Source organism: Streptomyces sp. NPDC001848, assembly GCF_042891915.1.
Classification (GTDB): domain Bacteria; phylum Actinomycetota; class Actinomycetes; order Streptomycetales; family Streptomycetaceae; genus Streptomyces.
On the sequence record NZ_JBIATP010000015.1, the window covers coordinates 1 to 57,671 of the forward strand.

At 68.7% G+C, this 57,671-nt stretch carries 48 protein-coding genes and 3 pseudogenes (1 of these 51 running past the window's edge); 19 read left to right on the top strand and 32 right to left on the bottom strand.

Going from position 1 to position 57,671, the window contains the following annotated elements:
* Nucleotides 1-287: 287 nt before the first annotated feature.
* Nucleotides 288-1,319, top strand: coding sequence for a hypothetical protein (locus ACFYZJ_RS28220; RefSeq protein ID WP_388572494.1), 1,032 nt, complete (start codon nucleotides 288-290; stop codon nucleotides 1,317-1,319).
* A 9-nt stretch (nucleotides 1,320-1,328) separates the two neighbouring features.
* On the opposite strand, the gene ACFYZJ_RS28225 is transcribed toward ACFYZJ_RS28220, so the two are convergent.
* The 18 genes from ACFYZJ_RS28225 to ACFYZJ_RS28310 all read right to left on the bottom strand — a co-directional run bounded on the left by ACFYZJ_RS28225 (nucleotide 1,329) and on the right by ACFYZJ_RS28310 (nucleotide 16,870).
* Complete coding sequence (locus ACFYZJ_RS28225) at nucleotides 1,329-2,717, bottom strand: Fic family protein (protein WP_388572496.1); 1,389 nt, start codon at nucleotides 2,715-2,717, stop codon at nucleotides 1,329-1,331.
* 116 nt (nucleotides 2,718-2,833) lie between these two features.
* Complete coding sequence (locus tag ACFYZJ_RS28230) at nucleotides 2,834-3,364, bottom strand: hypothetical protein (RefSeq protein ID WP_388572498.1); 531 nt, start codon at nucleotides 3,362-3,364, stop codon at nucleotides 2,834-2,836.
* Nucleotides 3,365-3,476: 112 nt separating this feature from the next.
* A complete protein-coding gene (locus tag ACFYZJ_RS28235) occupies nucleotides 3,477-3,950 on the bottom strand; it encodes a hypothetical protein (protein WP_388572499.1) in 474 nt (157 codons plus the stop codon).
* A 349-nt stretch (nucleotides 3,951-4,299) separates the two neighbouring features.
* Nucleotides 4,300-7,089 carry a BTAD domain-containing putative transcriptional regulator gene (locus tag ACFYZJ_RS28240; protein WP_388572501.1) on the bottom strand — a complete coding sequence of 930 codons (2,790 nt, stop codon included), beginning with the start codon at nucleotides 7,087-7,089 and terminating at the stop codon, nucleotides 4,300-4,302.
* Nucleotides 7,090-7,124: 35 nt separating this feature from the next.
* Complete coding sequence (locus tag ACFYZJ_RS28245) at nucleotides 7,125-7,574, bottom strand: pilus assembly protein TadG-related protein (RefSeq protein ID WP_388572503.1); 450 nt, start codon at nucleotides 7,572-7,574, stop codon at nucleotides 7,125-7,127.
* Nucleotides 7,571-7,951: a TadE/TadG family type IV pilus assembly protein gene (locus ACFYZJ_RS28250; protein ID WP_388572505.1), complete on the bottom strand. Its 381-nt coding sequence runs from the start codon at nucleotides 7,949-7,951 to the stop codon at nucleotides 7,571-7,573. The genes ACFYZJ_RS28245 and ACFYZJ_RS28250 overlap by 4 nt, the downstream gene beginning before the upstream one ends.
* A 50-nt stretch (nucleotides 7,952-8,001) precedes the next feature.
* Entirely contained in the window at nucleotides 8,002-8,409 is a 408-nt protein-coding gene (locus tag ACFYZJ_RS28255) for a TadE/TadG family type IV pilus assembly protein (protein WP_388572507.1), read from the bottom strand.
* Nucleotides 8,410-8,607, bottom strand: coding sequence for a hypothetical protein (locus ACFYZJ_RS28260; protein WP_388572509.1), 198 nt, complete (start codon nucleotides 8,605-8,607; stop codon nucleotides 8,410-8,412).
* A 42-nt stretch (nucleotides 8,608-8,649) separates the two neighbouring features.
* On the bottom strand, nucleotides 8,650-9,549 hold the full coding sequence (locus tag ACFYZJ_RS28265) for a type II secretion system F family protein (RefSeq protein WP_388572511.1): 900 nt from the start codon (nucleotides 9,547-9,549) through the stop codon (nucleotides 8,650-8,652).
* A complete protein-coding gene (locus ACFYZJ_RS28270; RefSeq protein WP_388572513.1) occupies nucleotides 9,546-10,385 on the bottom strand; it encodes a type II secretion system F family protein in 840 nt (279 codons plus the stop codon). Before ACFYZJ_RS28270 ends, ACFYZJ_RS28265 begins: the two co-directional genes overlap by 4 nt.
* A gap of 74 nt (nucleotides 10,386-10,459) precedes the next feature.
* Entirely contained in the window at nucleotides 10,460-11,809 is a 1,350-nt protein-coding gene (locus ACFYZJ_RS28275; protein ID WP_388572514.1) for a CpaF family protein, read from the bottom strand.
* Nucleotides 11,806-12,663, bottom strand: a complete 858-nt coding sequence (locus ACFYZJ_RS28280; protein ID WP_388572516.1) for a MinD/ParA family protein — start codon at nucleotides 12,661-12,663, stop codon at nucleotides 11,806-11,808. The genes ACFYZJ_RS28275 and ACFYZJ_RS28280 overlap by 4 nt, the downstream gene beginning before the upstream one ends.
* Nucleotides 12,660-13,214, bottom strand: a complete 555-nt coding sequence (locus tag ACFYZJ_RS28285; protein ID WP_388572518.1) for an SAF domain-containing protein — start codon at nucleotides 13,212-13,214, stop codon at nucleotides 12,660-12,662. The genes ACFYZJ_RS28280 and ACFYZJ_RS28285 overlap by 4 nt, the downstream gene beginning before the upstream one ends.
* A 221-nt stretch (nucleotides 13,215-13,435) precedes the next feature.
* Nucleotides 13,436-13,978, bottom strand: a complete 543-nt coding sequence (locus ACFYZJ_RS28290) for a hypothetical protein (RefSeq protein ID WP_388572851.1) — start codon at nucleotides 13,976-13,978, stop codon at nucleotides 13,436-13,438.
* A gap of 299 nt (nucleotides 13,979-14,277) precedes the next feature.
* Nucleotides 14,278-14,511, bottom strand: a complete 234-nt coding sequence (locus tag ACFYZJ_RS28295; protein WP_388572520.1) for a hypothetical protein — start codon at nucleotides 14,509-14,511, stop codon at nucleotides 14,278-14,280.
* Between the two features lie 570 nt (nucleotides 14,512-15,081).
* Nucleotides 15,082-15,561, bottom strand: a complete 480-nt coding sequence (locus tag ACFYZJ_RS28300) for an ATP-binding protein (RefSeq protein ID WP_388572522.1) — start codon at nucleotides 15,559-15,561, stop codon at nucleotides 15,082-15,084.
* Nucleotides 15,558-15,716, bottom strand: a complete 159-nt coding sequence (locus ACFYZJ_RS28305; protein ID WP_388572524.1) for a hypothetical protein — start codon at nucleotides 15,714-15,716, stop codon at nucleotides 15,558-15,560. The genes ACFYZJ_RS28300 and ACFYZJ_RS28305 overlap by 4 nt, the downstream gene beginning before the upstream one ends.
* A gap of 302 nt (nucleotides 15,717-16,018) precedes the next feature.
* Nucleotides 16,019-16,870, bottom strand: coding sequence for a hypothetical protein (locus ACFYZJ_RS28310; protein WP_388572525.1), 852 nt, complete (start codon nucleotides 16,868-16,870; stop codon nucleotides 16,019-16,021).
* A gap of 123 nt (nucleotides 16,871-16,993) precedes the next feature.
* On the opposite strand from ACFYZJ_RS28310, the gene ACFYZJ_RS28315 reads away from it, so the two are divergent.
* On the top strand, nucleotides 16,994-18,193 hold the full coding sequence (locus ACFYZJ_RS28315) for an MFS transporter (RefSeq protein WP_388572853.1): 1,200 nt from the start codon (nucleotides 16,994-16,996) through the stop codon (nucleotides 18,191-18,193).
* On the opposite strand, the gene ACFYZJ_RS28320 is transcribed toward ACFYZJ_RS28315, so the two are convergent.
* The 7 genes from ACFYZJ_RS28320 to ACFYZJ_RS28350 all read right to left on the bottom strand — a co-directional run bounded on the left by ACFYZJ_RS28320 (nucleotide 18,152) and on the right by ACFYZJ_RS28350 (nucleotide 21,143).
* Nucleotides 18,152-18,553, bottom strand: a complete 402-nt coding sequence (locus tag ACFYZJ_RS28320; protein WP_388572527.1) for a hypothetical protein — start codon at nucleotides 18,551-18,553, stop codon at nucleotides 18,152-18,154. The two genes, ACFYZJ_RS28315 and ACFYZJ_RS28320, sit on opposite strands and share 42 nt — an antisense overlap.
* A 59-nt stretch (nucleotides 18,554-18,612) precedes the next feature.
* Complete coding sequence (locus ACFYZJ_RS28325) at nucleotides 18,613-18,789, bottom strand: hypothetical protein (protein WP_388572529.1); 177 nt, start codon at nucleotides 18,787-18,789, stop codon at nucleotides 18,613-18,615.
* An 80-nt stretch (nucleotides 18,790-18,869) separates the two neighbouring features.
* Nucleotides 18,870-19,301 (bottom strand): hypothetical protein, encoded by a 432-nt coding sequence (locus ACFYZJ_RS28330; protein ID WP_388572531.1) that lies wholly within the window; start codon nucleotides 19,299-19,301, stop codon nucleotides 18,870-18,872.
* Nucleotides 19,302-19,331: 30 nt separating this feature from the next.
* Nucleotides 19,332-20,042, bottom strand: a complete 711-nt coding sequence (locus tag ACFYZJ_RS28335; protein ID WP_388572532.1) for a phytanoyl-CoA dioxygenase family protein — start codon at nucleotides 20,040-20,042, stop codon at nucleotides 19,332-19,334.
* Nucleotides 20,043-20,141: 99 nt separating this feature from the next.
* The gene (locus ACFYZJ_RS28340; RefSeq protein ID WP_388572534.1) at nucleotides 20,142-20,273 is read right to left on the bottom strand and encodes a hypothetical protein; all 132 of its coding nucleotides are present in this window, start codon (nucleotides 20,271-20,273) and stop codon (nucleotides 20,142-20,144) included.
* Entirely contained in the window at nucleotides 20,263-20,703 is a 441-nt protein-coding gene (locus tag ACFYZJ_RS28345; protein ID WP_388572535.1) for an ATP-binding protein, read from the bottom strand. Before ACFYZJ_RS28345 ends, ACFYZJ_RS28340 begins: the two co-directional genes overlap by 11 nt.
* A complete protein-coding gene (locus ACFYZJ_RS28350; RefSeq protein ID WP_388572537.1) occupies nucleotides 20,679-21,143 on the bottom strand; it encodes a hypothetical protein in 465 nt (154 codons plus the stop codon). Before ACFYZJ_RS28350 ends, ACFYZJ_RS28345 begins: the two co-directional genes overlap by 25 nt.
* A gap of 232 nt (nucleotides 21,144-21,375) precedes the next feature.
* On the opposite strand from ACFYZJ_RS28350, the gene ACFYZJ_RS28355 reads away from it, so the two are divergent.
* Nucleotides 21,376-22,491 (top strand): helix-turn-helix domain-containing protein, encoded by a 1,116-nt coding sequence (locus tag ACFYZJ_RS28355; protein WP_388572539.1) that lies wholly within the window; start codon nucleotides 21,376-21,378, stop codon nucleotides 22,489-22,491.
* 13 nt (nucleotides 22,492-22,504) lie between these two features.
* Nucleotides 22,505-23,086, top strand: a complete 582-nt coding sequence (locus tag ACFYZJ_RS28360) for an HD family hydrolase (RefSeq protein ID WP_388572540.1) — start codon at nucleotides 22,505-22,507, stop codon at nucleotides 23,084-23,086.
* Nucleotides 23,087-23,527: 441 nt separating this feature from the next.
* On the opposite strand, the gene ACFYZJ_RS28365 is transcribed toward ACFYZJ_RS28360, so the two are convergent.
* Complete coding sequence (locus ACFYZJ_RS28365) at nucleotides 23,528-24,631, bottom strand: hypothetical protein (protein WP_388572542.1); 1,104 nt, start codon at nucleotides 24,629-24,631, stop codon at nucleotides 23,528-23,530.
* A gap of 15 nt (nucleotides 24,632-24,646) precedes the next feature.
* Here ACFYZJ_RS28365 and ACFYZJ_RS28370 point away from each other — a divergent pair, with 15 nt between their 5' ends.
* From ACFYZJ_RS28370 to ACFYZJ_RS28385, 4 genes are all read left to right on the top strand, one after another.
* Entirely contained in the window at nucleotides 24,647-25,231 is a 585-nt protein-coding gene (locus ACFYZJ_RS28370) for a hypothetical protein (RefSeq protein ID WP_388572544.1), read from the top strand.
* A gap of 51 nt (nucleotides 25,232-25,282) precedes the next feature.
* Entirely contained in the window at nucleotides 25,283-25,762 is a 480-nt protein-coding gene (haaN, locus tag ACFYZJ_RS28375) for a cyclophane-containing RiPP N-acetyltransferase HaaN (RefSeq protein ID WP_388572546.1), read from the top strand.
* Between the two features lie 59 nt (nucleotides 25,763-25,821).
* Nucleotides 25,822-25,998, top strand: coding sequence for a DUF397 domain-containing protein (locus tag ACFYZJ_RS28380; protein ID WP_388572548.1), 177 nt, complete (start codon nucleotides 25,822-25,824; stop codon nucleotides 25,996-25,998).
* Nucleotides 25,999-26,502: 504 nt separating this feature from the next.
* Nucleotides 26,503-27,447, top strand: coding sequence for a methylenetetrahydrofolate reductase (locus tag ACFYZJ_RS28385; RefSeq protein WP_388572550.1), 945 nt, complete (start codon nucleotides 26,503-26,505; stop codon nucleotides 27,445-27,447).
* 47 nt (nucleotides 27,448-27,494) lie between these two features.
* Here ACFYZJ_RS28385 and ACFYZJ_RS28390 read toward each other — a convergent pair.
* A pseudogene (locus tag ACFYZJ_RS28390) lies at nucleotides 27,495-27,896 on the bottom strand (transposase); the annotation flags it as partial.
* A 493-nt stretch (nucleotides 27,897-28,389) separates the two neighbouring features.
* Between ACFYZJ_RS28390 and ACFYZJ_RS28395 the strand changes: the two are divergent.
* From ACFYZJ_RS28395 to ACFYZJ_RS28430, 8 genes are read left to right on the top strand one after another with little or no spacing between them, the layout of a single operon-like run.
* Nucleotides 28,390-34,683 carry a protein kinase gene (locus tag ACFYZJ_RS28395; protein ID WP_388572552.1) on the top strand — a complete coding sequence of 2,098 codons (6,294 nt, stop codon included), beginning with the start codon at nucleotides 28,390-28,392 and terminating at the stop codon, nucleotides 34,681-34,683.
* A gap of 34 nt (nucleotides 34,684-34,717) precedes the next feature.
* Nucleotides 34,718-37,654: a DEAD/DEAH box helicase gene (locus ACFYZJ_RS28400; protein ID WP_388572554.1), complete on the top strand. Its 2,937-nt coding sequence runs from the start codon at nucleotides 34,718-34,720 to the stop codon at nucleotides 37,652-37,654.
* Nucleotides 37,654-41,814: an Eco57I restriction-modification methylase domain-containing protein gene (locus tag ACFYZJ_RS28405; RefSeq protein WP_388572556.1), complete on the top strand. Its 4,161-nt coding sequence runs from the start codon at nucleotides 37,654-37,656 to the stop codon at nucleotides 41,812-41,814. Before ACFYZJ_RS28400 ends, ACFYZJ_RS28405 begins: the two co-directional genes overlap by 1 nt.
* The gene (locus ACFYZJ_RS28410) at nucleotides 41,811-43,469 is read left to right on the top strand and encodes a hypothetical protein (RefSeq protein ID WP_388572558.1); all 1,659 of its coding nucleotides are present in this window, start codon (nucleotides 41,811-41,813) and stop codon (nucleotides 43,467-43,469) included. Before ACFYZJ_RS28405 ends, ACFYZJ_RS28410 begins: the two co-directional genes overlap by 4 nt.
* Complete coding sequence (locus ACFYZJ_RS28415) at nucleotides 43,466-44,077, top strand: hypothetical protein (RefSeq protein ID WP_388572560.1); 612 nt, start codon at nucleotides 43,466-43,468, stop codon at nucleotides 44,075-44,077. The genes ACFYZJ_RS28410 and ACFYZJ_RS28415 overlap by 4 nt, the downstream gene beginning before the upstream one ends.
* Nucleotides 44,074-46,191 (top strand): Hsp70 family protein, encoded by a 2,118-nt coding sequence (locus tag ACFYZJ_RS28420; RefSeq protein ID WP_388572562.1) that lies wholly within the window; start codon nucleotides 44,074-44,076, stop codon nucleotides 46,189-46,191. The genes ACFYZJ_RS28415 and ACFYZJ_RS28420 overlap by 4 nt, the downstream gene beginning before the upstream one ends.
* A gap of 2 nt (nucleotides 46,192-46,193) precedes the next feature.
* Nucleotides 46,194-49,145, top strand: a complete 2,952-nt coding sequence (locus ACFYZJ_RS28425; RefSeq protein WP_388572564.1) for a GTPase — start codon at nucleotides 46,194-46,196, stop codon at nucleotides 49,143-49,145.
* Nucleotides 49,138-50,832: a GTPase domain-containing protein gene (locus tag ACFYZJ_RS28430; protein WP_388572566.1), complete on the top strand. Its 1,695-nt coding sequence runs from the start codon at nucleotides 49,138-49,140 to the stop codon at nucleotides 50,830-50,832. Before ACFYZJ_RS28425 ends, ACFYZJ_RS28430 begins: the two co-directional genes overlap by 8 nt.
* A 62-nt stretch (nucleotides 50,833-50,894) precedes the next feature.
* Here the strand turns inward: ACFYZJ_RS28430 and ACFYZJ_RS28435 are convergent, their stop codons facing one another.
* Nucleotides 50,895-51,080 (bottom strand): DUF397 domain-containing protein, encoded by a 186-nt coding sequence (locus ACFYZJ_RS28435; RefSeq protein WP_388572567.1) that lies wholly within the window; start codon nucleotides 51,078-51,080, stop codon nucleotides 50,895-50,897.
* A pseudogene (locus ACFYZJ_RS28440) lies at nucleotides 51,080-51,964 on the bottom strand (Scr1 family TA system antitoxin-like transcriptional regulator); the annotation flags it as partial. The gene ACFYZJ_RS28435 and the pseudogene ACFYZJ_RS28440, both read right to left, overlap by 1 nt.
* A gap of 175 nt (nucleotides 51,965-52,139) precedes the next feature.
* Between ACFYZJ_RS28440 and ACFYZJ_RS28445 the strand changes: the two are divergent.
* Both ACFYZJ_RS28445 and ACFYZJ_RS28450 read left to right on the top strand, forming a co-directional pair.
* The gene (locus tag ACFYZJ_RS28445; RefSeq protein ID WP_388572569.1) at nucleotides 52,140-52,577 is read left to right on the top strand and encodes an ATP-binding protein; all 438 of its coding nucleotides are present in this window, start codon (nucleotides 52,140-52,142) and stop codon (nucleotides 52,575-52,577) included.
* Nucleotides 52,578-52,834: 257 nt separating this feature from the next.
* Nucleotides 52,835-54,017 (top strand): annotated as a pseudogene (locus ACFYZJ_RS28450) (PIN-like domain-containing protein).
* Nucleotides 54,018-54,376: 359 nt separating this feature from the next.
* On the opposite strand, the gene ACFYZJ_RS28455 reads toward ACFYZJ_RS28450, so the two are convergent.
* Together ACFYZJ_RS28455 and ACFYZJ_RS28460 are read right to left on the bottom strand one after the other, a co-directional pair.
* A complete protein-coding gene (locus ACFYZJ_RS28455) occupies nucleotides 54,377-54,604 on the bottom strand; it encodes a hypothetical protein (protein WP_388572571.1) in 228 nt (75 codons plus the stop codon).
* Nucleotides 54,601-55,167 (bottom strand): DUF2326 domain-containing protein, encoded by a 567-nt coding sequence (locus ACFYZJ_RS28460; protein ID WP_388572573.1) that lies wholly within the window; start codon nucleotides 55,165-55,167, stop codon nucleotides 54,601-54,603. The genes ACFYZJ_RS28455 and ACFYZJ_RS28460 overlap by 4 nt, the downstream gene beginning before the upstream one ends.
* 33 nt (nucleotides 55,168-55,200) lie before the next feature.
* Here ACFYZJ_RS28460 and ACFYZJ_RS28465 point away from each other — a divergent pair, with 33 nt between their 5' ends.
* Nucleotides 55,201-56,424, top strand: coding sequence for a hypothetical protein (locus ACFYZJ_RS28465; RefSeq protein WP_388572575.1), 1,224 nt, complete (start codon nucleotides 55,201-55,203; stop codon nucleotides 56,422-56,424).
* Nucleotides 56,425-56,591: 167 nt separating this feature from the next.
* On the opposite strand, the gene ACFYZJ_RS28470 is transcribed toward ACFYZJ_RS28465, so the two are convergent.
* On the bottom strand, nucleotides 56,592-57,671 hold the 3' portion of the coding sequence (locus tag ACFYZJ_RS28470; protein WP_388572576.1) for an ADP-ribosylglycohydrolase family protein. It continues 12 nt past the right edge of the window; the window shows 1,080 of its 1,092 coding nt (coding positions 13-1,092); its start codon lies off the right edge, out of view; its stop codon occupies nucleotides 56,592-56,594.

The window sequence follows — 57,671 nt, forward strand, 5'->3', positions numbered from 1 at the left end:
TCCGCCCTCACAGCCCTTCAGGCTCGGGTTCAAGCCCTGAGTGGCGACCCCAGCAGCATGATCAAAACAACGTGTTAATGATCTGCAAGCCCTTAGCGAGGATTGCTGGTGTCGCACGCCAGTTGGCGTCAGCTGAGATATTCCCGTGTTGTGGCTCGCCAACAGGCCCAACAAAACGGCCTGGTGTGCCTCCGTAAGGCATCCCTGCGGTACCGGTCCTCCTCCTTCCCCGGCTGCGCTGGACACGACCGGCACCAGCCATGCTGGAGGTTTCTAAGATCACGTACATGTCGAGGACCACACCGCCGCGCCCGCTCGATGTCGAGGCGCTCTTCCCGGAGCTGGCGAACTACCGGGGCACGACTACCCGGCTACACCCGCGCCCGGGCCGACCGGAGGTGACGTCCAGTTCCGTGGGTGGTCCACTGCTGTGGCCGGCGGACGAGCCCTGGCCGGTGTGCAGCGAGCCTCACAGCCATGCGCGTGGCCGGCGCCCGGCGGACATCCACCGGCAGCGGCAGATCCTGGCTGCTGCATGGCTCCGTGAACCGAACCCCGGCCCCACGGATGAGGAGCGGCATCTGCTGGAGCAGCTGGGCAAGGAACACCGCGTTCGAGAGGCTGCTGCGACCGATCCACTGCCTCTGATCGGCCTTGCGCAGCTGTACCGGAGGGACATTCCCGACTTGCCGGCCGGGCCGGATGACTGCGATCTGCTCCAGGTCTTCTGGTGTCCCTTTGACGCGCACGGCCCGAGCGGCCACGGCATGCTGCTCGACCTGCGCTGGCGCCGGTCGTGGGAGGTGACAGAAGTGCATACTTCACCGCCACAGCCGCAGGTCGTCGGCTACGCAGGGTACGTGCCCGAGCCGTGCGTGCTGCACCCCGAGCAGGTGACCACCTACCCCTTCGCGGGCCTGCTCCCAGAGGACCTGTGCGCCCGGATCGATGCCTGGGAAGAGGCCCTGGAGGAGGAGGCCGAGCAGGCGGCGGACGAAAACACCGCGGCTGCAGTGGGCTACCAGTACGACCTGTCCATCCCACCAGGCTGGCGCGCGGGCGGTTTCGCCTCCTGGCACGCCACTGACCCCTCCCCCATGAACTGCGCGACCTGTGCGACCCCGATGCACCCACTGCTGACCATCGACAGCACGGAATGGGACGGCGGCAGCGGCAGCTGGAAGCCACTGGAAGACCAGGACCTGCCCACGTACCAGGCCGCCAGACCGACCCAGGTCACCGTGGGCCGCTGGGGCGAACTCAACATCTTCGCCTGCCCCCAGGCGCCCCACCACCCACACCGCTGGAGCATCCAGTAGGTCACTCAGTCATGTGTCGATCCGTCCCTGGGAGCCGAGGGACGCCGTGTCGCTCCGGGTGTCCCTGAGATGGATGTCGATGTAGCGGGTGAGGGTCAGCGCGTCCTGGGGGTCGTCGGCCTGGAAGGTGACGCGGCGCAGCAGGCTGACGTCGTCGAGCGTGACGCCCTCGCGAGCGAGGACGAAGACGATGGTGAGGAAGGCGGAGCGGGCGTTGCCGTCGTCGAAGGGGTGGAAGAAGCAGACGTCGAGATAGGCCCGTGCGGCCCGGGCGGTCAGGGGAACGGGACTTCCGGCGTCCTGTGCGCTCTGGGCCAGGCAGGCGTCGAGGCGTGCGCGGGTGTCCGCGCTGATGCCGTAGCGTTCCCGGCCGCCCTTGGCGAAGGCCAGCTGGTTGCGGAACGGCGGTGGCTGCGGTGTGCCCAGGACGTGGTGCTGCCAGCGCTGAAGCAGCTGGAAGTCGAGCAGGGCACCGCGTGCCGCATCGGCTCGCAGCGCCTCCAGGGCGGCGAGCAGTCCCTGTGCACGGGCTGGGTCAATGGCGCGATCGAAGGTTCGGATGTCCTCTGCCGCGCCGTCGTGCGAGGGGGTCACTGGTTCGTCGCCGCCGCCGTCGGGCGCTTCGTGCCACGGCACGGTCTCGCGCACGGCGAGCCAGCGGCGCAGGTGGTCCGGCGCGGGCCCGGTGGATCGCGCGGCGTCACCCGGCCGCAGAGAGAAGGCCAACTGCCCCGCGACGTCGCCGACCAGCTCCGGGTCGGGCCCGGTCCAGCTCCGGAACCGTCCGCCGATGGCTTGCTTGACCAGCTTCTCCGCGCGGTCGGGCGGAATGGCCCAGCGGCTGAGGAACCAGGTGAGCACTTGATGACAGTGTCCGTACCAGCCACTGCCGCAGTCGGTGCGCTCGATCACCTGCCCGATCAGGTTCCGGGCGGCGCGTTCCCACAGGTTTCGCTGATCCTCGATGTCGGACAGATCCAGCGGGTAGGCCTCGAACGACCTGGCGAGGCTCTCCAGCCACTCGCGCCACTCGCACAGCGCCGCGACGACACGGGCAAGGGTCTCCTCAGGGGTGGTGATCGAGTCCCTGGGGCAACACCAGTTCCCGACGGGTCCTCCGTCGAAGTCCCCTTCGTCGTGTGCCCAGCGCCAGCCCACGGTCCAGCGGCCGTAGCGCTCGGCGAGGGCGTGCGACATCGCGTCGGCCCAGGGCCGGCCCGTGTCCCGGCTCCATGCGCTCATCGCCGGGTCGGCCAGGGGCAGGTCGGGGCGGCGGGGCACCCTCTGGGCGGGCCCGAGCGACCGCACGACCTGCGGCACCGAAGCGCTGTCAAAGGGATGACGCGCAGGGTCCACGTCGTCCCAGGTCAGATAACTGGGGGCCAGGTCGACAATCACCGCGCAAGCCTGCCACGTCCCCCCGACTGCGCATCAAGCGGATTACCGCCGATGGCTTCCATCCACGCATCCGGTTCGCCGTCGACCGCCCCAGGCCCTCCTGGCCCTCCGCCCTTTCAAGGGGAGCCGTTCGTCAGCAGCAGGTGGAAGGTGCGGCCTCGGTGGACAAATGTGACGGTGTCGGAGCCGCTGCCATCGAAGTACGCCGGCCGCTGCGGCTCCTCGCCGCTGTAGTAGCCGGTGGAGCGCAGGAAATCTGGGCTGACAGCGGCGAAGGACCATGCCGGGCCGTCTGCTCCTAGCAGCTCCCGGGCGAAACCGTGCACCAGTTGCTCGGCGTCCGCCGCCGGGTAGTGGTGGCCGTAGGGGCTGAACGCCTCGCAGAGCATCCAGCGCAACCGTGCCAGGAAGCCTGCATGGTCGAGGGGACTGACCGTGGCGCGGAAGCCCTCGCGCAGGAGCGGGGGCTCGAAGGGCTCACTGTCGTACTCGTTCGACAGGTTGTGCCAGTTACGGCGCGCGTCGGCGGCACGCATCAGCGGCTCGAACAGGTCACTGCGCAGAAAAGCGTGCAGGACGCCCTGGCGGTTCCCGGCTACGACGGGTACGTCGCACTCCGCTGTGAGCAGCAAGGTGTTGCTGTTCATCGCGTGGTCGACGGCAGAGAGGAACGCATCGACCGCGGGGGGGTTCGCGGTCGGGCGGCGGCGCGGTGAAGTTCGGGGAACCCATGGCGGCAGCCTTGCGGACGGCCGGCCGCTACTTCCAGGACTTTTCTGCCGCATGCCTACCCGGGACAGGTCGACCAGCCACGAGCCGGGCAGCTCCGATGTCGTACTCGTTGCGCAGTTCGTCCAGGGCACGGTCGAGGTCCTGGCCCAGGGTGCGGTCCCGCTGGTCGGCGTCGGTGTACTCGGCGATCCCCTTCTGCAGGTTCTGAGTGAGCGGCGCGTAGCCGACGAGGAGGCCGTCCTCCTTGCCGCGGAAGCGGCGGTTGACCCGGGCTAGTGCCTGCATCAGGTTGGCGCCCTTGAGCGGTCGGTCCAGGTACATCGTGTGAACCGGCGGTGCGTCAAAGCCGGTCAGGAGCATGTTGTTGACGATGAGCAGCTTGGTGGTATCCCAGCGGTCCCACAGGCCGATCTCGTCGGCCCACAGGCCCTTGCGGTTCTTGCCCTGACGCCCAGCGCCCCGTCTTCGGCGGAGGCCGCCCGGATCAGGTGGCCGTTGCACGGGCCCAGTCCCCCGATGTCCTCGCGCCAAGAGCACACCAGGGCCCACGGGCGCGCCATTCCTGCCAGTCGGAGGCAGGGCGGACGATTTCGGCATCTACCCCTCTGGGGATCAACTCCGTCTCGATGCGGACCGGAGTCTTGATGCCGAGGAGGTCGGCGCAGTGCTTGGAGATGGCGAGGAGCGGTCGTTGGCCCGCAGGGTGGGGTCATCGTCGATCAGCGGCTCGCCGGTAATCGGGTGCAGACAACACACCCCTAGGACGGGTGGCCGGGATACGCTCGGCGGCGCGCTGCACACGGTCGAGCCGCTGAAGTTCCCTGGGCCGCGATGAGTTGTACGTCCGAGGCTACCGCATCTTCTGAGCCTGGTTCCTGGATCTGACCAGGGCTTGGGTGGCGGGTTCGGGTGCCAGGCCGAGGTCGGCGAGGTGATTTTCAAGACGGCTGTAAGTGTGCCGGGCGGCGTCGTGGCGGCCTGCGGCCTGGTAGAGCCGGATAGCGTGCTGAGCGAGCCGTTCGTGGTCGGGGTGAAAGGTGGCCAGGTGTTCCAGAAGCCTCAGGGCCTCGTCTCTCTCCCGTGGTGTGGCGTCGGCTCGTTCGGCTTGGCGGGCCAGGCGGAGGGTGGCGTCGGTGGCCTGGGTGACGAGGTGTTCGCGGATGGTGTCGGCCCATAGGTAGTCGCTTCCTTGGGCGAAGGGCCCGCGGTAGTGGGTCAGGGCATCGCGTACGGCGGACAGAGAAGCGTTGTGCGTCTCAGGGTTGCTGGGAGCGGAGAAGGCTTCTTTCAGGCAGCGGGTGAAGTCGGCGAGGTCGGTCTCGACGAGGTCGGGGTGGAGCTTGTGGAGTTCTCCTTGGAGGAGGATGAATTCTTGTGCGGTGATTCCGGTGGCGCCGCGCAGGGCGCGGCGTACGGCGCGGCGCAGGTTTTTCAGCGCGTTTTGGTCGCTGCCGGGAGCGAGGTGGAGTTTGTCGGCGATGTCGGAGGCGAGCAGGCCCGTGGGGTGCGCGGCGAGCAGAGCGAGGAATTCGTGGACTTCGCTGCGCAGGTTGGTGCCGATGGGGTCGGGGTTGCCGCGGGCGTAGAGGGTGATGGGCCCCAGCACGTGGAGCCGTACGGGCTTGTTCTGCGTCGGGCGTGAGGTCTCCACCGGGTGCGGCCGAGCGGGCGGGTCATCGGGTACGGGCTCCACGGGCGGATCGGGGTGCTTGCTGTTGGCCGGCTGGCTGGGGATGGGGAGGATCCGCAGGCGAGGGCGCTGGCCGTGGGCGGTGAGCAGGACGTCGATCATATCCCGTCCGGCCTCGGGCGTGAGGTGGAACAGCCGGAGGGGACTGGCGCCTTGGCCGGGGGTGGTGGTGCCGTCGACGTCGATGTGCCAGCGTGCGGCGCCGGGCAGGGCAGCGCCCAAGGTGAGGACGATCAGCGTTTCTGGGCGGGTTCGGGTGGCCAGTGCCTGCAGTTGTCCGGTGTGGGCGGCGTCCGGCACGGCCAGCAGCAGGAGGGTGCCCGGACCGGTCTGCCCAGCGGGGTCGGTGTTGGCCGGCCCGGCGGTTGGCGGCGCGGTGTCGTGTTCGTCCTGGGTGCGGGCGTGGGCGATGAGGTGCTGCTCGGCGACTTGGATGGCGTGGGCGAGATCGGCGCTCTGGGTCAGGGCGGTGAACTGGGCGGGCAGGCCGGGGAGCAGCGTGTCGGCCAGGTCTTCGGGGACGATCGCCGTGATGTGCGGGGGCCTGGGGCGCTGGCGTTCGGCGGCGGTGAGGATGCCCACCAGCAGGGCCCGGGCTGCGCCTTCTGCGCCAGGACCGGTCCAGGCGCAGCCTGCGGGCGTGGCGAGCTCGTCGAGCAGGACTTCGGCGTCGTCTTGGACGCCGATGGCGACCGCGTGCGAGGGCTGGGGTGGTCGGGGCGGGGTGCGGCGGGTGATCAGAGCGTCGGGATCCTGTGGTCGGCGGGGTTGGGTGGCCGCGTGGGCTGCTTGGGCGGCCTTGTCCACCAGCGGGCTCAGGGCCGGCGCCCCTGGCTCCCGGTCGGGCTCTTGCAGGCGACGTTGGTGCCAGTACCAGTAGCGGCGTGCGGCCAGCAGGCCGGCCGCCGCGGTGATGCCGATCAGGCTTGCCGCGCCAAGGCTGATCGCCGCCGGACCTGCCTTTGTGTCCGCCTTCGGAGCGGTCGACTCGCTCGGCCGGCTGGTCTCCGCGGGGGCGTCTGTGTCTGTCTGTGTGGGGCCGGCGTCGGACTGCCGGTGGGAGTTTGACGGCGGCGGCGGAGTCTCGGTGGGGCTCGTTGGTGTTGTATCCGGTGCAGGATTCGATGGGGCGGGGGCGTGTGGCTTCGGTGTGGTGGCTTGGGTGACGGGGATGGTCAGTTGCCAGCCGGGGCGGATGAGGTCCGGGTCGGTGAGTCGCGTGCCGTCGTTTTGGACGCGGTCCTTGTTGAGTGCGTAGATGCGCGGCCAGTTGATCCCGTCGCCCAGGTGCTGGTGCGCGATGTCCCAGAGGGTGTCGCCCTCGAGGACGGTGTAGTCGATGTGCCGGACTTCCTGCGTCTGTCCATGCGGTTTGGAAGGTGCCGGACTGTGCCAGCCGGTCATGACTTGAGCGGGAACTGTGGCGGCGTCCGAGGGACGGGTGGACTGCGTGGCCGAGTGGGGAGTGAGAGGGGCTGTCGCCGTGATGTGCGCTCGTAGCTCGCCCGCGAAGGGGAGTTGCTGGGCGTCGGCTGGCTGGGGGCGGCACAGTCCGATCAGGGCGAGGACGAGGGTGCCGATGCAGAGCGCGGCCAGCGAGCCCTTCGTGGACAGGGTGGCTACGTGCTCGTGGTGGGCGTGGCGGTTGCGGATCAGTTGCGGGAGGTGGGTGGTGTACCAGATGGTCTCGCGGACCACGCTGGTGGCGAAGGCGGCCCAGCACACCCAGCCCACCACGGCGAGCAGGTCGATCATCAAGGGATCGCTGACCGGCTGCGCGAGTCGCTGGGCGAACTCGTGGAGGGAGGAGACGTGGTCGGGCCAGGGGACGCCGGTGGCCCGCCATAGCACGTACGGCATCCCGGCGAGCAGAGTGAGCGTGAGGGCCAGGGTGCTGGCGGCCGTGGCGGCCGCGGTCAGGCGCTGGCGCCAGTGGGGAGGGTGGGTCATCGCCGCCTTCGCTCTCTCTGCCAAAGGTCCGGTTTTCAGGGGGTGGGGCGTTCGGCGTGTGCGGTGCCGGTGGCGTGCACGGTGAGGGTGCGCAGGCCGATCAGTTGCAGGATCTGGGTGCGCTGGTGATGGGTGACGTGCACGGTGACGGCATCGCCCTTGACCGAGGTGGTCCCGGTATCGCCGGTGGTGGCGATGTAGGCGCGGGCGGCAGCCGCGGCTTTCTCCCGCAGTAGTCGTACCTGGTTGGCGCGGCGCAGTTGGCCGACGTCCAGTTGCTGTGAGCCGATGCGGGCAGCTTCCCCTGCCGCGTCCAGGGCCTGGGCTTTGGCGGCTAGGGCGAGGCCGCCGTCGACGACGATTCCGGCGAACAGCCATAGTGCCGCGAAGACGCAGGCTACGAATGCCGTGACCTGGCCGCGGTCGTCCCGGGGCGCCATCTGGGGAAGGCCGGGGGTGAGATGTGTTCGCACGCGTTTGTTCATGGCGTGCTCCTGAAGGTGTCGACAATGGAGAAGGCGGTGTCGGCCAGGCGTACGTGGCCGGGTAGGCCGGTGCGGGTCAGATCGCCCAGTTCCGTGGTGCAGGAGACCTGGGCTGTCACGGTGGCGCCCGGTGTGAGGCCGTCGGTGGACAGATGGACGCTCGGGCGGGTGCAGGAGGCTCCCGCCTCGCGCAGGGCCGCACTCGCCGCGCCCTCGGCCTGGGCGCGGGCCTCTTTTTCGGTGCGGGCCAGGGAGGCGGCGCGGGCGGCCTGGTGGGCGGCGTCCGCCACGATCAGGCGGGCATCGGCGAGCCTGCCGAAGGCGACCACGACCAGCAGCACGAGCACGAGCAGGGGCGTGACCAGCACGAGCTCCACCGCCGCCGAACCCCGTTGCCCATCATGTCGCCTGAGGCGTGTCTTCTGGATCACGGCTGGCCTCCGGTCGGTGTCGTGGTCCTCTCGGTGGGGCCGGAGGCCGTGCCGGAGGCGTGCAGCGTCAGACCGGGGACCACGCGGACGACTGCTCCCCGCACCCGCACGGTGGTCTGGGTGGCGGTGCGTTCGACGGCCACGGACGGGTTGGTCAGGACTCGGTTGCCGAGCGCGGTGAGGCTGCGTCGTGCCTGGGCCTGGCCGTCTTCGGCGGTGTTGTGTTCGACGCGGGCGGCGGCCAGGGCCCGCTCTGCGGCGTACTGGGCGATGTGACGTGCGTGCCAGACCAGGGCGAACTGCACCACCAGCAGCGCGATCAGCAGCAGCGCCGGAACGACCAGCACCAGCTGCGTGCTCACCGCCCCCCGATCCCTGCACCGATCGCGAAGAGACGCGGTCATCTAGCCGCCCAGGTCGATGCCGTTGGCCTTGCCGAGCACCTTGGCCGCGATGATGCCCACCACGGTCAGGGCCAAGATCGCCAGCAGCGCGGTGACCACGATGGTCTCGGTGGTGTAGCCGGCATCCGAGCGGGCCTGCCGGCGGGCTTCGGCGACGTGGGCGCGCGTCAGGCGGGCCAGGGTGTCGAGGTGGAACATGAAGGGGGCTCTTTCTCTGATCTCGTGCGATGGGTGGAGCGTTCAGTCCATGGACAGGACGTGGGCGAGGGCGGGATAGCCGATCAGCAGCAGGAACGCGGCGAACAGGCCGACCACGGGCAGCGACATCCGCTCGGTGGCCGCCTGCGCGGCCCCGTCGGCCTCCGAGATGCGGCGGCGTCGCATCGCCCGCGCCTTCGCCGCGAGCGAGCTGCGGATCTTGGCGCCTTCGCTGCCCGCGAGGTTCAGTGTCGACGCGAGTTCCGTCAGGTCGCTCACGTTCAGTTGCCGTCCCAGCTCGCCCAGGTGGGTCCAGGGGCTGGTCCGGGTGAGGTGCGCGATGTGGAGGGCGTGGCGCAGCTTGCCCGCCGCCCACCCGCCGGGTGCGGCGACGGCCTGGGTGAGGGCCTGCTGGATGCCGGCGCCGCCGGCGAGCGCGATCACGGTCAGGTCCAGCACGAGGCTGAGGGTATGGCGCATCTCGCGGCGTCGCCTGGCGGCCTGCTGGTGCACGCTGAGGTCCGGCGCGAAGAACAGCACCACGGCCAACGCCAGCGAGCCAGCCAACGGCACCCACCAGCCCGGCACGATCCCAGCACCTAGACGCAGCAGAAATCCGGCAGCCCAGGGCGCGACAAGTCCGGCTGCCGCGCAGACCGCCTTGCCTGCCAGGTGCTGCTCCTCATCCGTACCGCACACGGCCAGGTCGGCGCGCAGAGATGCGGTGGGGAAGCCGAGCGCCCGCACCAGCGGCACAGCCCGCCGACCCAGCCGCGTGGCCCACTCCCCCTCATCCGCCTGCCGCGTGCTCCCATCCGTTGCCGGTGCGGGAGCGTTGAGGGCGGTGAGGACATCCGCGAGAGCGGGACGGGGCGGACGCAGCCCGTAGACGAGAGCTGTCGCTCCCGCGCCGAACAGCGCGCCGAGCAACATGACGATCACCGCGTGCCTCCCGGTTCGATACCCGCCTCAACACGGCCAGGCGACGCGTTGACGAGGCGGACCGGTTCCTCGATGCGGCCGATCACGGTCAGATAGGTGAAACTCACGGCGAACAGAACACCGACCACAGCGAGCACCATCTGCCCGGTCAGCGTGTTGAACGGGTCAAGGTAGGGGCGGTTGAAGACCACCAGCCCGACCGCCATGCCCAGTGTGGTGATCACCGTGACCCGCACCCCGGTGCGCACGCTCGCCCGTCCGGCGTCGATGCGCTGCCGCATCGCCACCTGCTCGCGCACCGATTCGGCCAGCTCGCCGAGCAGCGGCGCGAGCTGGCTCGCCTGTTGTTCGGCCGCCATGACCAGTGCGGCCACGACCACGTCGGCCAGCGGGTCCTCCACGTCCTCGGCGAACGCCCGCAGCGCCACGGGCAGGGGGCTTCCTGCGCGAACGGTGGCTGCCAATGCGTGCAGCTCCGTTTCGAGGGCGGCTGGGGCGATGTCCGCGGTGGCCAGGACCGCCTGCTCCAGGCCGGCCGCTGCGGACAGGGTGTCGCGTAACATCTCCGTCCACAGCGCCAGCGCCTCCATCCGCTCCGTCCGCCGCGCCGCCAACCGGTCGGGGCCCAGGAGGCCAGGCAAGGTGAGCATGCCGACCGTGGTCAGCACCGCGGCCACCGGCCACGTCGTCAGCGCCCCCGCCACCACACCGGTCATCACCGCGATCACAACCCGCCGCGCGGTCCAATCCGCAGGCAGCCGTGCTGCCAGCGCACGCCACGGGCCGGGCCGCTCCTCACGAGCCGCGCGCCGCACCGCGCCGTAGCCGATGGCCACCAGGCCGCCCCCGAAGACCGTCCCGCACGTCACCGCCACCCCTGTCACCACGCTGGGGCCAAGCGCCGTGCTCATCACGCGACTCCCCACCACTGGAAGGCGGGGCCCCGGGGGTCCAGGCCTGTCGCGATCAGGTCGTCGAGGGTCTCGGTGCGCAGTGGGGTGGCAGGAATGGCTCGTCCGTCGGGGCCGGGCCGGTAGACCTCGTTGGAGACGACCTGGGCTCCGTCGGCGTCGATGACCTCGCGCACCGAATCGATCACGCGGCGTCCGTCGTTCGCCCAGCCCAGGTGGACGACGAAGTGGACGGCGGAGGCCACCATCAGGTTCGTCGCCTCCAGCGACAAGCGCTCCGGTGCCTGGGCGGCGTAGGAGGCGAGTTTGGTGAATACCCCGCGCGAGGTGGAGGCGTGGATGGTGGACAGCGAGCCGTCGTTGCCCTGCGACATGGCGTTGCACATGGGGATGACCTCAGCTCCGCGGATCTCCCCGACGATGACCCGGTCCGGGGACATGCGCAGTCCCCAGCGCACCAGTTCCGCCTGGTCGATGCCGCCCTGGCCCTCGATGTTCGCCTCCCGGGCCTGCATCGCCACTACGTTTGGGTGCGCCACCGGGTCTGCGTCCAAGCCGAGCTCGAAGGTGTCCTCGATCGTCACCAGCCGCTCATGCGGTGGGATTTCGCGAGCGAAGGCCCGCAGCACCGTGGTCTTGCCGACATTGGTCCCGCCACCGATCACGATGTTCTTGCGCGCCCGCACCAGCGCCCGAAGGAAGGCGGCGAGCTGCTCGTCGCACACGCCCAGCCGCACCAGCTCGGCCATCGAGGCGGCCGGGAAGCGGTGGCGGCGGATCGTCAGCGACACCCGCCCCGTCACCGCCATCACCGCGAACAACCGTGAACCGTCGGGAAGTTGCAGGTTCAGGCGGGGCACGCCGCGGTCGAAGCGCCGCTCTTCGCCACCCGTACGGGCCGCGAGTGTGCGGACCAGCTCCACCAGTTCCTCATCCGAAGCGGCCACCGGACGCTCCTGGCGCCACGCACCGGTCGCGTCCTTGACCCACACGTTGTCGCAGCCGTTGATACAGATGTTCTCCAGGCCCGTGTCAGCCAGCAGCCGCTCCAGGCTCCCCGTGCCGAACAATGCGTCTGTCACCGCCCGGGCGACCCGCGACTCGGCCGCGGCGTCAATCACCCCCTTGCCCGCGGCCAGGGCCTGACGCCGTTGGGCGCCCAGCTCCTCCGCGAGCAAGCGGTCCACCGTGGTGCGCCGCGCCGCCTCATCCTCTGCCGGCAGCCCAGCGTGCTCGCGTTCACCGGCGTAGGCCGCCAGCCGAGCGGCAACCCGCTGCCGCACCAGATGCGCCAGCTCCCGCTCCGCTCCAGTGGAATCCGTACCCAGCGACATCAGCTGCTCGCTCACGTTCCGCTCTCCTCGACTCCCGGCACATGCACCGCACCGGTCCGGCTGCCGCCCACCAACGGCGCCCCGCTGCCTTCGGTCCCGCAATCGCCGTCCACGTGTCCAGCTCGGATCCCGCTCCCCGGTTGCCCTGCCAGCCGACAGGCCAGCGTCCGGGCGGCGCTCATCAGCGGTAGGGGTCGCAGCCCGGTGGTGCGCAACGCACCAGGCTTGAGAGTGTTCATCGCAGCGACGCTCTTGGCATCCCATGGCAGGAAGAGGACCTGCCGGATCCCGAGCGTGTGCGCGATCTCCTCTGCGGAGTAGGGGCACGGCCCGACCACCGCGAGCGTTAACCGTCCCGCGCCCGCGTCGGCGTCCAGGCCACAGGCCGACACGTGCGTAAGGGGTTCCGCTCCGCCTCGGGTCACCAGCACCATCTGGTCGGCTGCCGCCAGCAGCGGCTGAACATCTTCGGTCAGCCGCCCCACGTCCAGCAGCACCGTTCCTCGATCGTGGTCGTCCCCAAGCAGCACCCGCTGGCCGCCCTCACCGGCCAGTAGCCGCACGGCCTCCCGGCACGGGCCGCGACCGGGCACCGCGGCCACGACCCGCACTCCGAAGGGGAGTTCACCCACCGCGCCCAACAGCGATCCTGGGTGGGGCTGTCCGGCCGCCGCTGCGACATCCAGCAGCGAAGGCGCCGCTGGCAGCCCGAAACGGATCATGAGGTCACCGCCGGAGACATCCGCCTCCACCACCACCGGCCGCACCCCGCCATCCACCTCCGACGGCCACGCGGCAGCAACGGCCAGCGCCGTCGTCGTCACTCCTGGCGCGCCGGTCACCGAACCCACAACCACCAGCTGCCTCACGGCGCCTCACGCCCCTCCGCGGACAGCACCACCACACGCGGATGCTCCAGCTGCGCCGCCCGCCGCGCAGCCGCGGTCTCGACCAGAACCGTCACCACCCGCGGACCGCCCGCCGACTCCGGCGCCCGCACCCCCGTCACCGTCCCCACCACCGCCGACGCGCCCTTATCCCCCGCTTCCTCCGCACTGGCGCCCGCTGGCCCGGGAAGGAGCGCGACGCGTTCCCCGCGCGCAAGATCCGGCGGCGCACCGCCCGTCTCCACCGCGAGCGCCACCTGCGACAACCCCTGCGGGGGAAACGCGGCGCTCGTGCCCACCTGCCCGGGCGCAAGAAGAGACCCGGCCAGCAACGGGACCCTCGCCCGCCGCCCGAGCACACTGCCCCGGTCCGCAACCCGGACCACACCCGCATCCGCCGCCACCTCCACGGCGCGCAGATCACCCGGCTTCAGGACCTGCCCGGCCGGTACATCCCGAGCCACCACCAGAACCTGATCCCGCTCCCCCACCGCCCGGGTCACCAGCGTGAAACCGACCGCCGAGACCACCACCGCCCCCACCCCAGCCCACACCCAGCCCAGCCTGCGTCGCCGGCCACCCGACACAACAGGCGGCTGTTCAGGCCCCGACCGGCGCGCTCCCGGCACCCGGAACCCGCCGCCCTTCAGGGCCGAAGAAGACATGGGGGTACCCACAATTCACCTCACGATCAAGAAAATGCCGGACATTCACCGGCTGGCCGCGCTCGCGGACCGAGCCGTCACCTCAGCCGTCAGCGCGTGACCACGGCCTGGACCTCATCCACCACCAGCTGCCGCTGCGCGGTCATCACCAACCCCGGCACGACCCCGGCCTGCCCGCCCCCATGCCACTCAACATCCCAGGTCACCTGCACCGATACCGTGTACGCGCCACCCGGAGCCGACAGTGACGCCCGCCGATAGGTGTAACCACAGTCTGGAGACGACACCTTCGGGTCATACGCATCCAAGTACGGCGTCCCCGGCCCCAGGCACACTACTTGGCCGCCCTCACCCATCGACCAAACCGCCTTCCGCGGCCTGGCTGTCGCCGTCACCGTCACCCCCTCCACCGAAGCCGACGCCGATACCGGCCCCCACGTGGAGTGCTCCACCCACAGCCACGTAGGCACATGGACCACCTGCACGAAATCCTCACGCGGACTCGTCCGGATCACCGGTTTAGGCAATTCCAGTCGCTGAACAGCCTGTTGGGCTACCGCCGCCACGGAGATCTGCGGCCGGTCCGCGTCCTTTCGCCTCTTGCCTCCATCGAACCGCGGCAGAATGCCCATGCCGTCGCCCAAGTCGTAATCCCACCCGTCCGAGACAACTGTCGGCGGTGTGACGGGCCCTCCCACCTCCCTCTCAGCCACGCGGGTGCCGCCACCGCCGCTCCGGCGTTCGCGAGCTGCCCCGTCGGAGCGTGCTGACGGCCTCATGCGGGAAGCCTTGAGGTCGCATCCTCTGCCCGCGCACCTCACCTCAGTGCCGTTGCCGAACCCATCTCCTGCTAACGCCTTCGGCGCGCTCAACAGGCAGGTCCCCACCGCAGCCATGAGGAGAGCCATCGGCGTAACTACGCCGCCACGACTCACTCCGCGCACGTACCCACCTCACCGATGTACAGCGACTCGACCAGCCACTTGTCACCGTGCTTACTGACCGTCGCGTCGACGCGGTGGTGCCCACCGGGCACGTCATCCTTGAGCGAACCGTCCTTGGCGTACTGGAGCCAGTGGGAGCCGTCGGCGCAGTCCTGGATAACTACCGAGGAGGCACCGACCTTCGTGGCCACGGGCGCGAACTTCGGCTGTCCCTTCGTCACGACTCCTTGTTTCTTGTTTTCCTGCATCATGTGGCGCAGGAGCTGTAGTGCCCCGCCCTCCGCATGGTCAACCAGCCGCGGGTGCTCGGCATCAGAAGTCCGAGCCGCGACCACCAGGTCGTCCCACATCGCCCGGTAGGCCGCGACCGCCTCTGTTCCCGATGACACAGCGGCTTCGGTCGCGGGCGGACTCGAAGCAGTCGTCGCAGGCGGCGATGAAGCACCATCGGCCGACCTACACGCAGTAGCTGCCAGTAAGAACATCAGCACAGCCAGCGGCGCCAGACCGCCGTACCTGATCTCCACTACGCCCCCATCACTCATTGCACACATATAGCAACTCACAGTAGCTGAATGAGACAGGAGCTACCCACCAGCACGGAGGTCAATCAAGTCGGAGCGATCAATTCCAGCCTGCTTTAGTCCGGTTACGCAGGCTGGGCCGAAGACGGAGCGCTGCGTTTGTCGCTCGACTGAGCGACAAACGCAGCGCGGCAGAGAACAGGAGGGACACGAGCTGCGGGGTCGCCTGGAGGAACGACACCCGGTCCCCTGCAGACTCTCCACCAGTCAGCCCCGCACGACAACGCCCGGGATGGCGAACCAAGCTGTCTTCGTCGCTCCCTGGCTGCAAAACCCCCATGCGCCGTTGGTCAGTTCGTGGACGATGTACAGGCCGCGACCACGCTCCGACAGCAGCGCGCACAGCGCCTCAAGACCGCCACCGCGGTCCGGCTCGGCCGGCAAGAAGGGTGCTGAGGCAGGGAAGTCGGGAATGGGCGGGATCCGCGGATCATGGTCCTCGACTTCGCAGATGAGCTCTGCGGCGGTATGACGCAGCCGCATCTCGTACGGGCCCACAGCGTGTTCGATGGCGTTGGCGACGAACTCGGAGACGGCCATGACAGCGTCGTTGATGACCTCGTCGTCGTAGCCGAGCTGATCCAGAGCGCAGTGCAAGGCCACGCGGGCCTGCGCGGAGGCGTTGGGGGTGCGGTCTGTCCAGCGCCAGACCACGTTGGTCGTACCGAGGGCGTGGTGCGCGGTCATCGCCGTCCTCCCCCAGCCGCATGGCGGCCCTTGACGACGCGGCGATGGCGACCGTGACCGGGACGCACGCAATCGCGCGCTTCGAGAAGCACGAAAGGGCCGGCTGTCGTCAGAAACGGCAGCAGCAGCACGGCGGTGAACAGGATTGGCGCCATGACAGACACCTCCGGTGATCGCGATTGGGGCGCGACCACGACACCGTCGATCCGCGAAGAGCGGAAGCCCTCTCTGACCAGCGCTTTCAAGGACTTTCGGCGTAGATCTTTGGCATCGAACTGGTGGTGCCGTGCAAGCCCACGTCGACAGAATCGCCCGCCGAGCCGGAGTAGCGAGTGGCCCCAAGACATGGCTCGTGCCGTGTCGGTACGCCCAACTCGGGAGCCCCGCTGGGATGGCGCCCGGTGCAGTCGATCCGACGCCGATCCGGCGGCCGTGTCTGCGTCCCTCGCTGATCGGCTCAGGATGAGCGGAGGAGGGCGGCGAGCTGGGTTGCAGTCGGCCGTCCGTTGGGGCGATGGCCGAGGGCTGAAGCCAAGACGTTCTGCACAGTCGGCCAGGAGGACGGAGCGCGCAGCGGGATACGTCCCGAGCCGATCGCCTGCCGAAGTGCTGGGGCGTTGAGCTTCGCGGGGTCAATGCCGCAGGCTGCGTAGTCGAGCGGCCAGTCGCCCGTGATCGCCCACCACAGGGACGCTGCGAGGGTGTAGACCTCGGCCGACTGGCTCACCTGCACAGGGCGCACGCCCCGTTCGACGGCCGCGGCCAGCTCCGGGGCCAGGAGGTGCGGCATGCCGCCCCGGAACATCATCGATGGGCCGAACCGGACGGGATGCCAGGCCCATGAGTAGTCGATGAGCACGGCGCCCCGCGTGGTGTGGATGGCGTGCGCGGGCTGGATGTCGGAGTGCACCCACCCGGCGGCGTGCAGCCGGCCGACCGTGTCGCACACCTCAACGACCCGACGACGTGCTTCAGCGAGGTGGGCGCTCCCATCCCGAACGGCTCGCAGCGCCTCCCACGTCGACGGGCCGTGGTGCCAGGGAGTGAGCAGCCATGCCACTCCCTCACGGTGCCCGCGGGCCAGCACGGCACCGTCTGGGCCCATCGCGGCGAGGGCAGCGGTCTCGCGTGCAGCGATGACCGCGCCTTCCAGGCCGGGGCCCACCTTCACGGCCGCCGAACGTACTGGGCCAGTGGCTTTCCATACCGCGCACCCGCGCCGGTCGGTCACCAGCTCCAGCTCGGCGCCGTCGCCACAGGTCGCTTTAACGGCCGCGCGCGCCTCGGCGGGCAGGGTTTCTGTCCACATGCCTCAGTGGTCCTCTCGTGTGCCCTATGGTGTGTGGCGTCCCGGTGGCCCCAGTGCCGGGACTTCGTGCTTTCCACGGCGGGAGTGATCTTGGGATACGTCCGACTTCTGCGCCGCCGCCGGGTGCTGGCTCTGTGGAGCTCGCAGGCTCTGTCGGTGTTCGGGGACCGCCTATATGCAATGGCGATCATGTGGATTGCCTGGAAGCAGTCCGGCGCCGGCGCCATGGGCCTGGTCGCGATCGCGGAGTCCGTGCCGTACATCGTGATGGGCACGCTCGGCCGCAAAATCATGGACCGCTTCGCGTCGCTGCGCGCCCTCGGCGCGGTCGATGCCGTCCGCGTGTTCCTGGTGGCGGCGCTCCCGGTGGTCTGGGACAACGTCGGCACGCTCGGCATGCTGGCGCTGGCCACCGCACTTGGCCTGGCCAGCGCGGTCTTCGACCTGAACCTGGGTGCGTTGGTGCCGGACCTCGTCCGCCCTGATGAGGTGCAGGCCGTCAACGGCCTGATGGACCTCACGGGGCGGATCGCCCGGGTGGCCGGGCCCGGAGCCGCGGGGGCGCTGCTCGTGTTCGTTCCCCAGGCCGCCCTTTTCCTCCTGGACGCCGCCACGTTCGCCGTATCCGCTGTAGCCCTCGCTGCCTTGGGCCAGGCCACCCAGGGCGGGACCGGCCCCGTGCCGCCAGCGGACGCCGTGGCGTTGCGCGCTCGCTCCCTGCTGCGCGCCCACCCCGCTACGGCTGCGGCCATCACCGTGCACGGCGCTGGGATTTTCGCCCAAGCCGTGTCCATGGCCATGCCCGCGCTGCTGGCCAGCCAACTCCACGCCGGCGCCGGAGCATACGGGTTGGTACTCGCGGCGACCGGCGCGGGCGCCCTGGTCGGGAACCTCGTCGTGGGCAACACCCGGCTCCCGCGGCAGCTGCCCGTCGCGTACTGCGCCTTGTGGGCGGTGTCCGGCCTGTTCCTCGCCGTCACCGGCGCGGCCGGGAACTTGCCGGTCCTGTTGGCCGTCTCTGCCGCCTCGGGCGCCGTGTCTCCGTTCCTCGGCGTCACTCTGCAGACCCATCTCGCGTCGTTCCCGCCCGCGGCCCGCCGACGGCTGATGTCGCTCGACCTCACCGTGATCCGTGCAGCCGGGACGACATCCATGCTGGTAATCCCGGTCGTGGCAGCGGCCCAACCGGTCGCCGGGTTCTGGGTGGGCGGCCTGGCCACGGTGACCGTGTCGCTCACGGGTGCGGCAATGGCGTGGTGGTGGCCGCGGGACACCGCGACCCTACCCGTCACCGAGACCGCCCCCCAGCTCTCGCGCGACTGAGTACACATCGATGTGCCGTGGCTGATGCGCCGGGTACGGGGCGAGGGTCCACCCGCTGGGGCGGGCCTCAAGGCGCAGCTCGGTCACGCTCGCCATGAGATCCAGCTCGGGCAGATGCGTGTAGCGGCGGGTCACGTGCCGCAGGCGCATCCCTTCCGCGTCCAGTTGCACCTCTTGGGAGCGCAGGGCCTGCGTAACCGGGTCGTGGGCGACGACGGAAACCTTGGCGTAGTCCTGGCCGACGGCCCGGACGAAGATCCCGGACTCCAGCGGCAGCGCGCTGCTGCCCGGTACGGCCGCCTCGATCACCAGCCGTCCACCATCACTCAACGCCCGCGCGCAGCAGTGCAGGCGGGACATCTACCGTTCCCGAGTGGTGAGCAGGTAGCAAGTGCTGGCGACGACGTAGATCAGCGGATTCAGGTTCGGCACGTCGAAAGCCGCCATGTCGGTGATCCGGAGAGTTCCAGCACGTGACCGCCGCCGGCAAGCTTGACCAAGACCTCGGCCACGGGCCCGGCAAGCCCCAGGCTGGCTTCGTTGTAGGACGGCGCCCACTCGTTCCACACGGCGGCCTGATCCTCGAACTCGCCCATGGGCGTCCTCTCTGTGCAGTGGAAGGGCTGCGGCCGGACCCCGTCGAGGGTCCGGCCGCTGCCAGAGGGTTGGAGTCAGGTCAGGCCGCCAGGCGCATCCAGTGTTCGACGGTGATGTTCTCCAGCGGGATGCCGAGTTGCTGGTAGATCCGCTGGTGCATCGTGCCGAACCATGCGTCGCGGCGCTCGTCGAAGAACACCTGGTCGTACCAGGCCACGCCGAGGATCACCGTCCCGCCGCCGTTCGGGTTGTCCCTCTCGGCCTCAAAGTACGTGGCCTGCCAGTCCCAGAGCATCAGCTCCTCGGGGCGCTCGCGCAGCCGCTTGTCCGATTCCTCCAGGGCCGCGATGCAGCGGCGGGCGGTGTCCTCGTCCGGGCAGTAGTAGGTGCACTCGCTGCGTGCGAGAGGTGTCTTGATGCCGCGCCGTGTGGCGTCGGTGTCCTCGCCGTTGAGTACACGGACGCGGGTCGGCGCGCCCTGGTCCAGGAACTCCTTGACAATCGTCGTCACTTGGTTGCTCCTTCTGTCAGATCGGTTGGACTACCAGCCAGTCCCCGAGAGGGGGGAAAGGCTGGGGCTTGAGCCGTCGCGCATGGAGACCGCTCCGGGCGCGACATAGCGGATGTTGAGGCCGACGCGGGCACCGTCTCCGGCGTTCGAGTGCGAGCAGTGCAGGAGGCGTGTGTCCATCAGCAGGCCACTCCCGGCACGGACCGGGACAGCCACGCCCTGGATGCTGTCCCCGACCCGGATCCCGAGGGCGCGGCCTCGGGCTGCCCCTGTGTCGGGCTCAGCCTCGTAGGGGAGATAGCCGGCGCGCTGCGAGCCGGGCACGACGTGGAGGCAGCCAGATTCGGTGTCGGTGTCGGTCAGCGCGACCCAGACGGCGACGGACCGCTCAGGGTCCAACTCCAAGCGGTCATTGATGCCGTCCTGGTGCCAAGGGACCTCGAAGTCGCGACCCGGCCACTTGACGACGAGGAACATGTTCTCCACCGCCACGTTTGGGCCGATCACGTCCCGTACGGCGTTCAGCAGCCTGGCGGCCCGTACGATGGCCTGTGCCCATTCCTGGTCGACGTGGGGGTTGCGCAGGACCTCGGGGGCCGTACCCCGGTGAGCTGCGATGACCTCGGCGGCCCGGGCCCGAGCCCGGGCTGGCGCCGTCCACCCGGCGACGACTCGATACCCAGGCGGCCCCAGCAGTCCGTCTGCTTGCTCTGACGAGGCAGGTTGGGAACGTCCGGTCATCAAGTCCTCCGCAGATCCATGGTTGTGGCCCGTTCCGGCCGTGCGGTGGGGCATTGACACGGTCAGGAGCGGTGTTCGATGAGTCGGCCCGGGTCGCAGTCAGGAGGTGGCGAAGCCGTAGACGAGGACCGCGAGCAGAAACGCGACAGCGAGCACGTAGAGCACCTGAGCGGCCGGCGTGTCGAACGACGGGATGCGCGCTTCCTTCTGCTGGCCGGAGTCACGGTGCACTGAGCGCCACCAGATCAGCCCAGACGCGTTTGCCCCACGGCAACCGGTCGACGCCCCAGGAATGCGCAAGGGCATCGACGATGCCGAGACCTCGCCCGCCGACCTCCTCAGGGGCAGGGGACTTCAGGAAGGGGAGAACACGGCTCCTGTCGAATACAGCGATCTGCACGGCTCGCTCGCCGGTACGTCTTACCGTCACCCGCATCGCAGCCGCCCGAGCGTGCTGGACTGCGTTGGCAACCAACTCCGCCGTGATGACCTCCGCGTCAGGCGCAAGCTCCTGCAGTTCCCACGCCTCGACGGCGCCCCTCACGAGGCGGCGGACCAGCGGTGCAGACTCCATGGCACGCGGCAACACTTCCGTCCGTACCTTGTCGCCGTTCGAGACGTTGAGGGTCCGGGCCATCACGACGCCCCGTCCAATGCCCATCGCTCCTGGCCGAAGCGCGCAAGTTGATCGACGAGATCCGGTGTGCACAAGGCGGCCGGGGAATCCATCGGCACTGCCCAGTAGGACCGCCCGTCCTCATACGTCGTGCGCCTGACGGACGGCACCCCCAACAGCGTGCGCGGCGCCAGGCACTCGGTGCTCTGGTCCCTCCACTGGCGTGCCGTGCTCGGCGGCACAAGGGCGTAGTAGCGGCTCAGTCCGCTCGACGCGATAACCGGACCGCCTTCGAGCGCCTTCGTCAGGAATGCGTCGACGTCAACGGGTTCCTCGCCGCCAGCCGCTGCGTAGACGAAGAAGCCTAGGATGCGGATGGCGGTGAACAGGACACCGCAGCGCAGCAGGGCCTCCATGCCTTCCTGCCACTCCTTGCGCGCGACCGCGACATCCGGCGCAGCACACAGGATCCAGTGCTCCGCCACGAGCGCACGTTCAGCGCCCGTCGTGACGTGAGGCTGCATCCCGCCTGCACAGGACCGCAGAGCCGACTGCCCTAACACCGTCGGGTCAACAGCATGCGGAACGGGGCCCATGAGTGACCGCCTCCCTCTAGGCTCATTCAGGAACGGTCTCAACGGTAGAAATCCGCGCTCGGAACCTGAACTGACCGCGAGTACAGGTGGTTTACTGCGAGCCTCCAAGAATGGACTTCCCATGCGGCCAAGCCCACGACAAACCCTGACCGGCAGTACGGGAACGGCCCCACGCCCCCGAGCGGGCATCATCTCGGGCTATGTCTTCCGGGTAATAAGGGAGCAGCAGGGCTACACGCAGGACGAAGCCGCCGAGCACTTGAAGGTGTCCCAGGACACCATCGCCGGGTGGGAAACCGGCCGGCGCCCGCTCACCGCCGTGCCCGTGGGACAGATGCTGGTGTACCGCCACCGGCTGATGCAGATGGGCACCCCGCCCGCCCTTTTACAGGCACTGGAACGCGCGCTGGAGGCCGACGTTCTGCTTGCGAGTGTGCTCGACGAGGACACCCCTGCCGAGGAGAGCCCACTCGGTGCGATGGTCATGCAGCGGGAACTGGCCGAGGTACTGGTCTGGCCCCTCAACGGCGTCCCGCCGCAACCCCTCCGGGACCTTCCCGCACCGCCTCGCCCGCGCCGCGGCCCGTCAGCGTCCGGGCCAGAGCTCAGCCACACTGAAAGACAGAGGTTCTTCACGCAGATGCGCCGTACAGCAGAGCAGGCGCGCGGTAGCGAACAGTTTCTGCTGCGCCGCCAGGCCCTATACCTATCGGGGTACGGGCACGAGGCGGACACGGCGGACTGGCTCGGGCACCAGCAGCGCACGGAGCGGCCGAATGACTGGCTCACCGGCTGGCTCAACTCCCGCTCCGTCGCGGCAGTCGCCGCACGGCATGGCGACCGAGACCGCATGGCCTACTTCATCGACACCGCGCTCATGGACGACGACGCCGGCGAGGCAGCGAATCTGAACTACTGGGCGTACTGGATCGGAGAGACCAGGCAGCTCGAACTCTCCGACGACTTCATCGCCAACAAGGCCCCCTGGCCCTGGCCGGGGAACAAGCTCCTCACCCACCTCGTCCAGGGCATCGCGCCCGAACACGGCTACGTGGATCTCAACATCCACAGCGTGTGGTCGCTGCTTCAGGTGCGCCCCAATCTGCTGCGATCAGGTGCGGCGGCCCAGGCCCTACGCGACCGACTCCCGATCATGTTGGATAGCGGTGAACTCTCGTCGCGAGCGCGACGAGAACTGCAGAGCATCCGGTACGCGATCCGCCTCTCCGAGGCGTGAGAGGAGCCCGACGGTGTCCGAGGACCTGAGCGCGGTTGCGCGTTTCCTGTACGAGGCAGGGACGCTGAAGAACACCGCACGCACCGGGTGGTGGATGGCCGGCGTACAGCACCCCGAATCGGTCGCTGAGCACTCATGGCGCACCGCCCTCATCGCTACGATCATCGCGAAACTGGAGGGCGCCGACCCGGCTCGGGCCACGTTCCTCGCGGTGTGGCACGACTCGCAGGAGACACGCACCGGGGACGTGAACCACCTCGGCAAGAAGTACGCCGGCGAGGCCGACCCCCGCGACGTCACCGCCGACCAGGTCGCTGGCATGCCCAACGTCTTGGCCGAGGCCGTCACGGACCTCATCGCCGAGTACGAGGCGAAGGAGAGCCCGGAGGCCATCTGCGCCCGCGACGCCGACAAGCTCGAATGCATGATCCAAGGAATCGAGTACAAGGCCCAAGGCTACGAGAACGCCCAGCGATGGATCGACAACAGCCGCGGCCGGATCACCACCAAAAGCGGCCAGGCACTCGCTGACGCCGTCCTGGCAACCGGCTCGCTGGACTGGCTGCGCGCGGCGCTCGGCGAGAAGCAGGGCTGAGGTCAGCTGTAGCCTCGCCGCTTTATGGGTCCCTCGGCAGGCCACAGTCAGAATGGCCTCCACTGGCGTACGGCTTTCAATGGCGGTCAGACACGGCGGAGTTTGTCGATGCTGTCCCGGAAACGGGCCTGTCCAGCGGAGTGGGGTTTCCGTTGGGGGACATCTGGGGCCGTTGAGCGGGGGCGTCGCAGCCCTGGCGCAGTACAGGCCGTGCAAACTGTGACAGTCCGCACGGCCCAGGTTGAACGTCGGGAGGACGGGACCGAGGTGGAGCTCGGTGTCCTCCCGTCGAACCAAAATCGAGGCACGCAAAGTTCCCCGCCGACAAGCTCCAGCAGCTGGCTTCCCTCGGCCTCGACTGGGGGGAGGGGGGTGTGCGGAGATCTTTTCTCCGTGATCACGGGAGTCGTAGGCCTCCGACCGGTCCTCGAGGCGTGCCATTCAGCGAGGTGCAGTCCGGAGTAGTTGGTTGAGGGTAGGGGCGTAGTTCTGTCGTCCCGTCCAGTGGAGGCTGCGTTTGATCAGTTCAACGGCGAGTTCCGCCTCGGGGCTGGGGGCGGACGTTCCGAACTGGAGTGGTGCCTGCTGGGGCGACCGCAACGGCAGGCGGTAGTGCAACGGGATTTCGTTTCGGCCGGAGCGGCTCGGGCCGTAGGACTCCATGTCGATCAGCTGCCCAGGCTCTGTCGGACTGGCAATGCACAGTACGCCCTCTCCTGTCTGGGGTTGGACAGGCAGGAGGTCAGTGGCAGCGAGTTTCATGGCTCGATGGATCTGCAGGGTGTCGATGAGCAGGTCCCGTAGTTCTTCAAGGGTAAGGCGTCGCTGGTCCTTCGGGAGTCGCAGGACGAGGTCTAGCGTCGCGCTGATTCCCGGTTCTTCTGAGACTTCACGCTGCTGCGTGGCGCGGCCGATTTCCAGTTGCAGAGCCAGGGAGAAGCCGGGGCCGGCATCGTTAGAAGTAGCGCAGAGCAGCTTTGCGGCCTCTCTGCCTGTGCCGCCTTCTGCCGTCCAGTTGGGAATGCTGCTCGCCTCCCACGGCGGGGTGCCGAGCAGCGCGGTCAGGGATTGTCTCAGGCCCGCCTGTTCTGCAACTCGGGTGAGGACGTTGATGCGCATCTGGTCGGTGTCGGTAGAGATAGGCGGGCCTGGGCGGTTGCTCAGCTGACGGGGCAGGACGACGGCGCTGCGGATGACGAAGGGCACGATCTCCCCGGCGGATTGTGCAAGGTGATGTGGGGAGTAGTTGGCGAACTGGCTGGGTGCCTCTGGGGTGGGTTCGAAGACGGTGGCTGGTGTGGGCGGCTCGTGGGTGTCAAGGGCCTGGTATACCGCGAGGAAGGCCAAGACCGGATAGTCGTGGGAGTCAGCGGGTAGCTCGCGCTGTCCCGCCGCGTTCTGGGGCAGGCCGGCCAAGGTGGCTTCAGCTTCCGGGAAATGGTGGCGTACCAGGGCCAGCCAACTCTCGGCGGGAAGAAGTTCTGTCAGCTGCCGGTAGCCGGTGCGGGTGAGCGCGCTGACGAAGGAGAGGCGGAGGCTGTCCAAATATAGGGCGAGCAGATGTTGCAGGAGGCTCGCGTCGGCCCGGAGGGCTGCCGTGAGGTGCTGCTGGGCTCGCCGGGGTTGGTGGCGCAGGCACACCCCGTAGGCCATAAGGTCGGTCTGGCCGCCCGGGATGATCAATTGATCCGCTGGCAGGGCGAGCAGCCGCTGGGTGATGTGCCGCCCAAGCTGTCGCGTATGCTCCTGACCGAGAAGGGGCTGCCCTTGCTCAGGGTCGTGGTGTGGTGCCTCGAGCCAGCTGAAGACCGTCGCTGCGAGTTGGGCGGAGGCAACGTCGAGCGCGTCTCGCGCGGCTTCGGGGCGTGTGATGGGGTCTACGGTCCCCAGCAGGCGTCTGACCAAGCTGCCTGTATGCAAGGCGATATCTGTAGTGGTAGTGGGGAGGGTGCTGGCCACGGCCAGGGCCAGGCGCATTGCGGAATCAGCTGGCATCTGGAAGGCGTGCTCAGCGAGCTTTCGAACGGCAAGTCCGGGGTCGTGGGCGTCCAGGAGATCACGCAGCAACGTTGTGTTGCGCGGGGCAGTCGCTTGGATGACGGCGACCGGCGCGCAGCGCCGGGCGCCGCCTCCGCCACCACGTAGCCGCACCGCCGCCGCCCTGCGCTCACCACGAATAAAAGGAGCTGTACGCCGATGACCGTGACGATCCGGCCGGCCGAAAAGAACGACGTCCGACAGCTGGCCGCGCTGATCGAGGAGATCGAACGCTTCTACGGCACCGCGGATGCCGACATCCAGCCGTTCGACGAGCGTCAGGCACAGGTCGAGGAGGCGCTCTTCGGGTCGCCGCCACTGGCATCCTCCCTGGTCGTCGAGGACGAGACGGGCGACATCGTCGGCCTCGCCGCATACTCCTTCCTCTGGCCGGCCGCCGGCTCCTCGTACTCCTTGTTCCTGAAGGAGCTCTACGTCCGCGACAGCCTGCGCCGCCAGGGCATCGGGGCCCAGCTGATGAACGAACTCCGCGACATGGCCACGGCACGCCCCGGTTGCACCCGCCTGGAATGGATGACGGACCGAGTGAACTCGGATGCGCGCACCTTCTACCGATCGCTCGGGTTCGAGGAGGACAACGAGAAGATCGTCTACCGAATCAACACCAGCACGACGTGAGTCTCGGCAACGAGCGGGCCGGATCATCGATGAAGTCTCAGCACACGCCACGGAGTGCCTTGCGTAAGAGCTCGTACAGCCTCAATGAGAACTCTTACTGCGTCGAAGTAGCCGACTCCTCCCATGGGATCGGGGTCCGGGACTCCACGAGCCCCGACGGGCCCGTGCTGCTCTTCGGCATGGCCGACTGGGCGGGCTTCGTCACGGCCGTGGGGGTGGGACAGCTCGGCTCCTGACCGCTCCGGAGTTGTCCAGGTCAGGGTTGTATCCCGTCGTCGGGATACAACCTGCGAGCCCGGCGCCGGCCACCGTGGTAGTAGTCCACCGGTTGCGACTGCGGGAAACACCGCGCGGAGGGCTACACGGCGGTGCGACAAGTGCCAGGCGGCCTGGGGTCGGTACGTAGGCTGCCCCACCACGAAGCAAGAGCACGCGAGTTCGCTGCCCTCCTACCTTGATCGTCAACCCACAGTCAAACGAGCGTAAACGATACGACCTCCACCGAAAAGCGGTGTGCCGCCGAACCATGACTGCAGCGAGGAGGGCTTGGACAGCGAGGTTGTTGACCGCGCGGGGCAGGCCGCAGCTGGTGGTGCCGCGCCCGGCCGTCAGAAGGAGCAATTGTCAAATCCTGTGGATTTGGTCCGCGCGGCCGGACGTCAGTTGGTTCAGAACCGAGTCCGGTCTCACAGGGTGGTGTTCGCCTGCCGCATGGCGGATGAGCTGCTAGCTTCCGCGTCATGGCGAACCAGAGCGACGGCACAGATCTCCGAAGCCGGGTGGCCGATGCCGACAGCGGTGTCCTGTTGTTCGGCATCACGCCGCCCCGCCTGAGCAACACTCCCGAGCGGATCCGGGAGATCACGGCAGCCACCCTGGCACGGTTGGAGTCCCTCGATGTCGACGGTCTGGCGCTGTACGACATCGACGATGAGAGCGACCGTAATCCGGCGCAGCGGCCGTTTCCGTATCTGCCGACCATCGATCCTGCCGTGTACCACGCGGACTATCTCGGCAAGTGGAATCGCCCGGTGGTCGTCTACCGGTGCGTCGGCAAGTACTCGCAGACGGAGCTGGGGACCTGGCTGCGGACGGCTGACGCCGACCGGCTGCTCGGCGTCTTCGTCGGCGCGTCCTCGAAGGGGAAGGCGGTGCGGACCGGCCTGTCCGAGGCGCAGGACCTGTGCCGCAATGTCCGCCCAGACCTGCTGCTCGGTGGCGTGGCCATCACCGAACGCCCCGAGGAGCATCTGCGGCTCGTCGCCAAGCAGGTGGCCGGATGCGCGTACTTCATCTCGCAGGTCATCTACAGCGCCGACGCGGCGAAAAGCATGGTCTCCGACTACTACTACGCCTGCCGGGAGCGGGACCTCGAACCGAGGCCCGTCCTGTTCACGCTCTCGGTGTGCGGCTCGGTGAAGACGCTGGCGTTCCTCCAATGGCTCGGCGTCGACGTCCCGCGCTGGCTGGAGAACTCCCTGCGCCATGCGGACGACACCCTGGCCGAGTCATACCAGCACTGCTTGGCGAACGCCCGGGACCTGATCGCCTTCTGCCGCAAGCTCGGCATGCCGTTCGGCTTCCTCGTGGAGAGCGTGTCCATCCGCAAGGTCGAGATCGACGCCTCGGTCGCCCTGGCCCACGAGCTCAGCAGGCTGCTCGGACGAGGTACGCCCTCGGTGTGAAGCCGGCACGAACGTGCGGCTGTCGGATCCCGGGATCGGGACGCGGCTCAGGCCACGCTGGCGTCCTCCCGTTCGACAAGGACGCCGCGCTTGAAGCGGGCTCCGGCTCGCACGAGGGCGACCAGGTGCGGCGCATTGACCGCGCGCCAGCGTTCCTGGGCGGACTCGATCAGCTTGAACGTCATCGCCAGAGCGGCCGACCGCGACCCGGCGCCGCGGGTGACCTTGGTGCGGAGCCGCACAGTGGAGAAGGTCGACTCGATCGGGTTCGTGGTAGGCAGGTGGATCCAGTGCTCGGCCGGGTAGTCGTAGAACGCCAGCAGCACGTCCTCGTCGTCGACGACCTTCGCCACGGACTTGGGGAACTTCGCGCCATACCGCTTCGCGAACGCCTTGACGGCGCCCCTGGCCTGGTCTTTGTCCTCGGCATTGTAGATGTCTGCGATCGCGAAGCGCCCTCACCCGCCCGACTCAGGTCGATACGCTTTCATCACAAATTCACGCGACCGTTTTCACATCCGGAGAGTTGGCGTCTACATGCACACGCACGCCCTGGACATACAGCTCCAATCAGGCCACCTCGCCCCACGGCCGACTGCGCTTGACCTGACCGAGCGAAGACCGGCTCCCGCGCGACGCCATCCGCGGCGGCACGCCCCAACCGAGCCAGCAGCTCCTCCACCGCAACCTTCAAGCCGGACACTCCCATCCCACCGGCGGTTCAGCCCTGGACGCCACCTACCCTCGCTAGTTCACAGTGACATTGGGGATGGTGTGTTGACGATGCCAACGGATAACATCTCTACCAGATGTAAGTTACATCGTGTACCGTAACGACTGCCTTACTGTCTGTTCTGACACGATGGGCCGTGCGGCAGCAGATCAGGGGGCGCGTTCCGGTTCGGAGCCGCGAGAACGCGAATAGTAGGTAGAGGAGCGCCAGTGAGTCACGAGCTCGTCGACGGCAGATTCCGCATCGGGCGCGTCATCGGCAGGGGCAACATGGGGGAGGTCCACCAGGCCGAGGACCTGGACGCTCCCGAGGGCTCGCCCGAGCGCACCGTCGCCGTGAAGACGATCCTGCGTCGCCGCACCGGAGGCCGGATCGACACCGGCGGCGACAACAAAGCCGTGGAGCGCTTCGCCCGCGAAGTCGGCATCATGCGCCTGCTGGAGCACCCCAACCTCACCCGGCTCGTCGCGGGCGGCATCGCCGCGGACTGCGACGATCTGCCCTACCTGGCGATGGAATTCCTGGACGGCGAGTCGCTGCGCGACCTCATCGAGGAGGAGTCCCAGCTCCCGGTCGCGTGGGTCGCCGCCATCGGCGCGCAGATCGCCGCCGGCCTCGCCGCAGCGCACGCGAAGGGCGTGGTCCACCGAGACCTGAAGCCCGCCAACGTCATGCTCACGCGGGGCGGCACGGTCAAGGTGCTCGACTTCGGCATGGGCAGCATCGTCGACGACCCGGACCAGACCCGCCTGACCAGCACGGGCGTCAGTGTGGGCACGGCCCGCTACATGGCACCGGAGCAGTGCCAGGCCAAGCAGGTTACGCAGGCCGCAGACCTGTACGCGCTGGGCTGCGTGCTGTACGAAATGCTGGTCGGCGTCCCTCCATTCACGAGCGAGTCCGCGTACGAGCTCGCCGAGCGGCATGTCCACCAGGAGCCCAGCCCCGTCCGCGCGATCCGCAGCGAGGTGCCCGCCGAGCTTGCCCGTCTCGTCGACCGGCTGCTGGCCAAGGACCCGGCGAACCGCCCGGCCGACGCCGTGACCGTGCGGGACGCCTTGCTCCCCCTCGCCGTATCGGCGGACGACACCAGCCTGGTCCCCGCGTGGAGCGAGCGGGACCCACTACTCTCCCTGCACGAGGCCACCCCGGCCCCGGTGACCACCCCGCCACAGCAGCCCGCCCCGGGGATCGGCTCCGGCGCCGGCATGGACGTCTTTGGTGTCCACCAGGCACTGATCCGCGACTACCGCTCCTTCACAGAGGGCGGCACCGTCATCCGTGACGAGCGCATCAAGTCGTACGTCGAGAAGGACCTCAACGACAAGTCCCAGTGGCCGAACCCCTGGCTGTCGCTCAACCCGTTCTTCCAGGGCGGCGGCACGGTGGTCGAACTCGCCCAGCAGAAGGTGCTGCACCCCGAGTGCGCCCGCATCTTCCAGGCGAAGAAGACCGAGGGCGGCACCGTCTGCGACGGCCGGCCGCTGCTCCTGCACCGGCACCAGCGCGACGCCATCGATGCCGCAGCCTCCGGGGCGTCGTACGTCCTGACGACCGGGACCGGCTCCGGCAAGTCTCTCTCCTACATCGTCCCCATCGTGAACAAGGTGCTGCACGAACGCGACGAGGAAGGCCCGGACGCTCCGAAGCGCGTGCGGGCGATCATCGTGTATCCGATGAACGCGCTCGCCAACAGTCAGTTGCGGGAGCTGGAGAAGTTCCTGCGCGACGGCTACGGCGTGGGCCGCGAGCCGGTCACCTTCGCCCGCTACACGGGCCAGGAGGACGACGAGAAGCGCAAGGAGATCCGGGACAACCCGCCGGACATCCTGCTCACCAACTACGTGATGCTCGAACTGATGCTGACCCGCCCGGCGGACCGGGCGAGCCTCATCAGGATGGCGCGGGGCCTGGAGTTCCTCGTCTTCGACGAACTGCACACCTACCGCGGCCGCCAGGGCGCCGACGTCGCGTTGCTGATCCGCCGGGTCCGCGAGGCCTGCCAGGCGGAGGACCTGCAGTGCATCGGGACGTCGGCCACCATGTCGACGGAGGGCACGCTGGAGGACCAGCGGCAGGTGGTCGCCGGTGTGGCGAGCACGCTGTTCGGCACGACGGTCCGTCCCGAGCACATCATCGGCGAGACCCTAATCCGGGCGACCGGCGAGGCGCCCGACACCGTACCGGCCGAACGCCTCACGTCCCCCGCCCCGCGCGCCTACGACGACCTCGCGCGCGACCCGCTGGCCCGCTGGATCGAGGATCGCTTCGGCCTTGTCGAGGACGACGCCACGGGCCGCCTGGTACGCCGGCCGCCCACGCAGATCGAGGTCGCGGCGCGCGAGTTGCACGAGACGTCGGGCGTCGACGAGGAGAGTTGCGCGAAGGCGATCCGCGCCACCCTGGAGGCCGGCTCGCAGGCACTCAACCCGCGCAACGAACGGCCGTTGTTCGCGTTCCGCCTGCACCAGTTCCTCTCCAAGGGCGACACGGTCTACGTCACTCTGGAGAACAAGTCCACCCGCCACCTGACCCGCTCCTACCAGCTCGAGCAGCCGGGCAGCGGCGGCAAGTCGCTGATACCGCTGGCCTTCTGCCGGGAGTGCGGCCAGGAGTACCTGACGGTGTGGCGTACGGAGAAGGACGGCGAGGTCCGCTACGAGGCCCGCCGCGACACCTCGGCCACCGGCGGCCGACAGGGCGACGGCTACCTCTACATCGACCACGAGCGCGAGTGGCCGTCCAATGTGCAGTACGCGGTGGACGACCGCCGACTTCCGGAATCCTGGCTGGAGTTGGATGACAAGGGCCAGGAGGTCGTCAAGCGGGCCTACCGCGACCGGGTGCCGAAGGCCGTCACCGTCGACCCGTTCGGCCGCGAGGGCCTGGGCGAGCTGAAGGCGGCGTTCATCCCGTCGCCCTTCCTGTTCTGCCTGCACTGCGGTGTGGCCTACGAGCAGACGCGCGGCCGGGACTTCGCCAAGCTGGCGACGCTGGACCAGGAGGGCCGCTCCTCTGCGACCTCGCTCGTTTCGGCGTCGATCGTCCGCTCGCTGAAGTCGGTGCCCGAGGAAGCCCTCGACAAGAGGGCGCGCAAGCTCCTCACCTTCGTCGACAACCGCCAGGACGCCTCCCTCCAGGCCGGCCACTTCAACGACTTCGTGCAGATCACCCAGTTGCGCGGGGCGCTGTACCGGGCGGCGCTGGACTCCGGCGAGGACGGTCTGCACCACGAGGAGCTGGCCTCGGCGGTGACCAACACGCTCGCCGTCTCCCCCGCCGACTACACCGGCGAGGCGGACCTGCCGCCGTCGCTGGCCCGCAACGCGGCCCGCACACTGCGGGACGTGATCGCCTTCCGCCTCTACCTCGACCTCGAACGCGGCTGGCGCATCACCATGCCCAACCTGGAGCAGACGGGTCTGCTGGAGATCGACTACGAGGACCTGGACTGGGTCGCCGCCAAGCAGGACCGCTGGGAGGGCACGCACCAGGCGCTGCGGGACGCCGACCCGGCGCTGCGGGCTGAGATCACGAAGGCCCTGCTGGACGAGATGCGCCGCTCCCTCGCCATCGACGTGTCGTACTTCCGCGACGACACCTTCGACTCCCTCCAGCGTGCAAGCGAGGAGCGGCTGGTCGACCCGTGGGTGCTCTCCTCCGCCGACAAGCCCCGGGTGGGCACCGCCTATCCCTACCCCTCCCGGCCCGGCACGGACCGTTCGAGTCTGTTCCTGTCGGCGCGCGGCAAGTTCGGCAAGTACCTGCGCCGCGCGGACCGTACCTTCCGCGACCTGGACAAGGACGACCTCCAGCTGATCATCGCCGAGCTGCTGAAGGTGCTGACCAAGGCGGGCCTGGTCAAGGAAGTGGAGGTCGCCCCGCAGCGTGCCGGGCGCTACCGCAGGTCGTCGTCCGCCGTCACGACCGGCTACCGGGTGGCCGCCCAGTCGCTCGTCTGGCGCGCCGGCAAGGGCGAGTCCGGCGCGCACGACCCCCTGACCCGCACCTACCAGAGCGGTGACGGCCCGCGCATCAACACGTTCTTCCTCAAGCTGTACCGGGAGACGGCCGACGCGCTGTCGGGCCTGTACGCCCGCGAGCACACCGCCCAGGTGTCGCCCGAGGACCGCGAGGCTCGTGAAAAGGCCTTCCGCAACGCCGAGCTGAAGCTGCTGTACTGCTCCCCCACGATGGAGCTGGGCGTCGACATCTCCGAGCTCAACGCGGTGATGATGCGCAACGTGCCGCCCACGCCCGCCAACTACGCCCAGCGCTCGGGCCGCGCGGGCCGCAGCGGCCAGCCCGCCCTGGTGACGACGTACTGCGCGACGGGCAACAGCCACGACCAGTACTACTTCCGCCAACCCTGGCGCATGGTGGCGGGCGCGGTGGCCCCGCCGCGTCTGGACCTGGCCAACGAGGACCTGGTCCTCTCCCACCTCCAGGGCATCTGGATCGCCGAGGCCGGCCTGCGCCTGGGCCGGGCCATCCCCGAGGTGCTCGACGTGTCGTACCCGGACACCGGCGACCGCCCGGACCCGGCCCTGCACCTGCTGCCGGACATCCGCGACGCGGCCCACGACGACGGTGCCCAGCGACGCACGGTCAACGCGGCACTGCGCGTCCTCGGACCGCTGTTCAAGGACTTCGCGGACACCACGTGGTGGCACGACGACTGGATCGACGACAAGGTACGGACGGTCGCCGAGCGCTTCGACCGCGCCTTCGACCGCTGGCGCAGCCTGTTCCGCGCCGCGCTGGACGACCAGTACGTCCAGAACAAGCGCCGCCTGGACTACAGCCTCACCGAGGGCGACCGCAACCGCGCCAACGCCCGCCGCCGCGAGGCCGAGACACAACTGAATCTTCTGATGAACGAGAGCGTCGACAGCAAGTCGGTCCTCTCCGACTTCAACCCCTACCGCTACCTGGCCTCCGAAGGCTTCCTGCCCGGCTACAGCTTCCCGCGCCTGCCGCTGGCCGCCTACATCCCGACGATCGGCCGCCGTCGCGGCGACGGCGACTACCTCCAGCGCCCCCGCTTCCTCGCGATCCGCGAGTTCGGCCCCGGTTCGCTGATCTACCACGAGGGCGCCCGCTACCAGGTGACCCGCATCCAGCTGCCCCCGGACTCCTCCGGCGAGCTGACCACGGGCGAGGCCCGCCGCTGCGCGAACTGCGGCTACCACCACGAGCCCAAGGAGCGCGAGGACCGCTGCGGCTTCTGCGGCGAGACGCTGGGCGCCGCGACCTACGGCCTGCTGCACCTGCACACCGTCTACACCACCCGCCGGGAACGGATCTCCTCGGACGAGGAGGAACGGCGCCGGGCCGGTTTCCGGCTGGAGACCTCGTACCGCTTCCACGACCACGGCATCCGCAAGGGCCGCCTCAACGCGACGATCGCCGACCCGAACGGCCGGCTGGCGCAGATCACCTACGGCGACTCCGCCACCGTCCGCATCACCAACACCGGCCGGGTACGGGCCCGTACGGACGAACCGCCGGGCTACTGGCTGGACCTGGCCGACGGCCGCTGGATGAACGACAAGGATGCGGCCGAGGCGTCCGGCGATTCCAGCGAGCTGCCGCGGGTCGACGCGGACGGCAACGAGCGGCGCCGCAAGAAGCGGGTCATCCCGTTCGTCGAGGACCGCCGCAACATCCTCGTGGTCACCCTCGACGAGGCGCTGCCCGAGCCAATCGCGCTCACGCTGATGTACGCGCTGGAGCGGGGCATCGAGGCCGCCTTCGAACTGGAGGACGCCGAGCTGTCCAGTGAGCTGCTGCCGCCGGACGACGGCCCGAGGCGCCGCATCCTCTTCATGGAGGCCGCCGAGGGCGGCGCCGGCGTGCTGCGCCGCCTCCAGGCCGAGGACGACGCCCTCGCCAGGGCGGCGGCCCGCGCGTTGGAGATCTGCCACTTCTCCGAGGACGGCAAGGACGAGGGCGGCGAGGAGCACCGCCCGGGCCGGGCCTGCGCGCGCGGCTGCTACGAGTGCCTGCTCACGTACGGCAACCAGCTCGACCACGCCCAGATCAACCGGCACACGGTGGCGGCCCTGCTGGTGCGGTTCGCGTCGGCGGTGGCGAGCCGTGAGGCGCGGGGCGAGTCCCGGTCGGAGCAGTTCCGGCGACTGGTGGCCGAAACACCCGCCGATCCCACGCCGGTTGAGGCGACGGCGTCCGAACTAGCTGCGCAGGGCGACTTCCTGGGCTGGGTAAAGGCGTGCGGGCTGCGCCTCCCGGACGAGAAGGACGTCTTCCTGAGGGAGGCGAACGCGGCACCGGACTTCGTGTACCGGCTGCCGGGCGCCAACGTCGCCGTGTTCGTCGACGGCCCCTCGGACACGGAGGAGAGCGCGCTGCGTGACGCCGACGCGGAGGAGCGCCTCTTCGACGCCACCTGGGACGTCGTCCGCTTCCCGCACGGCGCCGACTGGGCTGCCGTCGCCGCCGCCCATTCCCGCTACTTCGGCTCACCCGCCAAGACCAACTGACGCACCGTCGGACGAAGAGGATTTGACGATCGATATGGCATTCACGTTCTCCGCCGGATCCCTGGTGAAGGCCCGTGGCCGCGAGTGGGTGGTGCTCCCCGAGAGCGAGCCCGACCTGCTCGTCCTGCGCCCGCTGGGCGGCTCGGACGACGACATCGCGGCGGTGTTCCCGTTCGAGCCGGTGGAGGAGGCCCGTTTCGCGCCGCCGGAGCCGACCGACCTCGGCGACCAGCGGGCGGCAGGGCTGCTGCGTACGGCGCTGCGGGTCGGCTTCCGCTCCGGTGCGGGCCCGTTCCGCTCGCTTGCCGGGATCGCGGTGGAGCCGCGCGCCTACCAGCTCGTACCGCTGCTGATGGCCCTGCGCCAGAGGACGGTCCGCATGTTGATCTCGGACGACGTCGGTATCGGCAAGACGATCGAGGCGGGCCTGATCGCGAGCGAGATGCTGGCGCAGGGCGAGGCGAGTGGCCTGGCGGTGCTCTGCTCCCCGGCCCTGGCCGAACAGTGGCAGCAGGAGCTGCGCGGCAAGTTCGGCATCGACGCGGAGCTGGTGCTGGCGTCGACCGTGTCACGGCTGGAGCGCGGCCTGGACCTCGGCCAGTCCCTCTTCGACAAGTACCCGAACGTCATCGTCTCGACGGACTTCATCAAGTCCCCGCGCCACCGCGACGACTTCGTGCGCCACTGCCCCGACCTGGTGATCGTCGACGAGGCGCACACGTGCGTGGCGGCCGACGACACGTCGACGAGCGCGCAGAGCCAGCTGCGGTACGAGCTGCTGCGCCGGGTGGCGGAGGACGCGGAACGGCACCTGCTGCTGGTCACGGCGACCCCGCACAGCGGCAAGGAGTCGGCGTTCCGGAACCTGCTCGGGCTGGTCAAGCCGGAGCTGGCGCACGTGAACCTGGAGTCGGAGGCGGGCAGGAAGCTGCTCGCCCAGCACTTCGTGGCCCGCAAGCGGGCGGACGTACGCCAGTACCTGACGAAGGAGGACGGCCTCGCGGACGACTCGCTCGCCGAGCGCACCGCGTTCCCCTCGGACCGCTTCTTCAAGGACGAGACGTACAAGCTGTCCCCCGAGTACCGGGCCCTGCTGGACGACGCGATCGCGTACGCGAGTGAGCGTGTGGAGGAGGCGGGCGGCCAGGGCAAGCGGGAGGCGCGGATCGCCTGGTGGTCGGCGATCGCGCTGCTGCGCTCGCTGGTGTCGTCGCCGAGGGCGGCGGCCCAGACCCTGACGACGCGCTCGGCGGCGACCATCGCGGCTTCGGCGGAGGAGGCCGACAAGCTCGGCGCCCCGCTGAACAGCGACGCGGCGGACAGCGACGCCATGGAGGGCATGGACGTGGCGCCGGGCGCGGAGACGACGGCAGGCTCCCCCCTGGTCGAACTGGCGGAGCTGGCATCGCAGTTGGAGGGCCCGGAGAAGGACCTCAAGCTGAAGGCGCTGATCAAGCACCTCAAGGCGCTGCTGGCGGACGGCTACAACCCGATCGTCTTCTGCCGCTACATCCCGACGGCGAAGTACCTGGCCGAGCATCTGGCGAACGACCCGGAGACGAAGAAGCGCGGCCCGCTGGGCGCGAAGACGGTGGTCAAGGCGGTGACGGGCGAACTGTCTCCGCAGCAACGCATCGAGCGCATCGAGGAGTTGGCCACGGAGGCCGGCGAGGACGCGGCGGCCCGCCGGGTCCTGATCGCGACGGACTGCCTGTCGGAGGGCGTCAACCTCCAGCACTACTTCGACGCCGTCGTCCACTACGACCTCGCCTGGAACCCCACCCGCCACGACCAGCGCGAGGGCCGCGTCGACCGCTACGGCCAGCGCCGCGACGAGGTCCGCGTCATCACGCTCTACGGCGACGACAACGGCATCGACGGCAAGGTCCTGGAGGTGCTCATCAAGAAGCACCGCCAGATCAAGAAGGACCTCGGCATCTCGGTCTCCGTCCCGGACGAGCTGTCGACTGGCGTGACCGACGCCATCGTGGAGTGGCTGCTGATGCGCGGCCGGGAGAACGAGGACGCCCTCTTCAGCGCGGACGCGTTCAAGGTGAGCACCGAGAAGCTGGACAGCGACTGGAACTCGGCGGCGGAGCGCGAGCGGGCGTCCCGTTCCCGTTTCGCGCAGCGCTCGATCCACCCGGAGGAAGTGGCCCGAGAGGTCGCCTCGATCCGGGAGGCGCTGGGCGGAGCGGGCGAGATCAGGACGTTCGTACGGGAGTCACTGGGCGCCCTGAACGCGGTGCTGCGCGGCGCCGACGGCGAGTCCGGGGACTTCACGGCCCAGGTGGGCGGCACACCGGCGGGTCTGCGGGACGCGCTCGCGCCGGTGGTGGGCGCGGAGGTCGTCGAGAAGGACCGGGAGATCCCGTTCCGCAGCGATCCGGCGGTGGCGCGGGGCGAGGCAGCCCTGGTTCGTACGGACCCGGTGGTGGGCGCGCTGGCGTCGCACCTACTCAACGCCGCGCTGGACACGCAGGCGGAGGGTGCGCGCCCGGCGCGTCGGTGCGGTGTCATTACGACGGACGCGGTGACTACGAGGACGACGCTGCTGCTGGTCCGGTACCGCTTCCACCTCACGCTGCCGTCGCGGAGTGGTGAGCGGCAGTTGGTGGCGGAGGACGCGCGGCTGCTGGCCTTCGAGGGCGCGCCGAGGAGTGCGGTGTGGCTGCCGCCGGAGCGGGCGGTGGGCCTGCTGGATGCGACGGCGTCGGGCAACACGGACCCGCACTTCGGGGAGCGGACGATGACGCGAATCCTGGACCAGCTTCCGGATGTGAACGCCCACTTGGAGACGTACGGCGACGAGCTGGCGGCGGAGCTGGACGCGGCCCACCGCCGGGTGCGGGCGGCGTCCGGCGAGATCGTCCGGGGTCTGTCGGTGACGGCCCAGAAGCCGGCCGACATCCTCGGTGCCTACGTCTACCTGCCCGCCACCGCTTCCGTCCCTGCTGGAGTGTCCGCCTGATGTCCGCCACCACTCGCAACCAGGTGTTCACCGCCGTCCACACGGTGGGCGGTCTGCTGCCGGCCGACATGCTGGTACGGATCTCCGAGGGCAAGGTCACCAAGGACCTCAAGGGCATCGCCCCCGCCGACTACCGCATCCCCGGTTCCCGTTCCGTGCGGGACGAGGCAGAGCGGCACTGGGACAACCTCAAGTCGCTCTGGCGCGAGCTGCGCGAGAAGCTGCCCGCCGCCCCGGAGGCGTCCGTGCCGCCCGACAGCACCGGTTACGCCCAGGCCAACTGGGTGGAGCCGCTGTTCGAGGCGCTCGGCTTCGGTCACCTCACCGCGGTCGGCGCGACGGGCATCGCAGCGGACGATGGCACGAAGACGTTCCCTGTCAGCCACCGCCGCGACGACACCCTCGTCCACGTCACCGCCTGGAACACCTCGCTCAACAAGCACCAGGGCGCAGGCTCCCCCGCCCCGCAGTCCCTGCTCCAGGAGGCCCTCAACCGCACCGACGCCCACCTGTGGGCCCTGCTCACCAACGGCCGCCAGCTGCGACTGCTTCGCGACTCCAACGCGCTGGCCACGGCTTCGTACGTCGAGTTCGACCTGGAAGCGATCTTCGACGGTGAGCTGTTCAGCGAGTTCGTGATCCTGTACCGCCTGCTGCACGCCTCTCGGTTCGAGGCCCGTGACGGCGGCACCCAGTGGACGTGCTGGCTGGAGGTGTGGCGGGACGCCGCGCTGCGCCTGGGCGCCCGTTTCCTCGACGACATCGGGGAGGGCGTACGCCTCGCGATCAGGGAGCTGGGCACGGGCTTCCTCCGGCACCCCGCCAACACGGCCCTTCGCGAGAACTTCGACCGCCACACCTACCACGCGGCGCTGCTCCGCCTGGTCTACCGCCTGCTGTTCGTCTTCGTCGCCGAGGACCGCGACGCCCTCCACCCGCCGACCGCGACCCAGGAGGCCCGCGACCGCTACGCCAAGTACTTCTCGACGGCCCGGCTCCGCGAACAGTCCCGCCGCCGCCGGGGCACCTCGCACGCGGACCGCTGGGAGGCCCTCCGCCTGGTCCTTTCCGCCCTGGGCGACGAGGCTGGCCGTCCGGAGCTGGGCCTCCCCGGACTCGGCGGCCTCTTCGACGCCACGGAGGCCGACGAGCCGCTGCGCGGCCTCACCCTCTCGAACGAGCACCTCATGGCCGCCATACGGCACCTCGCGGTCGTCCGCGACACCGAGGCCAAGCGCTGGCGGACCGTCGACTACCGCACCCTGGACGCCGAGGAACTCGGCGCCATCTACGAGTCGCTGCTCGCCCTCGTCCCCGAGTACAGCGCGACCGACCGCACCTTCGAACTCGCGATCCGCGCGGGCAACGACCGCAAGAAGACCGGCTCCTACTACACCCCGAGCTCGCTGGTCGACGTGCTGCTCGACTCCACGCTCGACCCGGTGATCGACGAGGCGCAGCAGCGCGGTGAGCGGGCGGCTGCCAAGGCGGGACGGTCCGACGCCCGGGGAGACATCGTCTCCGAACTGCTGTCGCTGACCGTGTGCGACCCCGCCTGCGGCTCCGGCCACTTCCTGGTCGCCGCCGCCCGTCGTATCGCCAAGCGGGTGGCGGCGGTACGGGAGCGCACGCCCGAGCCCCCGCCGGAGAGCGTCCGGCACGCGCTGCACGAGGTCATCGCCCGCTGCGTGTACGGCGTGGACCTGAACCCGATGGCCGTCGAACTGGCCAAGGTGTCGCTGTGGATGGAGGCGCTAGAGCCGGGGAAGGCGCTGGGTTTCCTGGACGCCCATGTGAAGCTGGGCAACGGCCTCATCGGGGCCACGCCCGCGCTGCTTCGGGGCGGGATTCCGGAGCAGGCGTTCAAGGTCGTCGAGGGTGACGACAAGACGGTGGCCAACGACTGGCTCAAGCGCAACAAGCTGGAGCACGAGGGCGTCTACACGCTGGACGCGGCCCTCGACGACCAGGTGAGCGTCACCAACGACACGTTCGCGGCCGAGTTGCGTGACGTCGTGGAGAAGGACGACGACCCCACGGCGAAGCTGGGCCGGGTGCGGGCGCTCGCCGAGCGGTACCGGACGTGGCAGGAGTCCCCCGCGTACCTCAACGCCCTGCACATCGCGGATGCGTGGTGTGCCGCGTTCATGTGGGAGAAGACGGAGGACGCGCCCGCGCCGGTGACACAGCGCGTCTTCCTGTCGCTGCAGAGTGCGGAGAGCGAGGGTGCGCTGCAGGAGACCCACCAGGAGATCGTGCGGCTCAGCCGGGAGTACCGGTTCTTCCACTGGCATCTGGAGTTTCCGGATGTGTTCAGCGTGCCTGACGATTCGTCGGCGGTTGTAGGGGTTGATCCGGTTACGGGGTGGGCCGGGGGGTTCGATTGCGTGTTGGGGAATCCGCCGTGGGACAGGGTCGACTTCAAGGACCAGGAGTATTTCAGCGTGGTGGAGCCATCCATCGCGGAGATTTCTGGTGCCGCACGACGCACGGCGATCATCGAATGGGCTGAGCAGAATCCTGATGAGGGTACCCGCTACTACAAGGATCGACGCCGAGTAAAGTCGTCATTCCTTTTCCTGGGCTCGTCGGGCGCATATCCGCAACTCCGCAAAGGACTGTCCATCAAGGGCGTCAACTCCTTGCAGACGGACCAACTGTTCACTGAGCGGTTCGCATCCATCATCGCACCTGAAGGACGCTGTGGCGCGATCGTACCCACGCAGATCGCCACAGGCGCCAGTGCACAGTTCCTCTTCCGGGACCTTACTCAGCGCGGTTCCGTCTCCCACTTGTTCGACTTCGAGAACGGCAAGCGGGAAAAGCTCTTCCCCGCAGTGCATGCAGGGTACCCATTCTCCCTGATCTCACTCACAGGTCGGGGATTGACGGTGGACGCAGCACGGTTTGCCTTCGCTCTCGGCCACCCTGACGAACTCGCCGACGACAATGCTGTGTTCACCCTGACTCCCGAGGAAATCAAGCTCATCAATCCGAACTCCGGCACTCTGCCAGTGTTCCAGACTCGCCGGGACGCAGACCTCACAGCATCCATTCAGCGCCGCCTCCCAGTACTTGTCGACGAGACGCGAACAAGCGGCAATCCTTGGGGGATCACCTTCAAACGGCATTTCGATCTGACCGACGACTCCGACCTATTTCGCGGACCCGTAACGCTGGAAGCAGAAGGCTGGGAGCTGAAGCAGAACACATTCGTTCGAGGTAAGGAGCGAATGCTGCCGGTGTACGAGGGCAAGATGGTGGACCTCTTCAACCCACGCGCTGCCGACGTAGTGAAGAGCCCGACGGCAGTGAACCGTCAGAACCAGCCGCGCTACCTGACGAAGACCGACCTTCGCGACCCAAACCGCCTAGCCATGCCACTCAACTGGATCGCCGAGACCGGCCGCATCCGGACCACGCGCAAGGGCAAGGAGGTGGCTGTCCCAGGCGTCGACCTTCGCTTGGAGGAGGTGAAGTGGAAGCGTGGATGGCTGGCTGGTTGGTGCGATGTGACCGCTGCAACCAACGAGCGCACGGCGATCCCGACGTTCCTACCCAAGGCCGCAGTGGGAAACACCATCCCATTGATGCTTCCTGACAAGCCCGCCGAGCTGACAGCCGCCATGATTGCTGCACAGAGTTCTCTGGTCTTCGACTTTGTGGCCCGTCAGAAGACCAGCGGAATCCACCTCGGCTTGATGACCTGGAAACAGCTCCCAGTTCCCCACCCAGACGATCTCGCCCGCCACACGTCATTCCTGACACCTCGAAACCTTGAGCTCTTTTACACCGCCTGGGACATGAAGCCTCTCGCCCGGGACATGGGCGACACCGGCTCCCCCTTCATTTGGAACGAAACCCGCCGCACCCAGCTCCGCGCCGAACTGGACGCGTACTTCCTCCACCTCTACGGAGTGAACCGCGAGGACGCCGACTACATCCTGGAGTCCTTCCAGACCGAGAACGGCGGCCTCAAGAACAACGAGATCGCCAAGTACGGCGAGTACCGCACCAAGCGCCTGGTCCTCGCCGAGTACGACCGAATGGCCTCGGCCGGACTCACCATGGAGAACCCCCTCGTGGACGGCGAGACCTACACGTCCACGCTCACTCCACCCCCAGGCCACGGCCCCCGCCACGAGGGAGCCGGAGAGTGACGAGTCCGCCGCCGGCCGGCGGGCCGGGGCAGCCGGTGTCGGGGGCGCGGGCCGAGGCGGTCGCACGGGAGCGGGAGCGGCTGAGGGCGCTCAGAGAGCGCCGGGAGGCGCAGAGCGCGGATGCGGGGGTCGACGGGTTCACCGTACGCAGGTGGCGGAAGGTGGGAGTGTTCGGAGCGCAGGCGGTACTGCAGGCTCACGCTCTGCTTCAACAGCTCGCCTCCCTCACACAGGACGCAGCGCACGACGCCCTGGCCGACGCCCTGCGCAACGAACCGGACGACCGGCTACTGCCTGCTGTGCCGACCGTCCTCCAACGGGCCGACCCCGCCACAGTCGCCGCGACGCTCACGGCGATCCACGCGGGCGGCTTCCTGTGGCTGTCCGAGGTTGGGGAGCAACGGCTCACCGCACTGGCAGTGGGCGACGACACGCTCGCCGTCTCTGGGAGCGAGGACCCCTACGGGGCTTTCGCCCTCCTCAATGCGTTTGCGACGGATGGTACGGCCGTCTTCCCCCCTCGGATGCTGCCGCGTGTGCTTCCCTGGATACCGCTGAGCGTCCTCGACGACCTCATCGACGCCGGGGTGGTCGGCCCCGAGCACCAGCCCTGGCAGTACCGGGCCATGGAGACAGAGCATGCGTACCTCATAGCCCGGCTGGTACCCGAGCAGGTGACCACCGAGCAGGCAGCTGCACTGGAGTGGACGGCCCCGCAGCGGCGACGCGCGTTCCTCGCCGGTGGCGAGCCCCTGCCCTCCGTCGGCGACGTCTACGACCTCTTGGAGCGAGTTGCCGACGGTGACGCCTCGGTGGTGAAGGAACTCGAAGGGATGCTGCCCCGCGATCTGGTGCTCCGGCTGCGCCGGCTCCTGGACGGGGTCGATGTCGGCAACTGGGACCGTGACCTTTGGGAAGACAGGGGGTTGTGGCGACTCATTTTCTCTCTGTGGGAGCCCAAGGCAGCCGTCAACCCGTCGCGTTCGCCCCTGCATGCGCTCATGGCCCTGCGTCAGGCCTACGACCTGCTGTGCCTGAACGACCTCACCCGTGCGTCGTCCCAGATAGACAAGCTGGTGTCGTTCGAGACCGTTGGCCCGGCCTACCGAGCCGAGGCCCTCAACTTCCATGCGTACACGCTGTTACTCCGGGAGGAACTGAACGCGGCGGCCGTCGTCCTGAAGGGGATCAGTGGATCGCATGAGCTGGCCGAGTCCAACCTCCGCATGGTCGAGCAGCGTCGGGCGGTTCCCCGTAATGACAGACCTGCAGCGTCCAACCCCTATCTGGATCTCGGGCTGCCGCACGGCGCGCCGAGCTGGGAGAGCCGGTACCGGGACCTCCGCAGGGAGCATGTGCACGACGTGGACATGAGCGCGCGGCTCAACAGCGCGATGAAACGCATCAGAGACGCCGAGCGCGACGAGGACTGGTCCGGCTTCTTCGTGCTGCCGCTCGACCTGGACGTGTTCGAGCTTCCGGACGAGGTGCCCGTCACGCTGGTCCCGCCTTTGACCCCGCTGACCAGGCGAACGACGCCTCGCTCCCCCGACAGTCTGGCGCTCGTACGGCAGCGGGCGGTGGCGGATCTGCTGCCCCACCTGCTCAACGCGCCCCGGCGCCCCGATCGCAACGCAAGGATGCACACACAGTGAAAAAGGTGCCCCGCAGCCAGCGGAAGACCACGGCGGCCCCCAAGCGGGTCACCCCCAAGGGGAACAACGGCCTCAAACATCGTCGGGAGAAGCGGCGGGCGGCGGCCGACGTCCCCAAGGACTCCCCGCGCACCTACCGCCCCGAGGAACTGCTCAGCCCTCCCATGCTCCTCTCCCGTTTCGCCGAGCGGGCGACCGACCTTCTGACCACTCTCCTGGAAGAGGAGCGCCCCACACAGGCCACTGTGACGGCTGCCTTGCGTCAGGCCGTTCTGGAGGCCTTTCGCTCGCGGGAGGAGTACATGGCCCGGATGGTCGAGATCGACCTGCTCGCCAGCACGCCCAACCAGAGTGCCAGTTCACTTCGGAAGGGCATCCGTACCGCCTTGCTGGACCAGGGCGTGCGGTGCGTGGACGCGCCCGACGGCGAAAGCGAGCTCTTCGTGGTGGTGGAAGGCGACGGTGAGGCGTTCGAGGTGTTGCGTCCGGCCTACGTCGACCAGGCCACCGGCAAGCTGGTGCTCTCCGGACAGCTGCGTCGCCTGACCGGGTCAGACGGAGGAAACCACTCTGCCGGGGACGAGGCGACGAACGGGGAGGGCATGTGACCGCCACCGGGATCGATTTCGGCACCACCAACTCCGTGGTGGCCCAGTGGCTGGGCAATGAGGCTGACGTACTGCTGCTGGACGCCCACCACATCGACGCCGACTGGCGCCATCCCGGCTTCGAATACCTCTTCCCGTCGGTGGTGGGTATGAGTTCGCTGCGCCGGGGAGCGTTGTTCGGCTGGGAGGCCAAGCTCCGCTCCGAAGAGGCGGCCGAGGCCTGCAAGCGACTCCTCAAGAGCGACGAGTACGTCACGATCCAGGACCGCAGATTCGCGGCCACGACGGTGGCCGCCGGTGTTTTCCAGGCCATGCGGAAGGGCGCGGAGCACAACCTCACCGCCATCGACCAGGCCGTGATCACCGTCCCCGCGAACGCCACGGGAGCCGCGCGCTATCGCACCCGCGCCGCCGCGCAGTTCGCGGGCATCAATGTCCTGGCGCTGCTCAACGAGCCGACGGCAGCCGCGATCTCGTACGCGCACGACCTACGAAATGACCTGCATGAGCTGAAGAAGGACCCCACCATCCTGGTCTTCGACTGGGGCGGCGGAACGATCGACGTCACCGTGCTCGACTACCAGGACGGTTTCTTCGAGGAGCTTGCGTCACGGGGTGTGACCGAGCTGGGGGGTCTGGAGATCGACCGCCGTCTGCGTGACCTCGTCCTCGAACGGGCTCCGGCACGATCGGCGTGGACGCCCGCGCAGGAGCGGCAGTTCAAGCTGGACGTGGAGCGGAGCAAAATCCGTCTGTCCTCCGAGGACTCCGTCACCATCAGGACTCCGGACGGCGACACCGTCGAGGTCTGGCAGGAGGAGCTGGAGGACGCCATCACCGACCTTGTGGACCGCGCTCTCGCGCCGATCCAGCAGTGCCTCACCGACCTGCACATGGCGCCTCTGGACGTGGACGCGGTGCTGATGATCGGCGGTACGAGCCAGATCCCGAGCGTGCGCGCGGCGGTCGCCGAGGTCATGCAGCAGCAGCCCGTCGAGGTCGATCTCTGCGATCCCATGACGGCGGTCGCCCGCGGCGCCTCCATCGCGGCAGCTGTGCTGTCCGGGGTGGAGGATGGCGTGATCCAGGTGGCGACGAGCCATGCCCTGGGCACGGTCGTCAAGGACGCCGCTGGACAGAAGAAGTTCAGTCAGATCATTCCGCGCAACTCGCCGCTGCCGTGGAAGGAGCGCAAGAGCTACACGCCACGCCAGGACAACGCACGCAGTCTCACCGTGGAGATCTGGGAAGGTGACCCGGACCGGCCCCTGGACCACGCCGACAACGTGAAGCTGACAGACCTCCCGCTCACCTATCAGGACCCCCGTGCTCGTGAGGACTCCCGCTTCCTGCTGGAGTACACGTACGACACGAACGGGCTCCTGCACGTCAAGGCGACCCTTGAACGCACCGGCGAGGAGGTGCTGAACGAGGAGATCAAGAGTTTCAGTTCTGGTGGTCCGACGCCGGCAGTGCGCAAGGAACTCGATGATCTGCTCGCGGGCAACACCGTCACCAGGCCGCTGGCGGCGCGGCCCCCGAAGCAAACCACGGGTTCAGCACCCGCAGTGCTCGTGGTGGACGGTTCCAACCTGGCGTGGATCGGCAGGTCACCGCGGCGACCTGGTGTGTACGACAGCGGCGACCGGCCGTCCTTCGCCCAACTGCTGTCCGCCCGTGACGCCCTGACTTCGCGGTATCCCGACGCCGTACTCCACGTTGTCGTCGACGCCACATTCAGACACAAGGTGGCGGAGGAAGAACGCGCGGCAGTGGACTCTGCGCTCAGCAAAGGGGACCTCATCCAGCCTCCGGCCGGAACCGAGGGCAAGGGCGACGCTCTTGTCACAGCGATCGCGGAGGATACCGGCGGGACCGTCGTCACCAACGACAACTATGTCGAGTTGCAGAACAGATATCCCTGGCTGCGGGACAAGGAACGGGTGCTCGGGGTCACCTTGTCGAAAGGCATGTGGGTTTTCACACCGCGCACCTGCGTGCCGCCTCGCCACCAGATCGTACGAGCGGAGGTGCCTCCGCAGTCGAGGGCCCTGATTCCCCCGAGCTCCGGCCCCCTCCCCGAGTTCAGATACCACCGCCCTCACGAGGAGTAGTGGTGAATGACACGGCACTGAATGACACGGAGAGTCTCAGAGCTGAGGTGCTTGCCCTCCTGCTCGAACCATTGGGCGTCGACGCCACGGGCGGGTCAGCACCACTCCAGCGGCTGGCCAAGGGCGTGGAGGCGGTTGCCCAAGCATGCGGGTGTGCCGGTCTGCCACCTTCCGGGAGCACTCTCCGGTGGGTGTCCGACGCCGTGGCGTCGTGCGTCGAAGAAGGGGAACTGGTCCGTCTGGCAACGGCTCGGGGTCGGACTCTGACACCGAGCGAGGCCAGAGCCCTCCGAGAGTTGATGCGGCTCGAAGGACTGCGTTCTCATCTCCAGGCGCTCGAGGGCGTGACGACGGAGGCGCTCAGGGCAGACCTTGCGGCTGTGGCGCTCGCGGAACGGACACTGCCTGGAGTCCTTGAGCAGTGTCGTCGTGCGGATCAGGGGTGGCCGGAGGAGATCTGGCGTTCGATCTTTGAGATCGACGTCGATCGCGCAGTGACCGACTTGAGTCGCCGCCGACGTAGTCGGCAGGCGTCAGGCGCACGTGAGCTCGTGCTCAAACACAGTGTCTCCACTGCGCGGGATCTGCGGAACCAGGATCTGGTGACACTGCTTGGGAAGGTGCAGGACTTCATCGCCGCGAATGAGTCGTACGAGGCGGTTTTGTCCGTGCAACCGGAATGGTGGCGCTGGCTCGGGCCGAACGTGCCGTTCAAGTTCAGAGCGGATCGGCGTGATGCCCTGGTCTGGGCGATCGGGGCTCGCGACACCGGCGTCGTTTCGGGAGGCACTCTGGAAATGCTCGCGGACGACCGCGCGCGGGCAGTGATCGAGCATGGGCTCTCGACGGCGCTCGTGAGCCCGACCGCTTCCCTCGAAGCGCCGGCCACGAGTTCGGCCGCACGGCTCGCGACGGGGCTACTGGCGGTCGCCTCCCAGACCGACACCGACAAGCTGCGTGCTCTTGAGTCCTGGTACACGGAGAACGTCGAGTCGTTCGACCGCGTGGCCGCCGCGATGGACGCGCGACGAACCGAACCGGGTCTCGGCGAGGCCCTGGAGTCCCTGGTCGGCGAGCTCGCGCTTCCGCCCGGGGCGGTGGACGTGAGTCGCTCGGCCTACCGTGATGTCCAGTCCATCCTCCGGGCCAAGGCCGAAGCCGGCCTTCAGCGGACGTCGTACTCCTCGTACGCGATCGAGAGCGAGGATCTCGTCCGGTCCATCAGCCGTATCGGCTCGCTCGAACGCGAACTGCACGATGCCGTGCGGACCGTGACCATGGTGGGTGGCAGACTGCTTGTGGCCATCGCCGGAAGAACCAAGTCGGGGAAGACCACGCTCCGCAAGGCCCTCATGGGCGATGCGGACCGAACCGGGATCGGGCGAGGCGCACACCGCACCACACGGAAGACCTCCGCGTTCGATGTCGGCTCCGTGACCTACCTCGACACACCCGGCGTCGCTGCGAAGGACGACGACTTCGACGCCCAGCATGCCCGAGACGCGTGCGATAGCGCCGACGCCGTCATTTGGAACTACGCCGACACATTGCGCGACGAGGAGTCCGCCGAACTCCAGAGACTTCTCCTGTCGGGGAAGCCTCTGCTGGCTGTCGTCAATGTGAAGGGGCTGGTCAACACACCTGTACGCCTTGCGCTCTTCGCCGATCACCCGAACAGAGAGTTCAAGTCAGCGCCGGAGCACGCCGTCCGGATCGAACAGGTCGCCAGAGTGGTCGGGGTCGCGCCGCCCGTCATCCTCGCGGTCCACTCCGGCGCCGCGCACGAGGCGCTGTCCACGGACGATCGCGAGCTGGGAGACAAGGCCCTTCGGGCGAGCAGGCTGCCCGAGCTGGAGCGGTCCCTCCAACAGCTCCTGGCCGAGCGCGCGATTCCCCTTCGCGCCGTCCGGCTGGCCGAAGGCGTACGGGCGCCGCTCGCCGCGATCCACGACCGGCTGACCGTGGAACTCCCCCGGATCGACCTCGCGCTTGGCGAACTCGAACGCTCGGCGCCGGATGAACGGGCCGCGTTGCTCGAATCTTTCCGGACCACGGGCCGGAACACGCGCGACCGGCTCGAAGCCGAGCGGCACCGTGCCAAAGAGCGGTTGCCGGAAGTGGTTCGGGAGCTGGGCGGCGCGGATCACGCGCAGCGGTGGAGCGACTTCGTCACCGGTCTGGGTTTGGAGGCACTTGTCTCAAGTCTCGAAAACGACCTCGATCAGGAGGCACGGGAACGGGGGAAGGTTCTGCGCACGCGGGCACGCGACCCAGAGTCTCAGGACGACGAGCAGTTGGAAGTGCGGTCGCGTCCTGACGTGAAGCCCGGCAGCGTGAGCACGGCTGCTGCCAAAGGGGCGGTGACAGCCCTCTTGGGCTCCGTCGCCGCCAAGGGAATCCCCAAGAAGCTCGCTCCCCCTCCCGTGGTGGTGGCGGACTACGTACTGACGCCCCTGACCGGAGCGGCGAAAGCAGTGAGCGGCGAGGTTGAACGCCTGCGACAGGCCCGGGACGAGTGGACCGGCGAGACCACGGCCGCAGCCGAGGCCAGGATCGATGAGCTGTTCGACGGGCGAGAAGCGCAGGTGGCTCGTCTCGTCGACGACACAGCGGCTCAGGTCAATGCTCAGTTCGAAGCTCAGTCCGCGGACATCGGTCGCACGCGGGAGCGGTTCGAGCAGCTCCGCCGACTGGGGTCGGCCGTGCGCTCCGCCCTTGACGCGATCGACCTCGTACTGGTGCGCCGGCTCCTGGCCCTTGCTGGCGGTGACCCGGCGACCGTCCGCTCGGCACGTCGAACGCCAGGAGTCGAACTTCGCGTCTGGGCCGACGCGTCCAGCGTCGCGGACGTGCGGGCGTGCCTGCAGGAGCGGATCGTGGACGTCCTCACCGAGCGGATCGAGATCTGCTCTGATTCTATGAGCGGAGATGGAGATGGGACCGCGCATGACTGACGGGAGGCCGGACGCCCGCGTACTCGCGCTGAGTGCACAGGCGAAGGAGATCCTGAACGCTCACCCTCGTACCCGAGGCCTGACAGCGAGTCTGCCCGAGGCGGACACAAGCCCGCTGCGGATCGCCCTCCTGGGGCCGTACAGCGCCGGGAAGTCGATGCTCATCGCGGCACTGCGTCGACTTCCGGCGGCCGAGGTCGAAAAGCTCGTCGACGCGGCACCCAAGACGCAGGAGGCGACGCCGTATCCGTGGAACGGGCTGACGCTGGTCGACCTGCCCGGAACACTGTCCGGTAACGACGAGCATTCCGCGGCAGCCCGGCGTGGAGTGCGCGGCGCGGACGCGCTGATGATCGTGACAACAAGCGAGCTGCCGGGCGAGGCGGAGACCGAGGCGATCTTGCAAGCGCTCGATGCCGACGGGTTCGCTGACCGCAGTGTCGTCGTCGTCAACAAGATGAGCGCCGAGAACAGCGACCGCGAGGTCATCCTCGACGAGATCCGCAAACGGCTCGGGCCCTTCGCCGATCGTGTCCCGGTCATCCCGACCGACGCGCGCGACTATGTCGACGCAGGCAACGATCCCGAACTTACTGAGGAACACCGTGAGTTGCTCGTGGCGGAGAGTGGCATCGACGCCCTCACCGCCGAGTTGCGGAGAATCACGGCACCTGGTGTCGAGGGAATGCGGCCCAAGGCGCAGGCGCACGAACTCATCCGGGTTCTGGAGGACGCCGAGCAGCGGTGGGAACTGGACGGCGAGGAACTCGACGCAGCGCGGACCACGAAGAAGGCCGAGGAGTCGATCTCCCGGGCGAAGGCGGCGGTGCTGGACACCCTGGAGCGGGAGAGCGAGATCGTCGCCTCCAGGGTCAGAACGGCGGGAGGCAGAGCCGCCGACGGCGTCTCCGAGAAGAACGGCGCCGTCCCCGTCGACATCGCCACTGCCGTCACCGGGGAACTGATCGATGCCCGTACCGACTTCGACGTCAGGTTCTCCTCGTCGGTGAGGACGGCGTTCGATGCGCTGGTCGCCGAGTACGGCGATGCCGTACCCGCGCCCGAGGCCTGGGCCAACGAAGTCGACGCCCCCGAGGCGACACTGGCCGCACCCACGCAGTCACCGTACGAACGAGCCATCAGGGAAGCCGCCGAAAAGGCCGAGAAGGTGGGCGCCAAGATACTGCACGCGTTGATCGAGAAGGTCGCCGGAGAGCCGGAAGCGGCAGCCAAGATCGCGAACTGGCTCAACAAGACCCGCGCGGGCCAGAAGGTGCTCGACGCCCGCGGGAAGATCACCGACGGCGTCGACAAGTTCAAGCCCTGGGGAAGGATCAAAGCAACCAAGAAGGTCGCCGGTGCGGCCGGAAAGGTGCAGTGGGCTGTGGCGGTCATGGGCCCGTTGATGGACGTGAAGAGCATCGCGCAGGACCAGAGCAAGTGGAAGGCGCTCAAGAAGCGCCGACAGGCGCTCCGGGATCACTTCGCCGACGTGGCGCTCAGACAGCGGACCGACCTCACTGACACCGGTGAGGCGTACCTCAGCGAGTGGATCGCCGAGGTGGAGCAGTCGCTCAGCGGTCTCACGAAGCAGGGTGCGGAGATCAGCGCTGCGCGTGAAACAGCGCTGGAAGGAATCAGGAGCCTCCGCGACGAGGCAGAGAAGCTTGTCAGGCCGGGCGACTGAGACGGCGGCGGGCCGATGTCCCGGCGGCGGATGTCATCACGCGACCGCCGGGACGAACGTACTCAGGCTCCTGCCGCGAACTCCACGAACCGCGACCAGCCATCCCGGCCGACGGCGAAGTGGGGGCGTGTCACGTCCTTGGAGTCCCGTACGCAGACGGCCTGTTCGGTGACGGCGACCTCGACGCAGCTGTCACCCTGGCTGCCGCTGTAGCTGGACTTGAACCACGCCAGTTCCGTCGTGCACATAGTTCTCCTCGGAGTCGCTCCAACAGACCCCGCGAGTCCTTGGCGTTCAGGGCCTGCGAGCGCAGTGTGTCATAGCGCTGGTAGAGCAGGCTCACCTCTTTCGGGTCGGAGATCAGGCGGCCGTTCTGCTGTCCTTCGGAGTACGCCAGCCGCTGCCCCTTCGGAGTCTCCAGAAGCTGCAATGGACCATCGAGGCAGGCGTGCAACCCAGCCTCCAACGGCACGATCTGCAGCGTCACATTGCGCGGCGCGCTCAGCTCCAGTACATGGTCGAACAGCTCCCGCATCAGCTCCGTGTCCCCGAACCGCCGCCGGAAGACGTGCTCTTCGACGATGAAGCTGAACGGCGTCGTCGGCCGCTCGAAGAGCATCCGTTGCCGCTCCATCCGCCGGGCCATGAAGTCTTCCAGCTGATCGTCCGGCGCCACCGGTACGGTGCCCTCGAACACGGCCCGCGCATACCCCTCCGACTGCAACAACCCCGGCACCAAACGACATTCATACGTACACAGGCTCTCCGCCACCCGCTCCAACTTGGCCCACTGCCGAAACCACGCCGCCAGCCCCACATCCCCCCGCCCCCGCGTCACGTACCGCGACGACTTCCGCAGCGCCCCGGTGTTCCCGAGGAGTTCCTCCGACCGCACCACGTACGACTCGTCGGGCATCCGCCGCCCCAGCTCCACCGACTCCACGGTGTGCTTGGAGAAGCGCACCAGGTCCGCGAACTCGGCCCTGCTGTACCCCGCGTGCTCGCGCAGCGCCTGCTGGACGGCTCCCCAGGTCCGCAGACTGTCCGAGGGGTCGGGCTCACGATCCGGCTCACGGCCGACCGCCTCCCCGTCGCCGCAGCCCTCGGCCATGATGTCGATGCCGCCCGTCATACGCGGCCACCTCCCGTTCCGTACACGTGACACGCACTGTCCGTCGCTCCACACCCGACAGCACCCAGCGTGACGGAGGACCCCGCGTACCGTCCACAGAATGTGTCCGTACGCTGACGCACCGTACGGGCGTCATTCCTGGAACGCGCCCCCGTACGCCCGCCACATTGGCTCCATGAGCGCAACCCTCCCCCAACCCCCCAGCACGGTAGCTACGTTCGCCCAGCTCCTGTCCTCCACCCGCCGAGGAGCCCGCCTCGCGCGCCTCCTCGCCACCACCCAGCTCCGCGCCTGGGACCTGTCACCAGAAGTGACCGAGCGAGCGGAGCAGATCGTCGCCGAACTCGCCGCCAACGCGGCCCTGCACGGCCGCGTCCAGGGCCGCGACTTCCGGCTCGCCCTCACCCTCGACGCCACGACCGGCCTCCTCCGCATCGCCGTGACCGACGCAAAGGGCGGGCAGCTCCCCGTCGTACCCACCGTCTCGGCGACGTACGGCGAGACGGGCCGCGGTCTACTCCTGGTCAGCACACTGGCCGACCGCTGGGGCACCGAACCTCATCCGCCGGGCGGCAAGACCGTTTGGGCCGAGGTGAGTCACCGGCCCAGTTGACGAGAAATCTCCCGATCAACAGGCTGGCCAGAGTGCCCGTTCACTGCCCCTGGTCCCCTTCTACGCGCTACGGTCCCAGAAGGCGAACACGAGGGGGCGGGACGGTACGCCCCTCGGACGCGGCATACGGCGATGACGGGGGCGCAGTGACAGAGGACACGACGGCCGGGGCGGACAACCGAGGCCTCTTCGACGACTTCGGCGCCTTCCGGACCCCGACCACCGACGACTTCACCTCCGTACTGACCCACGGTCTGGTGGCCCCCGACGCCAACGTCCTGCTGAACCTCTACCGCTACACCGAGCAGGCGCGGGGCGACCTGCTGCGTGCGCTCGGCGCCGTGGAGGACCGGTTGTGGGTGCCTCACCAGGTTCTCGTGGAGTTCTGGCGGAACCGTGAGAGCACCCTCAGCGACGCACGGTCCTCCGGTGCGCAGGCCGCCGAGGACATGGCCGGTCACGCGGCCCAGGCGGAGCGCACCCTGCGCACCTGGGCCAATCGCGTGGCCCTGCCGGAAGAGGAGACCGACCGTCTGCGCAGTCAGCTGAACGAGGTCTTCGACGACGTGCAGGACGCGATCGTCAAGGTCGGCGAGGGTGAGGTGGCAGAACATCACCCACGACACGAGCTCCGATCCGGTCATCGCGGAACTGGAGCCCGCGCTCGCCGGCCGGGTCGGTGCTCCACTGAGTCAGCAGGACCACGACAAGGCGATCGCGGAGGGTATGCGGCGTGTCGAGAAGCGGCTGCCTCCGGGCTACATGGACAAGACGAAGGACGGCGTGGGAGCCGCCGCCGACTATCTCGTGTGGGAGCAGATCCTCCGGGAAGCCGGCCGTCGCAAGTGTGACGTGCTGTTCGTGACAGCGGACGTCAAGGAGGACTGGTGGCGTAAGGAGCAGGGTTTCAACCGCGGCCCTCGGCCGGAACTGACCGAGGAGCTCAGGACCCGGGGCGGCGGGCGGCTCTTCATGCTTACGCCCAAGCGGTTCCTTGAAGTCGCCGCGCCGATCCTGGAGTTCGGTCTCCGGGAGGGGTCCGTCGAGGACATCGAACGTGTCGAACGGATCGGGATCGACGACGGAGCCTACGGCGGCTGGACGACCGACGCGCTCCAGGAACTCTTCGACCGGTTGACCTACGAGAATTACGAGGACAGGGTCGCCGTCATCAAGTACGCCGCCGAGATGGACGGTGTCGCGGACGCCAAGAGCGTTTACGATATCTGTCACTACCCCGAGGGTCGCTCCCTCAGAGGCTTCACGAAGCCGGTCACCCGCATCACCGGCCTGCTGCGAAGCCTGGGCAAGATCCCGGAGTCGGCCGTCCAGGTCCTGAAGGCCGAATACGACGCGGGCCCCGGCCGCGCGTCCGGCTTCTCCGTCCACCCGCTCCTCGTACCGCTCGTCAACGAGCTGGGAGACGAGGGCGAGTCGTGACCGCCGACGGGGCATCACGCGGCGCGTAGGCGGCCGGCGAAGCCACGTTCCTACTCTCCCGTGCCATGCCTCATGCAGCGGCGCTGGAGATGCTCTCTCCGATCCTGTCGAGCCACCCGTACATACCGGCCATTGAGCAACAGAGCGATATGATTTTGCTCCACGGTCTCGCGCGGCGGCTGCGGCCACGAGCTCGCCGCGGAAGTGCGACCCGAGTTCAGCGACGGCACTTCTCCCCGCTGGCCAGTGTGCGGCGAGTGACTGACCAGCCACCCGTCAGCCATCGCCCACATCACCACAAACGGCTCCAGGAGCCCGCCGTCCCTTGACGGGTCAGCGCCGGAGCCCTGCGGTGGCGACTACGTCGGCCGATACACGGCCTGGCCCGGGTCCGGCCTCACGATCAGACCGTCCTGGGCGAGCTCACGCAGGTTGCGGCGGGCCTCCTTCCCCGCGGCATCGTCGTCCGCCGGCCGGTATCCGGCGACTCGCAGGGCCAGTACGGCACGTTCGGTGTCCCAGGTGCCTCCCAGCGCCTGGATCATCACGGCGAGCGCCTGCTTGTGCGTCAGCGGCTTCTCGGTCATCTCACCCTCCCCTTCCGAAAACCGCCACAGCATGACACACGGCGGCAGGGTTCCCGCTGGCCGGACCAGTTCAGAAGCGGATACCGAAGAGACCGCCTTCCTCGCTCGCGTCCGTCAGCCGTGGGGCAATGAAGCGTTCCTTGACGCTGGAGCCGCGCTGGACAGCCTTGGAAAGTCGTCGGAGTTGAGGCTACCGGGTACTGCATGTACTCCTCCTCGGCGGTCTCGGCCGCCATCGTGAGCGCGGCGGCCATCTGCCGGTCGTCGACGCCGTCGAAGGGGTGGCTGTGGTGCGCCAGGAAGTTGGGGTCAGGTCCCTGGCAGCGGGCGTTGATCGCGACCGTGAGGTCGAGCCAGAAGATCACCGCCTGGGGCACGGAGCCGTACCCGCCCCCTCCGGCAAGACCGTCTGGGCGACGGTCGACCTGCGTGCGTTCGACAGCAGGTGGGATCCGGCCAATCAGACGGCCGACACCGGCAACAGTGGCCGAAGGCTTTGAGCGACGGCACCGGATCGGCTTACGCTCCGACGACGGATCATGTCGTGGCCCGGTCACACCCATCACTCACCCCGTAAGTCGACAGGAGCGCGTCCCTTGCCCTTCCCGCCCGGTGACATGGTCGCCGCCTTCGGCAGGCACCTGCACTTCAAGAGCTTGGAACAGGCCCTGGTCGACCGGCATCCCGAGGTGGCCGACCGGGTGCGCTTCGACGACACGAGCCGCCTGATGCATCTGAAGGTCACGCTGTCCACCGGACGCTCGGTCGCCCTGGCCCAGGTGCGCATGGGGTACAGCACGGTCTGGTGTGTGATGGGTCCGGAGCTGGACAGCGAACCGTCTGTGTGGCCGCTGGATACACCCGACGAGGTACTCGTCGACGCCCTGCATGCCGTGGCCTCGGCACGGATCACCGGCCAGGCGGTTTCCTCGCCGTGGCGCTGGAACGAGAGCGAACCGTCCGACCTGACCGAGCTGGCCGACCTCCTGGACGCTCGGGGCCTGCGGGTGCGGCGGGTGGCGGCGGGCAACCGCTGGTTCGCTTCCGGCCCCCGCCACGCTGCGAAACTCGACATCGCGGGTGGAGACGACGGCTGCTTCGTCGAAGCCGAGTTCCCCGACGCGTTTGTCCGCGTGTCGCTCAAGCCCGCGCTCGGCTGGTTGGTCGACGTGTACGTCCCTGAGGTCGAGGCATGGGGCCGTGTTGACCTGGGCTGGAACCTGTGGAGTAGAACGCTGCCCGGGCCGGGGGTGCCTCGTGCGGACGCCTCGGTGGCGGAGATCGTCGACGTGCTGGGCAGAGGTCTGAAGGCCTGGGACCTGGAGGTGAGCGGCGGGCCGGCCGAGAAGGACGTATCCGATTGGATGGAAGACCTCGGCGTTGGTCCCGACGAACTCGTCGAGGGCTCCGCACCGGTGGACGGACGAGGCTCGCTCGGCCCTCTGCAGCTCACCGAAACGGTTCTCGACCAGCTCACGTCATACGGCTTCGGTGATCTCGAAGAAGGCGATGCCGAAACCCCGATGCGGTCGCAGACCTTCCACATCGAATGGCACAACCGGGCCAAGAACCTCTCCACTCCGGAGGTGCAGCGGCTGAACGGCCTGGCCGCCGCGGCCGGTGAGTACGTGCCCAAGCGACTCATCGTGATCACGACGGCCGGGATCAGCCGCCCGGCGGCGGACTTCGCCGACACGGCCAAGGCGCTCGTCTTCTGGGCGGACCGGACGACCGGCAAACTCATGGGCTTGAACTCACGAGCCCGTGAAGCCCAGTTGCCCGACACCAACCCGGCCGAGCAGGATCTGGAACCCTGGTAGGCCCGTCCTCCTGACGATTCCTGTTCTCGTCAGCGCAACAGGTCCTCTGTCTTAGCTGGCCGCTGGCTGCAGTGACCCGTATTCGCCGAACAGGGCAGGACCGTGAGGGCGGACATCACCCTCGCCCCGCGCGGAACGAGTCCGTCCGCCGCGTGAGGAGACGGACGTCACCAGCCGGGATAGCGGTCCCACCAGTGCGGGTCCCACGCTGGGACGTACTCGCTTCCGCTGGGCGAGTCCTCGAGCTCCATCACCAGGTCACGGGCCAGCGTGTCGAGGACCCAGGCCAGTTCGTGGCGGCTGATCAGGTCGACGGGAAGTGCCTCGCCCCCGTGCACCGCACCGAGCAGCGCACCGGTCACACAGGCGACGGACTCACCGTCCGGAGCGCGCGCCGCGAACTCCAAGGCGGCGCGCAGGTCGGCACGGTCGGGGAATGAGGCCGCCACGTAGAGGCCGCCGAGCAGCGCCGACGGTGCCGAAGGATTCGGTGCGAGCTGTGCCAGCCGTGCCGCGTTCGCCGGCTCGTCGACGGCGTGCCGGAATGTCGCGAGGAGACTCCGGTGCTCGTCGTCGGTGATGGGCTGCCCGGCGGACGGGAGGGCGGCGATACCGTCGTGCAGCGCGTCCCGGGCGGAGGCACCCCGTTCCCGAGACGAGTGGGTCAGACAGTGGTGGGCCAGCACGGCCGCATGGACAGTGGCGGCCTGGGCGGCCGCGTCGCCGTGCGTGAGAGCGGCGACCGCCCCGGCCTGGGCGATCCCACCGATGCCCGTGACTGCGATCGGAAGGCCCCTGGTGAGTGCGTGACAGCCCCTGCTCGGGGTGGCCATCCGCTCCTGCCTCTGGTCGATTCGGGACAAGGCGGTCACCGTCGCCGGTGCGCTTCCGCGCCGCTCGGCCAGTGCCGGCACACCCGCGAGCCAGCCGTCGGGCCACGTCGGCTGACCGGAGGGGTTCCAGCGGCGCCGCATCTTCTCCGCCTCGATGCCCTGCAGGAAGGCCCACCGGCAGTAGGCGTGCAGGACGACTCCGGGCGCGTAGCAGATGCCTTTGTGGTTTCCGCGTACCTGTGCGCGGATGACGCCCTCGGCGGTGAAGCAGGCCAGTTGCGTACTGACACCGCCTCGCAGCGGGCCGCTGTCCGGCAGTCTGCCCCGTGCACCGCCCAGGGTCTCGCCGAGCGCCAGGCCAAGCATCATCCCGCGCACCCGGGACTGCCTTCTGACGAGTTCCCTCGGGTCGTG

Bases quoted from the DNA above. Each gene is read 5' to 3' on its own strand.
- ACFYZJ_RS28220 (WP_388572494.1), top strand. From the start codon at position 288: ATGTCGAGGACCACACCGCCGCGCCCGCTCGATGTCGAGGCGCTCTTC.
- ACFYZJ_RS28230 (WP_388572498.1), bottom strand. From the start codon at position 3,364: ATGAACAGCAACACCTTGCTGCTCACAGCGGAGTGCGACGTACCCGTC.
- ACFYZJ_RS28240 (WP_388572501.1), bottom strand. From the start codon at position 7,089: ATGACCCACCCTCCCCACTGGCGCCAGCGCCTGACCGCGGCCGCCACG.
- ACFYZJ_RS28245 (WP_388572503.1), bottom strand. From the start codon at position 7,574: ATGAACAAACGCGTGCGAACACATCTCACCCCCGGCCTTCCCCAGATG.
- ACFYZJ_RS28255 (WP_388572507.1), bottom strand. From the start codon at position 8,409: ATGACCGCGTCTCTTCGCGATCGGTGCAGGGATCGGGGGGCGGTGAGC.
- ACFYZJ_RS28260 (WP_388572509.1), bottom strand. From the start codon at position 8,607: ATGTTCCACCTCGACACCCTGGCCCGCCTGACGCGCGCCCACGTCGCC.
- ACFYZJ_RS28290 (WP_388572851.1), bottom strand. From the start codon at position 13,978: ATGGGCATTCTGCCGCGGTTCGATGGAGGCAAGAGGCGAAAGGACGCG.
- ACFYZJ_RS28300 (WP_388572522.1), bottom strand. From the start codon at position 15,561: ATGACCGCGCACCACGCCCTCGGTACGACCAACGTGGTCTGGCGCTGG.
- ACFYZJ_RS28305 (WP_388572524.1), bottom strand. From the start codon at position 15,716: ATGGCGCCAATCCTGTTCACCGCCGTGCTGCTGCTGCCGTTTCTGACG.
- ACFYZJ_RS28310 (WP_388572525.1), bottom strand. From the start codon at position 16,870: ATGTGGACAGAAACCCTGCCCGCCGAGGCGCGCGCGGCCGTTAAAGCG.
- ACFYZJ_RS28320 (WP_388572527.1), bottom strand. From the start codon at position 18,553: ATGTCCCGCCTGCACTGCTGCGCGCGGGCGTTGAGTGATGGTGGACGG.
- ACFYZJ_RS28325 (WP_388572529.1), bottom strand. From the start codon at position 18,789: ATGGGCGAGTTCGAGGATCAGGCCGCCGTGTGGAACGAGTGGGCGCCG.
- ACFYZJ_RS28335 (WP_388572532.1), bottom strand. From the start codon at position 20,042: ATGACCGGACGTTCCCAACCTGCCTCGTCAGAGCAAGCAGACGGACTG.
- ACFYZJ_RS28345 (WP_388572535.1), bottom strand. From the start codon at position 20,703: ATGGGCATTGGACGGGGCGTCGTGATGGCCCGGACCCTCAACGTCTCG.
- ACFYZJ_RS28355 (WP_388572539.1), top strand. From the start codon at position 21,376: ATGCGGCCAAGCCCACGACAAACCCTGACCGGCAGTACGGGAACGGCC.
- ACFYZJ_RS28370 (WP_388572544.1), top strand. From the start codon at position 24,647: ATGTTGCAGGAGGCTCGCGTCGGCCCGGAGGGCTGCCGTGAGGTGCTG.
- haaN (WP_388572546.1), top strand. From the start codon at position 25,283: ATGACCGTGACGATCCGGCCGGCCGAAAAGAACGACGTCCGACAGCTG.
- ACFYZJ_RS28385 (WP_388572550.1), top strand. From the start codon at position 26,503: ATGGCGAACCAGAGCGACGGCACAGATCTCCGAAGCCGGGTGGCCGAT.
- ACFYZJ_RS28400 (WP_388572554.1), top strand. From the start codon at position 34,718: ATGGCATTCACGTTCTCCGCCGGATCCCTGGTGAAGGCCCGTGGCCGC.
- ACFYZJ_RS28405 (WP_388572556.1), top strand. From the start codon at position 37,654: ATGTCCGCCACCACTCGCAACCAGGTGTTCACCGCCGTCCACACGGTG.
- ACFYZJ_RS28430 (WP_388572566.1), top strand. From the start codon at position 49,138: ATGACTGACGGGAGGCCGGACGCCCGCGTACTCGCGCTGAGTGCACAG.
- ACFYZJ_RS28435 (WP_388572567.1), bottom strand. From the start codon at position 51,080: ATGTGCACGACGGAACTGGCGTGGTTCAAGTCCAGCTACAGCGGCAGC.
- ACFYZJ_RS28445 (WP_388572569.1), top strand. From the start codon at position 52,140: ATGAGCGCAACCCTCCCCCAACCCCCCAGCACGGTAGCTACGTTCGCC.
- ACFYZJ_RS28455 (WP_388572571.1), bottom strand. From the start codon at position 54,604: ATGACCGAGAAGCCGCTGACGCACAAGCAGGCGCTCGCCGTGATGATC.
- ACFYZJ_RS28460 (WP_388572573.1), bottom strand. From the start codon at position 55,167: ATGGGTGTGACCGGGCCACGACATGATCCGTCGTCGGAGCGTAAGCCG.